This is a genomic window from Tabrizicola sp., assembly GCF_034366665.1.
Classification (GTDB): Bacteria; Pseudomonadota; Alphaproteobacteria; order Rhodobacterales; family Rhodobacteraceae; genus Tabrizicola.
Genome location: NZ_JAXMMF010000153.1, coordinates 1 through 54915, shown reverse-complemented (window position 1 = coordinate 54915; position 54915 = coordinate 1). Strand labels below are relative to the sequence as shown.

61 protein-coding genes (1 of these 61 only partly in view) are annotated in these 54915 nt (G+C 65.6%); 38 read left to right on the top strand and 23 right to left on the bottom strand.

Features of this window, described 5'->3' with window-relative positions; genetic code table 11:
* From hflC to U1E69_RS21590, 3 genes are all read left to right on the top strand, one after another.
* Positions 1–183, top strand: partial view of a protease modulator HflC gene (gene hflC, locus U1E69_RS21600; protein WP_416200314.1) — the 3' end only. It extends 792 nt beyond the left edge of the window; 183 of the gene's 975 nt are visible here — the last part of the coding sequence; its start codon lies off the left edge, out of view; it ends in the stop codon at positions 181–183.
* On the top strand, positions 180–365 hold the full coding sequence (locus tag U1E69_RS21595; protein WP_322246543.1) for a DUF2065 domain-containing protein: 186 nt from the start codon (positions 180–182) through the stop codon (positions 363–365). Before hflC ends, U1E69_RS21595 begins: the two co-directional genes overlap by 4 nt.
* A 142-nt stretch (positions 366–507) precedes the next feature.
* Positions 508–1965, top strand: coding sequence for a Do family serine endopeptidase (locus tag U1E69_RS21590; RefSeq protein WP_416200315.1), 1458 nt, complete (start codon positions 508–510; stop codon positions 1963–1965).
* Positions 1966–2098: 133 nt separating this feature from the next.
* Here the strand turns inward: U1E69_RS21590 and U1E69_RS21585 are convergent, their stop codons facing one another.
* On the bottom strand, positions 2099–2500 hold the full coding sequence (locus U1E69_RS21585; RefSeq protein ID WP_322246542.1) for an OB-fold nucleic acid binding domain-containing protein: 402 nt from the start codon (positions 2498–2500) through the stop codon (positions 2099–2101).
* Positions 2501–2608: 108 nt separating this feature from the next.
* Here U1E69_RS21585 and U1E69_RS21580 point away from each other — a divergent pair, with 108 nt between their 5' ends.
* Positions 2609–2932 carry a 2Fe-2S iron-sulfur cluster-binding protein gene (locus U1E69_RS21580; protein ID WP_322246540.1) on the top strand — a complete coding sequence of 108 codons (324 nt, stop codon included), beginning with the start codon at positions 2609–2611 and terminating at the stop codon, positions 2930–2932.
* Complete coding sequence (locus tag U1E69_RS21575) at positions 2932–3612, top strand: VCBS repeat-containing protein (protein WP_322246539.1); 681 nt, start codon at positions 2932–2934, stop codon at positions 3610–3612. Before U1E69_RS21580 ends, U1E69_RS21575 begins: the two co-directional genes overlap by 1 nt.
* Here the strand turns inward: U1E69_RS21575 and U1E69_RS21570 are convergent.
* Together U1E69_RS21570 and U1E69_RS21565 are read right to left on the bottom strand one after the other, a co-directional pair.
* On the bottom strand, positions 3609–4016 hold the full coding sequence (locus U1E69_RS21570; protein WP_322246537.1) for a hypothetical protein: 408 nt from the start codon (positions 4014–4016) through the stop codon (positions 3609–3611). The two genes, U1E69_RS21575 and U1E69_RS21570, sit on opposite strands and share 4 nt — an antisense overlap.
* A gap of 95 nt (positions 4017–4111) precedes the next feature.
* Positions 4112–5314, bottom strand: a complete 1203-nt coding sequence (locus U1E69_RS21565) for a pyridoxal phosphate-dependent aminotransferase (protein ID WP_322246536.1) — start codon at positions 5312–5314, stop codon at positions 4112–4114.
* Positions 5315–5429: 115 nt separating this feature from the next.
* Here U1E69_RS21565 and U1E69_RS21560 point away from each other — a divergent pair, with 115 nt between their 5' ends.
* Positions 5430–5705 (top strand): succinate dehydrogenase assembly factor 2, encoded by a 276-nt coding sequence (locus U1E69_RS21560; protein ID WP_322246534.1) that lies wholly within the window; start codon positions 5430–5432, stop codon positions 5703–5705.
* Positions 5706–5782: 77 nt separating this feature from the next.
* Positions 5783–6280, top strand: coding sequence for a MarR family transcriptional regulator (locus U1E69_RS21555; protein ID WP_322246532.1), 498 nt, complete (start codon positions 5783–5785; stop codon positions 6278–6280).
* A 114-nt stretch (positions 6281–6394) separates the two neighbouring features.
* Here the strand turns inward: U1E69_RS21555 and U1E69_RS21550 are convergent, their stop codons facing one another.
* Positions 6395–6823 carry a DUF1178 family protein gene (locus U1E69_RS21550; RefSeq protein ID WP_322246531.1) on the bottom strand — a complete coding sequence of 143 codons (429 nt, stop codon included), beginning with the start codon at positions 6821–6823 and terminating at the stop codon, positions 6395–6397.
* A gap of 52 nt (positions 6824–6875) precedes the next feature.
* On the bottom strand, positions 6876–7421 hold the full coding sequence (locus tag U1E69_RS21545) for an NUDIX hydrolase (protein ID WP_322246530.1): 546 nt from the start codon (positions 7419–7421) through the stop codon (positions 6876–6878).
* Between the two features lie 168 nt (positions 7422–7589).
* Here U1E69_RS21545 and U1E69_RS21540 point away from each other — a divergent pair, with 168 nt between their 5' ends.
* The 10 genes from U1E69_RS21540 (at position 7590) to U1E69_RS21495 (ending at position 17495) form a co-directional block, all read left to right on the top strand.
* Positions 7590–8102, top strand: a complete 513-nt coding sequence (locus tag U1E69_RS21540) for a glutathione peroxidase (protein WP_322246528.1) — start codon at positions 7590–7592, stop codon at positions 8100–8102.
* Positions 8099–9241 carry an acetoin utilization protein AcuC gene (locus U1E69_RS21535; protein WP_322246526.1) on the top strand — a complete coding sequence of 381 codons (1143 nt, stop codon included), beginning with the start codon at positions 8099–8101 and terminating at the stop codon, positions 9239–9241. The genes U1E69_RS21540 and U1E69_RS21535 overlap by 4 nt, the downstream gene beginning before the upstream one ends.
* Positions 9238–9780, top strand: a complete 543-nt coding sequence (gene thpR, locus U1E69_RS21530; protein WP_322246524.1) for an RNA 2',3'-cyclic phosphodiesterase — start codon at positions 9238–9240, stop codon at positions 9778–9780. Before U1E69_RS21535 ends, thpR begins: the two co-directional genes overlap by 4 nt.
* A gap of 48 nt (positions 9781–9828) precedes the next feature.
* Positions 9829–10857 (top strand): N-acetylneuraminate synthase family protein, encoded by a 1029-nt coding sequence (locus tag U1E69_RS21525; RefSeq protein ID WP_322246522.1) that lies wholly within the window; start codon positions 9829–9831, stop codon positions 10855–10857.
* Positions 10854–11978, top strand: coding sequence for a rhamnan synthesis F family protein (locus tag U1E69_RS21520; RefSeq protein ID WP_322246521.1), 1125 nt, complete (start codon positions 10854–10856; stop codon positions 11976–11978). Before U1E69_RS21525 ends, U1E69_RS21520 begins: the two co-directional genes overlap by 4 nt.
* Positions 11979–11981: 3 nt before the next feature.
* Positions 11982–13145 (top strand): rhamnan synthesis F family protein, encoded by a 1164-nt coding sequence (locus U1E69_RS21515; RefSeq protein ID WP_322246519.1) that lies wholly within the window; start codon positions 11982–11984, stop codon positions 13143–13145.
* Positions 13146–13248: 103 nt separating this feature from the next.
* Entirely contained in the window at positions 13249–13881 is a 633-nt protein-coding gene (locus U1E69_RS21510) for an FkbM family methyltransferase (protein WP_322246518.1), read from the top strand.
* Positions 13878–14993 (top strand): UDP-N-acetylglucosamine 2-epimerase, encoded by a 1116-nt coding sequence (gene neuC, locus U1E69_RS21505; protein ID WP_322246516.1) that lies wholly within the window; start codon positions 13878–13880, stop codon positions 14991–14993. The genes U1E69_RS21510 and neuC overlap by 4 nt, the downstream gene beginning before the upstream one ends.
* Positions 14986–16227: a 3-deoxy-D-manno-octulosonic acid transferase gene (locus U1E69_RS21500; RefSeq protein ID WP_322246515.1), complete on the top strand. Its 1242-nt coding sequence runs from the start codon at positions 14986–14988 to the stop codon at positions 16225–16227. Before neuC ends, U1E69_RS21500 begins: the two co-directional genes overlap by 8 nt.
* Positions 16224–17495 carry a 3-deoxy-D-manno-octulosonic acid transferase gene (locus U1E69_RS21495; RefSeq protein ID WP_322246513.1) on the top strand — a complete coding sequence of 424 codons (1272 nt, stop codon included), beginning with the start codon at positions 16224–16226 and terminating at the stop codon, positions 17493–17495. Before U1E69_RS21500 ends, U1E69_RS21495 begins: the two co-directional genes overlap by 4 nt.
* On the opposite strand, the gene U1E69_RS21490 is transcribed toward U1E69_RS21495, so the two are convergent.
* From U1E69_RS21490 to U1E69_RS21450, 9 genes are all read right to left on the bottom strand, one after another.
* Positions 17485–18195, bottom strand: coding sequence for an acylneuraminate cytidylyltransferase family protein (locus tag U1E69_RS21490; RefSeq protein WP_322246511.1), 711 nt, complete (start codon positions 18193–18195; stop codon positions 17485–17487). The genes U1E69_RS21495 and U1E69_RS21490 overlap by 11 nt on opposite strands.
* Positions 18196–18223: 28 nt before the next feature.
* Positions 18224–19657, bottom strand: a complete 1434-nt coding sequence (locus U1E69_RS21485; RefSeq protein ID WP_322246509.1) for an amidase — start codon at positions 19655–19657, stop codon at positions 18224–18226.
* Between the two features lie 10 nt (positions 19658–19667).
* Positions 19668–20750: an extracellular solute-binding protein gene (locus tag U1E69_RS21480; RefSeq protein WP_322246507.1), complete on the bottom strand. Its 1083-nt coding sequence runs from the start codon at positions 20748–20750 to the stop codon at positions 19668–19670.
* 19 nt (positions 20751–20769) lie between these two features.
* Complete coding sequence (locus U1E69_RS21475; protein ID WP_322246505.1) at positions 20770–21573, bottom strand: ABC transporter permease; 804 nt, start codon at positions 21571–21573, stop codon at positions 20770–20772.
* On the bottom strand, positions 21566–22480 hold the full coding sequence (locus tag U1E69_RS21470) for an ABC transporter permease (protein WP_322246503.1): 915 nt from the start codon (positions 22478–22480) through the stop codon (positions 21566–21568). Before U1E69_RS21470 ends, U1E69_RS21475 begins: the two co-directional genes overlap by 8 nt.
* Positions 22480–23544: an ABC transporter ATP-binding protein gene (locus U1E69_RS21465; protein ID WP_322246501.1), complete on the bottom strand. Its 1065-nt coding sequence runs from the start codon at positions 23542–23544 to the stop codon at positions 22480–22482. The genes U1E69_RS21470 and U1E69_RS21465 overlap by 1 nt, the downstream gene beginning before the upstream one ends.
* Before the next feature lie 73 nt (positions 23545–23617).
* Entirely contained in the window at positions 23618–25066 is a 1449-nt protein-coding gene (locus tag U1E69_RS21460) for an amidase (protein WP_322246499.1), read from the bottom strand.
* A 96-nt stretch (positions 25067–25162) separates the two neighbouring features.
* On the bottom strand, positions 25163–26839 hold the full coding sequence (locus U1E69_RS21455; RefSeq protein ID WP_322246497.1) for an ATP-binding protein: 1677 nt from the start codon (positions 26837–26839) through the stop codon (positions 25163–25165).
* 61 nt (positions 26840–26900) lie between these two features.
* Complete coding sequence (locus U1E69_RS21450) at positions 26901–27245, bottom strand: DUF6476 family protein (RefSeq protein WP_322246495.1); 345 nt, start codon at positions 27243–27245, stop codon at positions 26901–26903.
* Between U1E69_RS21450 and U1E69_RS21445 the strand changes: the two genes are divergently transcribed.
* Positions 27244–28329: an RluA family pseudouridine synthase gene (locus tag U1E69_RS21445; protein WP_322246494.1), complete on the top strand. Its 1086-nt coding sequence runs from the start codon at positions 27244–27246 to the stop codon at positions 28327–28329. The genes U1E69_RS21450 and U1E69_RS21445 overlap by 2 nt on opposite strands.
* Before the next feature lie 295 nt (positions 28330–28624).
* Complete coding sequence (locus tag U1E69_RS21440; RefSeq protein WP_322246492.1) at positions 28625–28882, top strand: YjhX family toxin; 258 nt, start codon at positions 28625–28627, stop codon at positions 28880–28882.
* 196 nt (positions 28883–29078) lie between these two features.
* Here U1E69_RS21440 and U1E69_RS21435 read toward each other — a convergent pair whose 3' ends face one another.
* Entirely contained in the window at positions 29079–29621 is a 543-nt protein-coding gene (locus U1E69_RS21435; RefSeq protein WP_322246490.1) for a DUF4189 domain-containing protein, read from the bottom strand.
* A 369-nt stretch (positions 29622–29990) separates the two neighbouring features.
* On the opposite strand from U1E69_RS21435, the gene U1E69_RS21430 reads away from it, so the two are divergent.
* From U1E69_RS21430 to U1E69_RS21395, 8 genes are all read left to right on the top strand, one after another.
* Positions 29991–31928: a potassium transporter Kup gene (locus U1E69_RS21430; RefSeq protein WP_322246488.1), complete on the top strand. Its 1938-nt coding sequence runs from the start codon at positions 29991–29993 to the stop codon at positions 31926–31928.
* 184 nt (positions 31929–32112) lie between these two features.
* On the top strand, positions 32113–33009 hold the full coding sequence (gene rpoH / locus U1E69_RS21425) for an RNA polymerase sigma factor RpoH (RefSeq protein WP_322246486.1): 897 nt from the start codon (positions 32113–32115) through the stop codon (positions 33007–33009).
* Positions 33010–33095: 86 nt separating this feature from the next.
* The gene (locus U1E69_RS21420; protein WP_322246484.1) at positions 33096–33788 is read left to right on the top strand and encodes a phosphatidylserine decarboxylase; all 693 of its coding nucleotides are present in this window, start codon (positions 33096–33098) and stop codon (positions 33786–33788) included.
* Positions 33789–33791: 3 nt separating this feature from the next.
* On the top strand, positions 33792–34544 hold the full coding sequence (pssA, locus tag U1E69_RS21415; RefSeq protein WP_322246482.1) for a CDP-diacylglycerol--serine O-phosphatidyltransferase: 753 nt from the start codon (positions 33792–33794) through the stop codon (positions 34542–34544).
* A gap of 87 nt (positions 34545–34631) precedes the next feature.
* Positions 34632–35267, top strand: coding sequence for a class I SAM-dependent methyltransferase (locus tag U1E69_RS21410; protein ID WP_322246480.1), 636 nt, complete (start codon positions 34632–34634; stop codon positions 35265–35267).
* A 33-nt stretch (positions 35268–35300) separates the two neighbouring features.
* The gene (locus U1E69_RS21405; protein ID WP_322246478.1) at positions 35301–36299 is read left to right on the top strand and encodes a Gfo/Idh/MocA family oxidoreductase; all 999 of its coding nucleotides are present in this window, start codon (positions 35301–35303) and stop codon (positions 36297–36299) included.
* A 143-nt stretch (positions 36300–36442) separates the two neighbouring features.
* Positions 36443–38269, top strand: coding sequence for a M3 family oligoendopeptidase (locus U1E69_RS21400; RefSeq protein WP_322246476.1), 1827 nt, complete (start codon positions 36443–36445; stop codon positions 38267–38269).
* A complete protein-coding gene (locus U1E69_RS21395) occupies positions 38266–38922 on the top strand; it encodes an HNH endonuclease (RefSeq protein WP_322246474.1) in 657 nt (218 codons plus the stop codon). The genes U1E69_RS21400 and U1E69_RS21395 overlap by 4 nt, the downstream gene beginning before the upstream one ends.
* Positions 38923–38947: 25 nt before the next feature.
* Here the strand turns inward: U1E69_RS21395 and U1E69_RS21390 are convergent, their stop codons facing one another.
* Entirely contained in the window at positions 38948–39370 is a 423-nt protein-coding gene (locus U1E69_RS21390) for a host attachment protein (protein ID WP_322246472.1), read from the bottom strand.
* A 193-nt stretch (positions 39371–39563) separates the two neighbouring features.
* Here U1E69_RS21390 and U1E69_RS21385 point away from each other — a divergent pair, with 193 nt between their 5' ends.
* Positions 39564–39875 carry a hypothetical protein gene (locus U1E69_RS21385; protein WP_322246470.1) on the top strand — a complete coding sequence of 104 codons (312 nt, stop codon included), beginning with the start codon at positions 39564–39566 and terminating at the stop codon, positions 39873–39875.
* Between the two features lie 307 nt (positions 39876–40182).
* On the top strand, positions 40183–40635 hold the full coding sequence (locus tag U1E69_RS21380) for an MmcB family DNA repair protein (RefSeq protein ID WP_322246468.1): 453 nt from the start codon (positions 40183–40185) through the stop codon (positions 40633–40635).
* 64 nt (positions 40636–40699) lie between these two features.
* Here the strand turns inward: U1E69_RS21380 and U1E69_RS21375 are convergent, their stop codons facing one another.
* The 3 genes from U1E69_RS21375 to U1E69_RS21365 all read right to left on the bottom strand — a co-directional run bounded on the left by U1E69_RS21375 (position 40700) and on the right by U1E69_RS21365 (position 44829).
* Positions 40700–42901, bottom strand: a complete 2202-nt coding sequence (locus tag U1E69_RS21375; protein ID WP_322246466.1) for an RNA degradosome polyphosphate kinase — start codon at positions 42899–42901, stop codon at positions 40700–40702.
* A gap of 87 nt (positions 42902–42988) precedes the next feature.
* Positions 42989–43663: a DnaA/Hda family protein gene (locus U1E69_RS21370; protein WP_322246463.1), complete on the bottom strand. Its 675-nt coding sequence runs from the start codon at positions 43661–43663 to the stop codon at positions 42989–42991.
* Positions 43660–44829 carry an AI-2E family transporter gene (locus tag U1E69_RS21365; RefSeq protein WP_322246461.1) on the bottom strand — a complete coding sequence of 390 codons (1170 nt, stop codon included), beginning with the start codon at positions 44827–44829 and terminating at the stop codon, positions 43660–43662. Before U1E69_RS21365 ends, U1E69_RS21370 begins: the two co-directional genes overlap by 4 nt.
* 220 nt (positions 44830–45049) lie before the next feature.
* Between U1E69_RS21365 and U1E69_RS21360 the strand changes: the two genes are divergently transcribed.
* From U1E69_RS21360 to U1E69_RS21350, 3 genes are read left to right on the top strand one after another with little or no spacing between them, the layout of a single operon-like run.
* Positions 45050–45313: a PepSY domain-containing protein gene (locus U1E69_RS21360; RefSeq protein WP_322246459.1), complete on the top strand. Its 264-nt coding sequence runs from the start codon at positions 45050–45052 to the stop codon at positions 45311–45313.
* A gap of 1 nt (position 45314) precedes the next feature.
* Entirely contained in the window at positions 45315–45947 is a 633-nt protein-coding gene (locus U1E69_RS21355) for a cytochrome b/b6 domain-containing protein (RefSeq protein ID WP_322246458.1), read from the top strand.
* Positions 45944–46462, top strand: coding sequence for a helix-turn-helix transcriptional regulator (locus U1E69_RS21350; RefSeq protein WP_322246457.1), 519 nt, complete (start codon positions 45944–45946; stop codon positions 46460–46462). Before U1E69_RS21355 ends, U1E69_RS21350 begins: the two co-directional genes overlap by 4 nt.
* A gap of 24 nt (positions 46463–46486) precedes the next feature.
* Here the strand turns inward: U1E69_RS21350 and U1E69_RS21345 are convergent, their stop codons facing one another.
* Both U1E69_RS21345 and U1E69_RS21340 read right to left on the bottom strand, forming a co-directional pair.
* On the bottom strand, positions 46487–47263 hold the full coding sequence (locus U1E69_RS21345; protein WP_322246455.1) for a carbohydrate ABC transporter permease: 777 nt from the start codon (positions 47261–47263) through the stop codon (positions 46487–46489).
* Positions 47260–48108, bottom strand: a complete 849-nt coding sequence (locus U1E69_RS21340; protein ID WP_322246453.1) for a sugar ABC transporter permease — start codon at positions 48106–48108, stop codon at positions 47260–47262. Before U1E69_RS21340 ends, U1E69_RS21345 begins: the two co-directional genes overlap by 4 nt.
* A gap of 220 nt (positions 48109–48328) precedes the next feature.
* Between U1E69_RS21340 and proS the strand changes: the two genes are divergently transcribed.
* From proS to trhA, 6 genes are all read left to right on the top strand, one after another.
* Complete coding sequence (gene proS, locus U1E69_RS21335) at positions 48329–49666, top strand: proline--tRNA ligase (protein ID WP_322246451.1); 1338 nt, start codon at positions 48329–48331, stop codon at positions 49664–49666.
* Positions 49666–50247, top strand: a complete 582-nt coding sequence (locus tag U1E69_RS21330; RefSeq protein WP_322246448.1) for a DUF998 domain-containing protein — start codon at positions 49666–49668, stop codon at positions 50245–50247. Before proS ends, U1E69_RS21330 begins: the two co-directional genes overlap by 1 nt.
* 39 nt (positions 50248–50286) lie before the next feature.
* A complete protein-coding gene (locus U1E69_RS21325) occupies positions 50287–50961 on the top strand; it encodes a dihydrofolate reductase family protein (RefSeq protein WP_322246447.1) in 675 nt (224 codons plus the stop codon).
* Positions 50962–51032: 71 nt separating this feature from the next.
* Complete coding sequence (locus U1E69_RS21320; RefSeq protein WP_322246446.1) at positions 51033–52022, top strand: aldo/keto reductase; 990 nt, start codon at positions 51033–51035, stop codon at positions 52020–52022.
* Positions 52023–52032: 10 nt separating this feature from the next.
* Positions 52033–52686, top strand: coding sequence for a ThuA domain-containing protein (locus U1E69_RS21315; protein ID WP_322246445.1), 654 nt, complete (start codon positions 52033–52035; stop codon positions 52684–52686).
* A gap of 114 nt (positions 52687–52800) precedes the next feature.
* Positions 52801–53460, top strand: a complete 660-nt coding sequence (gene trhA, locus U1E69_RS21310) for a PAQR family membrane homeostasis protein TrhA (RefSeq protein WP_322246443.1) — start codon at positions 52801–52803, stop codon at positions 53458–53460.
* Between the two features lie 37 nt (positions 53461–53497).
* Here the strand turns inward: trhA and U1E69_RS21305 are convergent, their stop codons facing one another.
* Together U1E69_RS21305 and U1E69_RS21300 are read right to left on the bottom strand one after the other, a co-directional pair.
* Entirely contained in the window at positions 53498–54445 is a 948-nt protein-coding gene (locus U1E69_RS21305; protein ID WP_322246442.1) for an NAD(P)-dependent alcohol dehydrogenase, read from the bottom strand.
* A 272-nt stretch (positions 54446–54717) separates the two neighbouring features.
* The coding region (locus U1E69_RS21300; RefSeq protein WP_322246441.1) for a hypothetical protein at positions 54718–54915 on the bottom strand (198 nt) is incomplete at its 5' end.

Genomic DNA, 54915 nt, shown 5'->3' with positions numbered 1-54915 from the left:
GGTGCCAACTCGTCCATCGTGATGCAGCCGGACAGCGAGTTCTTCGACTATCTGCGGTCCGATGCCGGGCGCGCCAGCGGGGCTTCGGTCGGACCGACCACGCCAGCGCCCGTGATCGAACCGGCTCCGGCGGACGCAGCTCCGGCTGAACCGGCAGCGCAAGAGGCTCCGGCCAATCCGTGAGCCATCTCGTCCTGGCACTGGGACTGGTTCTGGCAATCGAGGGGCTGGTGCTTGCACTGGCCCCTCGTCGCATCGAGGATGCGCTGCGGCTTCTGGCCAGCCTTGGGCTGGACCAGCGCCGGTTGATCGGGCTTGGCGCCCTTGCCTTTGGGGTCATGCTTGTGTGGCTGGCCCGGGTTTGATGACATATTCCTTCACATCACCTTGATGCGCCGCGACTGGGTTTGCATTGTCATCGGCGTCCTCTAACTGTTTGTTCAATCCCGACGCGGCAGGGTCGACCCGGAAGCCGTCGCCCCAAGATCTGATTGAACAGGAGTTCGCATCGTGCCCGACCTCACCCCAACCATCCGCAATGCCCTGCGGTCCAGCACGCTTCTGGCCCTGGTCCTCGGCTTTGGCCTCAGCGTCGCGCCGGTCCACGAGGCCCAGGCCTTCGGTGCGCCGGAAAGCTTTGCCGAACTGGCGGAAAAGATCAGCCCGGCCGTGGTGAACATCACCACGTCCGCAATGGTCGCCGCCCCTGCCGATGGCGCGCCGATGGTGCCCGAGGGCAGCCCGTTCGAGGATTTCTTCGATGACTTCGGTGGCCCCGGACCCGGCGGCCCGCAGCGGTCCGAGGCGCTGGGCTCGGGCTTCGTCATCTCCGAGGACGGCTTTATCGTCACCAACAACCACGTGATCGAGGGTGCCGACGAGATCGAGATCGAGTTCTTCTCGGGCGAGCGGCTGAAGGCCAAGCTGGTCGGGACCGACCCCAAGACCGACATCGCGCTCTTGAAGGTTGAAAGTGACAAGCCGCTGCCTTTCGTCAGCTTCGGCAATTCCGACCTGATGCGGGTGGGCGACTGGGTCATGGCGATGGGCAACCCCCTGGGCCAGGGCTTTTCGGTCAGCGCGGGCATCGTCTCGGCCCGTGGGCGTGAGCTTTCGGGGACCTATGACGACTTCATCCAGACCGACGCTGCCATCAACCGCGGCAACTCGGGCGGGCCGTTGTTCAACATGGACGGCCAGGTGATCGGGGTGAACACCGCGATCCTGTCGCCCAATGGCGGGTCGATCGGCATCGGCTTCTCGATGTCGGCCAACGTGGTGACCAAGGTCGTGGACCAGCTGAAGGAGTTCGGCGAGACCCGCCGCGGCTGGCTTGGCGTCCGCATTCAGGACATGACCCCCGAAATCGCGGAATCGATGGGTGTGACCGAGGCCAAGGGTGCCCTGGTGACCGACGTTCCTGATGGACCTGCGAAAGACGCCGGCATCGTGGCGGGCGACGTGATCACCCGCTTTGCCGGCGAAGAGGTAGGCGACGCCGGTGACCTGACCCGCCGCGTGGCCGATGCCCCCATCGGCGAGGCGGTTCCGGTCATCGTGCTGCGCGAGGGCAAGACCGAGACGCTGGCCGTCACGCTGGGCCGGCGGGAAGAGGCCGAGGCGGCGACGATGCCCGCCTCGGCCCCTGCGCCGGAAGCCCCGAAAGAGCTTGAGACGCTGGGTCTGACGCTGGCCCCCCTGGACGACGAGATGCGCGGCCGCCTGGGTCTTGAGGCCACGGCCGAGGGGCTTTTGATCACCGCAGTCGACCAGGCCTCGGAAGCCTTCACCAAGGGTCTGGCCGAGGGTGATCTGATCACCGAGGCCGGTCAGCAGAAGGTGGTGCGCCTGCAGGACCTGGAAGACCGGATCAAGGAGGCGAAGGACGCCGGACGCAAGTCGATCCTCCTTCTCGTCCGCCGCGGCGGCGACCCGCGCTTTGTGGCGCTGTCGATCGAGGACTGATCGGTCGGGTTGAACGTGTAGACCGGCGGCGGGACCTTCTCGCCGCCGTTTCCATTCCGGGAGGCCGGACTTTTCGAAAACTCCGTCATGGAGATTTCAAAGGCTCCGGTTCGATTTCCTAGAAGAAATCGGCCTAGGGCTGGTCCCCCGCCCGCACCCCGTCGAAGCGGAACCCCGGGTCCAGCAGGCGGTCCAGCATCGGTGACAGATCCTCGATCAGTTCGGCCACCACATGCACAACACCCGCCTCGCGCTGCAGCTTGCCCGTGACGCGCAACAGACGCCCCGCGATCACTGCGCGGCGGAAGCGTTCGTAGACATTCGCCCAGACCACCACATTCGCGGTCCCCGTCTCATCCTCCAGCGTGACGAAGATCACCCCCTTCGCCGTGCCGGGCCTTTGCCGCACCAGCACCAGCCCCGCCACCGTCACCCGCGCACCTGGCGGAGGCTCACCCAGACGGGCGGCCTGCAGAGCCCGCGGCGGGCGCGGCCAGGCGCCAGAGCGCGGGGCAGGGGAAAGCACCAGGGTCATGAGAACAATAATAGAACATCTGCGCTGCAGGGCAAGCCCGCACCCCCCTCTGGCAAATCGCGCCGGACTGGCCTATGTCACGTCTGTCGATCCCGGGAGAGCTTGAGAATGGCGAAGATCACTTACGTCGAACATAACGGCAAAGAGCATGTGGTTGAGGTCGCCAACGGCCTGACCGTCATGGAAGGCGCGCGCGACAACGGCATTCCGGGGATCGAGGCCGATTGCGGCGGCGCCTGCGCCTGTTCGACCTGCCACGTCTACGTGGACCCGGCCTGGGTCGACAAGCTGCCGAAGAAGGACAGCATGGAAGCCGACATGCTGGACTTCGCCTGGCATCCCGATCCGGCGCGGTCGCGTCTGACCTGCCAGCTGAAGGTCTCGGACGCGTTGGACGGGCTTCGCGTGCAGATGCCCGAAAAGCAGATCTGATGCGGCTGGCGCTGGCCTTGGTCATGATGGCCGGGGCCGTAGCAGCCGAAAGCGCGCTTGATCCCCCCATCCTGCAGGCCGACCTTGTCGATCCGACCGGGCGCTATGACCACGCCGTTCTGGGCGACGCGCTGGAATGGGGCGGGCTTCGCCTGGTCGTGGGTGACCGGACTGTCACCCTGACCCTGCCGGAGAACCGCGTTTTCGAGGACGTCGAAGCCCGGCTTGCCGATGTGACCGGCGACGGGGCACCAGAGGTCGTCGTCGTGGAAACCGACCTTGCCCAGGGGGCCTCGCTTGCCCTTTACGGGCCCCAAGGCAAGATCGCCGCAACCCCGTTCATCGGCCAGCGCCATCGCTGGCTGGCCCCCGCCGGGATTGCCGATTTCGACGGCGACGGGCGGATCGAGATCGCCTATGTCGACCGCCCGCACCTGCGCAAGGAGCTGGTCTTTGTCCGCCTTGACGGTGACCGGCTGGTGGAGACCCTGCGACTGCCGGGCCTGACCAACCACCGGATTGGCGAGGATGTGATTTCGGGCGGCTTGCGCGACTGTGGGCAGGGGCCGGAACTTGTGCTCGCCTCGTCCGACTGGACGCGTCTGATGCGGGTCCGGGCAGGCGTGGTGCAGGACATCGGCCCGCTGCCGCCCGGGGGTCTGACGATCCCGCCCTGCTAGGCTTCGGCCTTGCCCAGCCGGTCGGCCTTGCGCTTGACCAGCATGGTCCGCAGATCGTGCATCGCCAGCAACAGCGTATCGGTAACCGCCTCCAGCTGCGCATCCGTCGCGCGGGACTGCGCCCATTGCGTCGTCAGGTTCAGGTGATCCACCGTGCGCAGGATATCGTCCACCTCCCGCGCGGCCATCTGGGCCTGACGCGCCGCCAGCCAGTCCTCGATCGCGGTCCGGTCAGCCTTGGTCAGCTCCACATCGCCATGCGGCTTGATGTTGCCGTTCTTGACGTTGACTGCGGCGATTTCGACCATCTCGATCCGGCGCTGACGGTTCTCGGTTCCGATGCGGAACACGGCCGCACCGTTTTCGCGCACCCGGAAATAGTAGTCGGGAAGGTCTGCGCCCATCGCCCTGCCTGATCCAATCCTGCCGGACCAGAGCGGCCCGTCCAGCCATTCCTTCCCGAGTGCCGCGGCTTCGTCAACCCGGAAGCCGCCTTCGGTCAGACAAGCGATGCGCAGAAGCGCTGGATGCGCGTGCAGGCTTCGCGCAGGACCTCGTCCGAGGTGGCATAGCTGACCCGGAAGTTCGGCGACACCCCGAAGGCCGCCCCGAAAACCACCGCCACGCCGGTCTCTTCCAGGAGAGCGGTCGCAAAGACCTCGTCATTGGAAATCACCGTGCCTGCGGGCGTGGCCTTGCCGATGCAGCCCGAGATGTCGGGATAGACGTAGAACGCGCCTTCGGGCTTGGGGCAGCGGATGCCCCTGGCCTGGTTCAGCATCGACACGACCAGATCGCGGCGGCCCTGGAAGACGCGGCGCCAGTCAGCCAGAAACTCTTGCGGGCCGGACAAGGCCTCAAGTGCGGCATACTGGCTGACCGAACAGGGGTTCGAGGTGCTCTGGCTCTGGATCGTCCCCATCGCCTTGATCAGCGCCACTGGACCGCCCGCATAGCCAATCCGCCAGCCGGTCATCGCATAGGCCTTGCTGACGCCGTTGCAGGTCAGCGTGCGGTCATAAAGCCCCGGCTCGATCTCGGCCGGCGTGCAGAACTCGAAATCATCGAAGACCAGGTGTTCGTACATGTCGTCCGACATCACCCAGACCTGGGGATGCCGCATCAGCACATCGGTCAGCGCCTTCAGTTCTGCCCGCGTATATCCCGCGCCCGTGGGGTTCGACGGCGAGTTGAAGATGAACCACTTGGTCTTCGGCGTGATCGCCGCTTCCAGCTGTTCGGGTGTCAGCTTGAACGCGGTCTCGATGCCCGCCACCACGGGGACCGGCGTGCCCCCGGCCAGAAGCACCATGTCGGGGTAGCTGACCCAGTAGGGGGCCGGGATGATGACCTCGTCTCCCGGGTTCAGCGTCGCCATCAGCGCGTTGTAGAGGATCTGCTTGCCGCCGGTGCCGACGCTGATCTGCTGCGGAGTGTAGGTAAGCCCGTTTTCACGCAGGAACTTGGAACAGATTGCCGCCTTCAGTTCCGGGATGCCATCAACCGCCGTGTAGCGCGTCTTGCCGTTGTCGATGGCGCGCTTTGCTGCGTCGCGGATGTTTTCGGGCGTGTCGAAATCCGGCTCGCCCGCGCCTAGGCCGATGACATCCTTGCCCTCGGACTTCAGCGCTTGTGCCTTCGTGGTCACCGCAATGGTGGGCGACGGCTTCACCCGTGCCAGCGTGTCGGAAAGGAAGGCCATCTTGTCACCTTTCGGGAGGGTGGAGTTTCGGCGTATGAAGGTTCGGCATATGGAATTTCGGGCCTGCCTGTCTTAGGGTCCGCTCCGATGCGGTTCAAGCGGGAACGGTGGGGAAATGGGCGAGACGGCTGAAGCACGCCTGAAGCGGATGGCGATGCGGTCCTGGCGGCGCGGCACCAAGGAGATGGACCTGGTCCTCGGTCCCTTTGCCGATGCGCATCTGGCCGGGCTGTCCGAGGCGGACTTGCAGACCTATGACGTGCTTCTGGAAGAGAACGACCAGGACCTGATGGCCTGGATTCTTGGCCAGTCCCCCGCCCCGCCGGCGCTTGTGCCCTTGCTGGCGCGGATCACTGCCTTCGCCGAAACCCGCCTCACGCCGAGAAAATAGTCGAAGTTCTCGGCAAGTTTACGGAATGTTTGCGGTTTGTGCCGATTCTACCCCCGTCCGAACGGTGGAGAAACGGTATGACAATGTATGCCCCGCTGCTGGATGGGTCGCAAAAAGCGTTCCTGTCCTGCTACCTTGACAACCTTGCTCTGGTCGAGCGGCTTCATCGCCTGCTTCTGGATGTGATCAAGGATGAATTCGAACGGCTGAACATTCTGGAAATCAACTCGGTCCAGGCGCTTTTGCTGTTCAATATCGGCGAGAACGAGGTGACGGCGGGTGAACTGAAGTCGCGCGGCTACTACCAGGGCTCGAACGTCAGCTACAATCTGAAGAAGCTGGTCGAACTTGGCTACATGCACCACCAGCGGTCCGAGATTGACCGCCGGTCCGTGCGGGTCCGCCTGACCGAGAAGGGCCGCCATGTCCGCGGTCTGATTGCGGACCTTTTCGCTCGCCATTCCGACGGCATCGAAAAGCGCGGTCTGATCGACGCCTCGGGGATGGACGAGATCAACATGTCGCTGAAACGGATGGAGCGGTTCTGGACCGAACAGATCCGGTATATCTACTAGGCCGCGCCTTCCGGCCTTGTGACCGCCACGGGCGGCAAAGGGACGGGAAGGCGCAGGCGTCCGCAACCGCACCGTGAAACGGGACAGCGTGCGGCTGTCCGCCGCGATGCGACCTCAGTTCATCTTCCGGGATGGCAGGAAGGGCAGGGGGGCGACCGGCAAACCCTCTTCGATCATCGCGCGGGCCTCGTCCGGCTTCGCCTCGCCGTGGATCGCCCGCTCCGGCGCGTCACCGGCATGGATTTTCCGCGCCTCGGCCGCGAAGTTCATGCCGACGTATTCCGAGTTCTCTTCGATCTGCTTTTTCAGCGCGGCCAGCTTTTCTTCCAGGTCCGTGCCGGGTGCCGACAGGTCGGGCTTCACCGCCGCAGCCGTGCGGGCCGGACGGACGGCGGGGGCCATCAGGTCTTTCTCGACCTTGGTCACGCCACAGACCGGACAGGCCACCTGCCCAGCCGCCTGCAGCGCCTGAAACCCCTCGGCGTTCTTGAACCAGCTGTCGAAGCCATGCCCGGCTTCGCATTTCAGGCTGTAGCGGATCATCTTGTGCAGTCCCGTCCCGGACCAAGGATAGCTAACCACTCGTGCCGAAAGATCAATGGCCCTTGCGCTTGCCGTCCTTCGGGCTTTCCACCGACCCTGCGATGTCGTCGTCGTCATCGGCCGCGATCGGCCCTGGACGACCCTGAAGCGGTGGCAGGAACTGGGCGATGATCGTCGCAAGCTCGGGCTCGGCCACCAGGGTCGCCGCTTCGGCCCGAGAGAACCACTTGCGGCGGCGTTCCTTCACCTCGGGGAAGGTCTTGGCCATGTCTTCGACCCGCAGCCCGTAGACCGCCACGGCACAAGGCACACTGGCCCCGGCGGGCAGACATTTCTGATAGCCATAGCGTCCGACGCACAGCGGGTTCATCGTGCCCTGCACCCCCGCTTCCTCCCATGCCTCTTGCGCGGCTGCAGCCTCGGGGGACAGGCCGGGCATCGGCCAACCCTTCGGGATCACCCAGCGCCCGGTGTCGCGGCTGGTGATCAGCAGCACCTCGACGCCGTCAGCACCAGACCGCCAGCAAAGCGCCCCGTATTGCATCCGTGAACCGCCTGTATTCGCGCCTTGCGCCGCAATCTTGTCTTGCCAACCCATGCCAGTCATCCTGGCCGCCCGGTTCCCGGGTCTGGCCGCTGCCCTAATCCTCAAGATGTAGTATCGCATATATATGGCGCGAATTGGAAAAAAGTTCCCGAAAATTGACGAAAACCGCAGGCGGCTTATCTGACACTGCATCAATTTGTTGCAAGCGGGGGTGCGGTGATGCGGTATCTGATGGCGGGTGTGCTTGCGGTGGTGGCCAATCAGGCCCTGGCGGCCGAGGGTTTCCGCTTCACCTCGATCGACGGGGGCGAGATTGCCCTGGACGACTGGCGCGGCAAGCCGGTCCTGGTGGTCAACACCGCGTCGCTGTGCGGCTTCGCAGGCCAGTTCGACGCGCTGCAGGACCTGCATGACCGGCTTGAGGGCAAGGTGCTGATCCTTGCCGTCCCCTCGAACGACTTCGACCAGGAACTTGCCGACGAGGCGGCGGTCAAGGAATACTGCGCCATGACCTTCGACCTGACGCTGCCGATGACCGAGATCACCGCCGTGACGGGGGGCGAGGCGCACCCGTTCTACGCCTGGGTGCGGGACCAGACGGGCTTTGTTCCCGGCTGGAATTTCAACAAGGTGCTGATCGCGCCGGATGGCAGCATCGCAGGCACCTTCGGCGCGCCGGTCAAGCCCGAGGGGCCGCAGATCCTTGGGCGGATCGAGGCGATGCTGGAATGATCGCAGGGCCACCGCCCGTCTCTGCCGGGTCCGTGGCGCCGCCCCTTTTCATCGGGTCGGACATCTATCGTGGCTCGTCCTATGGCGCGCGCCATCCCTTGCGGGTGCCAAGGGTGTCAACCGTGATGGACCTGGCCCGCGCCTTGGGATGGCTGCCGCAGGACCGTTTCCGCACCAGCCCCCGCGCCAAGCCCGCAGCGCTAAGCCTATGGCACGAGCCCGCTTATATTGCTGCGTTGCAGGCCGCCGAGGCGATGGGCGAAGCGACCGAGGACATGCGCACGCGCTTCCACCTTGGCACGCTGTCGAACCCGATCTTCCCCGAGGTCTATCGCCGCCCCGCCACCGGGGCCGGAGGCGTGATGCTGGCGGCCGAGCTGGTGGCCGCGACGCCGGGGGTGATTCACGTCCCCGGGGGCGGCACGCATCATGGACTGCCGGGGCGGGCGAACGGGTTTTGCTATCTCAACGACGTGGTCCTGGGGATCAAGGTCATGCAGCGGGCCGGGCTGACGCGGATCGGCTATGTCGACCTTGATGCGCATCACTCGGACGGGGTGGAACTGGCCTTTGCGGGGGATCCAGGGGTACGGATGATCTCGGTTCATGAGGAAGGCCGCTGGCCCTTTACCGGGCTTCTGACCGATACCGCCGGGGCAAGCGCGTTCAACCTGCCGGTCCCCAGAGGATACAATGACAGCGAGGCGCGGGCTGTGCTGCATGACCTGATCCTGCCGCGCATCGCGGAATTCCGTCCGCAGGCGCTTGTCGTGCAATGCGGCGCGGACAGCCTGCTGGAGGACCCGTTGTCGCGCCTGGCCCTGTCGAACCGCGCCTATCTGGAGGCGCTCCGCGCGCTTCTGCCGCTGGCCCCCCGCGTGCTGGTTCTGGGCGGGGGCGGCTACAACCCCTGGTCGGTCGGGAGGCTTTGGACGGCGATCTGGGGGCTGGTTTCGGGGCGCGACCTTCCGGAGAGCTTGCCGGATCACGCCCAGACGGTGCTTGCAGTCCTTGGCTGGGGTGGGGGCGGGCGTCCCGACCCGGCGCCCCAGATGCTGACCACGCTCTTGGACGCCCCCCGCGAAGGCCTGGTGCGAGAGGAAATCCGCGACCGGCTGGCCGTGCTGGCGCACAGATGATCCGGGCCTTTCTGGGCATCGACCTGCCGCCTGCAGTCCGGGGCGCGCTTCAGGTCCAGCAGTTCCTCCTGCCGATGCCGCGCAAGGTCGAGCCAGAGAACCTGCACCTGACGCTGGTCTTCCTCGGCGACTGTTCCGAACTGGTGCTCGACGCCGCGCATGAGGGGTTCGGGGCCCTGCGCGAACCTCGCTTTTCCCTGGCGCTGCAGGGCCTGGGCCTGTTTGGCAAGGACAAACCCCGCGTGGCCTGGGCCGGTGTGGTGCCGTCACCCGAACTGATGCATCTGCAGGCCAAGGTCGAGACCATCGCCCGCCGCGCCGGTTGCCCCCTCGACGCGCGGAAGTTCGTCCCCCACGTCACGCTTGGCCGCTTCCAGCCCCCGCCCCCGCCCGACGCGATGCGGCTGGAGCGGGCGATAGCGATGGGGCAGGGGTTTCGCACCGACCCGTGGGAGATCACTGAACTGACGCTCTGGCGCAGTCACCTGACCGGCAAGGGATCGCACTACGAGGTGCTGACGCGCTACCCCCTGGCTTGACAGGCGATGCGACCTGACGCACCACGGGCCGCAACCAGGGAGACACCCATGAAGATCGCCCACCGCGAGATCGGCCCGAACCACCCGCCCCTCGTGATCGCCGAGATCGGCATCAATCACGGCGGCGACCTGTCCGTGGCCAAAGAGATGGTGCGCCTTGCCGCCGGGGCGGGTTGCGAGATGATCAAGCACCAGACCCACATCATCGAAGACGAAATGACCGAAGAGGCGAAGTCGATCTTCCCGCCGAATGCCGATGTGTCGATCTGGCACGTGATGGAACGCTGCGCCCTCAGCCTTGACGAAGAGGCCGAGCTGAAACGCTACACCGAAAGCCTGGGGCTGATCTGGATCTCGACGCCCTTCAGCCGCGCGGCCGCCGACTGGCTGGAAACGCAGGACGTGCCCGCCTACAAGATCGGCTCCGGCGAGGCCGACAACCTGCCGCTGATCCGCCACATCGCGCGGAAGGGCAAGCCGGTGATCCTGTCGACGGGGATGCAGACCATCGAAACCATCCGGGCCTCGGTCGACATTCTGGACAAGGCGGGCGTGGACTATGCGCTTCTGGAATGCACCAACCTTTACCCCAGCCCGGCCGAGATCGTCAGCCTTCGCGGTGTGACCGAGCTGAAGACCGCGTTCCCGAAAGCGGTCGTCGGCTTTTCCGACCACTCCATCGGCCCCGAGATGGCCCTGGCCAGCGTCGCCTTGGGGGCCTGCATCCTGGAGCGGCACTATACCGACACCCGCTACCGCAAGGGGCCGGACATCATCAACTCGATGGACCCGGCCGAGCTGCGCTTCCTGATCGACCGGTCGAAGGAAATCTGGGTCGCCGCCAACAACCCCAAACAGCGGTCAGCGCCCGAGGAAGACGTCTACCGCTTCGCCCGCGGTTCCGTGGTGGCCGACAAGGACCTGCCCGCCGGTCACCTGATCACCGAACCCGACATCTGGGCCCGCCGCCCCGGCAGTGGAGAGATCGCGGCCTATGATTTCGACAAGGTGGTGGGCAAACGCCTGACCCGCGCGGTCACCCGCAACACCCAGCTGAAGTGGAGCGACCTCGCGTGATCCCCGGCTGGAAGGTCAAGCGGGAGCTTCTGCGTCTCCGGCAGCAATTAAGCTGGTATGCAGAGCTGCTCCATGCCCGCAGCCGTACCCGCAATTACGACCGCGACCGACCGAAGCTGGTGCAGCGACATGATGGTCCCCGCTCTCTTGGTCCGCGCGTCGCAGCCCTGCTGATCTTTCAGCCCGTTGATATTCCCGGTTCCATCCTTGAAACCTGCGATCTGCTGACCGAGCTTGGATATTCGGTCCTCGTCGTGTCGAATGGCACTCTCATGGCCCCGGCACGGGCAAAGTTGGTACCGCATGTCTGGCGGCTGTTGGAGCGACCCAACCTGGGCTATGACTTCGGAGGCTACCGCGAGGCGGTGATGCACCTTTGGGATGAGGGGGTGGAGCCGGAGGAACTTCTCATCCTGAACGACAGCGCCTGGGTCATCGCAGAGGCCTTCCCAGCCTTCCTGGATAGACTGAGGCAGATGGAAGTCGATGTTGCCGGCACGGTTCTGCGCTCAAAGAAGGCCAAATACTGGCTTGAATCCTACTTCTTCCAGCTGCGGCGTCCGGCGCTTACCTCTTCTGCTTTCCGCGAATTCTGGACGCATTACCTTCTTGTTGACAGCAAGTTTGGAGTCATCCGCCAGGGAGAGCGCGACTTCACCGTCGCGTTAGCTGCCGGAGGCTTGCGTATCGGAGCACTCGGCGACAATCCGGATTTCCTGGCCCGGATGGCTGAGGTTTCGGACGAGGAACTGCGTCTTGCCATCGCCTACGCCGCCCCTGTTCCCGGCGCGCTGGCCGATGAGCGGACGCGTCTGTTGACCGCCAGTCCTGCGGCGGACTGGCGGCTCAGGGTGCTGGCACATATTGACGCTGTGCTGGACGGCAAGCGTAACTGGCACACTCATTTTCCAATCGCGAGCATCCGGACGATGGGCTATCCGTTCTTGAAGAAAAGCCGCGAGCAAATCACCGTAGACTGGCAACAACTTGTTCTGCGCGCAATTCAGGATGGGGTGGTACCCAAGCTTTCAGGTCAGGTGATGGCTGAACTCTTCGAGCGGCAGAAACATGCCATAAAGCAGACACCGCAATGGATTGCGCATCGATCGCCGGGAGTTTGAGAAATGCCATTTCCACCAGCGTGGAAAATCCGACGTGAGATTTTGCGCGTCTGTGTCAAGGTTGGGCTTGCAACTGCGCGCTGGATATATGAGCCGGTCAGGAAAATTGTATATGACCGAACGGCACTTAAGCGCCAGCGACTCACCAAAGGTGCATTTCCGCTGACTGATCGTGTTGCTGTGTTCGTTGTTTTTCAGCCCCGTGGGGTCCCGGCTTCTGTGCACTTTACAGTTGATCATCTGCGGCAGAACGGCTTTTCGGTCTTAGTCGTATCAAACGGACAGCTTAGGCTGGAGGACCGCGCGACTCTTGCTGAAAGGGCGTCTCTGGTTCTGGAACGGCCAAATGTCGGCTATGACTTCGGCGGCTATCGCGATGGCATCCGCTACCTCTGGTCCCTGAATCACAGCCTGTCGCGACTGGTTCTGATGAACGACAGTACCTGGTTCCCGCTGCGCAGCAGCGATGACAGTCTCGCTCGAATGGAAGCACTCGGGGCAGATCTTGCGGGACATATCTATAAGATTGAAGATGAAGCCGACCGATATCAGGATCATGTGGAGTCACATCTCCTAATGATATCTCGCGACTTCTTTAACTCAGAAGAGTTTAGACGATTCTGGACTGATTACCGAATGTCTGACTTTCGATCAACGACAATAGGATATGGCGAAAAGGGCTTTACCCAAATGGCGCTGCGTTCATGTCGAGATGTTGCGACCCTGATGAGCCGAGAGTGGCTCCTGTCCACTTTACGCGGGTTAGACGAAGTGCATGTTCGCACCGTACTGGACCACACCATCGACACCTTCAAGGGCAGCCAAAAGGACGCCTCTGATGTTAGAAGGGCGCTTGCTCAGCGTGAGCGCTGGCGCGAGACCTTTTTGGATTGGGTCGAACGCGCACTTTCGAACTCCCGGTCCTTCCTGATCTCCGCCACTTTCATCATGCCAGCGCTGGTCTACGGCGGGATGGGGTTTGCGAAGAAAGCGAGGGACTTGCGATTTCATCTTGCGCGTAAAAAGCTTCTGGACCTGGAAGAGAGAGGCATGATCTCACCTATCGACAGCGTGGTGCGGCACGAAATCATCGCGGCAGTCAGGTCTTGGCAGCCTCCTTCTGACTGGAAGACAAATCCACACGAAGCATCAAAGGCAGAGCAGTGAAATGGGTATGCGAAGATTCTTCAAGAATTTGATTTGGCGCTACCGAATTAAGGGCAGCTCCATATCTAGTTTTGACCTAATCGTTCCGACGCGCCGAACGGGGATGAATGACGAGATACTGTTCTTGATATCCGAGGGCCTGTATGAGCTTCCAGAGATTACTGGAATATCGCGGACTGTCCGCCCCGGCGACCGAGTGCTGGAACTGGGAGCCGGTCTTGGCATAATCAGCGCGTTTGCGGCTCGTGCGGCCGGGCCTACGGGCAAGGTCCGTTCGTATGAGGCGAACCCGGTGCTCATCCAGGATACTCGGGCATTTCTGGCGTCTAACATGATCGACTCAGTGGATCTGGTGAATGCCATTCTGGTCGCGGAAGAAGATCCCCATCCCCGCCATCTCCATCTTGCCGGCTCGTTTGCCGAAAGCTCGCTGCTCGGCGCAGAAGGCCGCAATCCGCAGGGAACTGTCGAAGTCCCCGCTGCATCTCTCTTTGCCGTTCTTGCCGACTTCCGCCCTGACGTCCTGATCTGCGACATCGAAGGGGCTGAAGTTGAACTGTTGCCAGCCCTTCCCCCTTCGTCTCTGCGCGCGGCGGTGGTGGAACTTCATCCCGACCGTCTGACGCCCACTCAGATCCAGTCCATCCATGACGGCATGTCCGCTCAGGGTCTCCACCGCCAAGAGCCCAGCCCTGGTGGAACAGTCGAGATTTATTCTCGCTCCAGCCGCCCATGACCCGCCACCTCCTCTTTCTTACCGGCACCCGGGCCGATTTCGGCAAGCTGGAACCCCTTGCGGCGGCCGCGCGCGATGCGGGGCATCGGGTGACCTTCTTCGTCACCGGCATGCACATGATGGACCGCTATGGCCTGACCCGGAACGAAGTGCGGCGGATGCCGGGGGTGGGGGTGGAAGAGTTCGTCAATCAGGCCGAGGGCGATCCGCAGGATCTGGTCCTGGCCAGGACGGTCACCGGGTTCTCTGCCTACGTGACTGCGGTGAAGCCCGACCTGATCGTCCTGCACGGCGACCGGATCGAGGCGCTGGCGGGGGCGCTGGTGGCGGCCACGAACTATGTCCGTTCGGCCCATGTCGAGGGCGGCGAGGTCTCGGGGACCATCGACGAGGTCTTCCGCCACTGCAACACCAAGCTGTGCACCCACCACTTCGTGTCGTCCGACGCCGCAGGTCGCCGGGTCCGCGCGCTGGGCGAGCCGGAGGAAACGATCCACCCCATCGGATCGCCCGAGCTGGACTTCCATGCCCGCCCCTCGGGCGTCACCCTGGACGAGGTGCGCACCCGATACGAGATTTCCTTTCCGGACTACGGCATCGTCACCTTCCACCCCGTCACCAGCGAGCAGGACAGCATCGGCCAGCAGGCGGCGGATCTGTTCGGGGCGCTGGACGCCTCGGGCCGCAGCTTCGTCGTGATCGCGCCGAACAATGATCCGGGCTCGAAGGCCATCTTCCAAGTCCTTGATCGGCTGCCGAAATCCCGGTTCCGCGTGCTGCCCTCGATGCGGTTTGCCCACTTCAGCGAGTTGATGAAGAACGCGGCCTGCATGGTCGGCAACTCCAGCGCCGGGGTGCGCGAGGCACCTTTCCTGGGCCTGCCCTCGCTGGACATCGGGACGCGGCAGTCGAACCGGTCCGATGCGCCGTCGGTCACGGCCTGCGAGGCGGCAGACCGGGCGGCGATCCTTGGGTTCCTGGCAACGCAGTGGGGCCGCCAGTCGACCCCGCACGAGGGCTTTGGCCAAGGCGGCGCGGCCGAGCGGTTCGTCGACGTGCTGGCCCGGCCAGAGTTCTGGAGCCTGAGCCTGCAGAAGGTCTTCCGTGACTAGGCCGGGTCCTTCGCTTGCGATCTATCTGGCGCTGTCGCGTCTGATCCCGCTGGCGGCGCCACGGCTTCTGGGCCGCAGGCTGGCGAAGGGCAAGGAGCTTCCCGACCGCTGGCGCGAAAAGCTGGGAGAGCCGTCACTTCCAAGGCCGGACGGTCCGCTGATCTGGCTGCATGCCGTGGGTCTGGGCGAGGTCCTGGCGCTGCGCGGGTTGATCGCGGCGATGGCGGGGCAGTCGGATGCGAGCTTCCTGGTGACCTCGACCACCCGCGGCTCGGCCGAGGTGCTGGGTCGGAACCTGCCGCCCCGCACGCGCCACCAGTTCCTGCCGCTGGACGCGCCCGGCTATGTGGCGCGGTTCCTTGACCACTGGCGGCCGGACCTGTCGGTCTGGGCCGAACAGGACCTTTGGCCCGGAGCCGTCCATGCGGCGGATGCGCGGGGGATTCCCCTGGCCCTGGTGAACGCCCGGATGAACGCCGAGGCCTATGCCCGCCGCCGCCGCTGGGCCGGACTTTATGCCGACCTTTTCGCTCGCTTCCGGCTGATCTCGGCGCAGGACGATGCGACTGTCCGCCACCTGCAAGCCCTTGGTGCGAAAGGTGCATTGGTCCAGGCTTCGCTGAAGGCCGCGGCCCCGCCCCTGACCGCCGACCCGCAAGCACTGGCCCAGGCGCGCGAGGCGCTTGTCGGGCAAAGGCCGGTCCTTCTGGCCTCGTCGCACCATGAGGACGAGTTTGTGACGCTTTCGGCCTTCCGCGCGCTTCGGCATCGGCCGCTTCTGATCATCGCACCCCGTGATCCATCCCGTGGCGCCGAGATCGCAGCGCGTGTGGTCGAACATGGGATGACGGCTACCAGGCGGTCTGCGGGGCAGGGGCCGGTGGCCGATGTCTGGATCACGGACACCCTGGGCGAGATGGGGCTTTGGTACCGGCTTTGTCCGGTCACGATCGTCGGTGGCACCTTCGGTCCGACCGAGGGCCACAACCCGAGGGAGCCCGCCGCCCGGGGTTCGGCCATCCTGCATGGGCCGCGCACCGCCAACTTCGCCGACGACTTCGCCGCCCTGCACCAGCGTGCTGCGGCCCGTCTGGTGATGCCGGACAGCTTGGCCGCCGCGCTGGCCGAGGATCATTCCGGCATGGCCACCCGTGCTGCTGCGCTGTCCGAGGACGCTCGGGGTTCCTTGGCCCCGCTGGCGGCCAAGCTGCTGGCGCTTGGGGGGCTTGCATGAGGCTATGGGTCTTCCTGCGCCTCTGGTCGGCGCTTTGGCACCTGGGTTTGCCCTTGGTGCTGGTCTATCTTTGGCGCCGGGGTCTCAAGGACCCGGACTATACCCGTCACCTGGGCGAACGCTTTGGCCGCTATCCGCAAGGCCTGCCCGGCGCGGTCTGGGTCCATGCCGTGTCGCTGGGCGAGGTGCGTTCGGCCGTGCCGATGATCCGGGCGCTTCTGGACCAGGGCGAAAAGGTCGTTACCACCCATTTCACCCCCGCCGGACGACGCGAGGCGTGCAAGGTCTTTGCTGCCGACATCGCTGCGGGGCGGCTTGCTGCCGTCTGGGTTCCTTTTGAAACTTTATGGGCTTACAGGTCGTTCTTCAAAGCCTTCCGCCCAAAGTTGGGGCTGGTGATGGAGATCGAGATCTGGCCGCGGATGATCTTTGCCTCGCGCGCTGCGGGGGTGCCGCTTTACATGTGCAATGCCCAGTATCCGACGGATTCGATGGCGCGCGACGCCCGCTTCGGCATCCGTCCCGCCCTGATGCGGGGCTTTGCCGGGGCCTTTGTCAAGTCGGACCTCCAGGCGCAGCGTTTTGCCTCGGTCGGGGTGCAGAACATCACGGTGACGGGCGAGCTGCGCTTTGACCAACCGATCCCCGCCGCGCATCTTGCCGCTGCCAAGGCCCTCCGTCCCAGCCTTGGCCCGCGCCAGGTGATTGCCTTCGCCTCGGTCACCGAACCCGAGGAGGCGCTGTTTCTGGCCGCGGCGCAGGAAATCCTGTCCGTCAGGACGCCGCCGATCATCCTTTTCATCCCTCGCGCGCCCGAGCGTTTCGGGGCAGTGGCCAAGGCCATGACCGACAAGGGCATGCTTTTTGCGCGCCGCAGCCAGCGGCTGGACGGGAGTTTCACCGCACTCTCGCAGGCGCCGATGGACGTGCTGCTGGGGGATTCGCTGGGCGAAATGTACTTCTACCTGGGCCTCGCCGACCGCGTCGTGGTGGGCGGAGGGTTCCAGCCCAAGGGGTCGCACAACATCATCGAGCCCTTGGCCCTGAAGCTGCCGGTGCTTGTCGGCCCGTATATCCAGACCATCGAATATCCGGCGGAAGAGGCGATAGCCGCCGGGGTCTGCCAGCAGACGTCCGCAGACCGGCTGGTCAGGGACGTGCTGGGCTGGCCGGGTCCGTCGCCCCAGGCGATCAGCGCCTTCATGGCGGCCCATTCCGGGTCCACGGCGCGGACTTTGGCCGCGATTGCGCCCTTGCTCAGGCCTTGATCAGGCCGTCCTTCAGCTGCTCGGACAGCAGGAACTCGACCAGCCGGAAGTCATAGGGCGTGTCGATGTCATGGCAGCGCTCGGCGGGCAGGACATAAGGGATGACCCGGCCCTCGTAGAGGGTCTTGGCGCGGCGCAGGTAGTCCGGCTGGACGACATAGACCATGCCCACATGCTCATACACCGTGGGCGCATCCTGCCTTACCCAGACCCCGCCGGGCAGGGGTTTCGACACATGAAGCGCGCCTGTGGCATCAGGCTCCACAAGGTTGAAATATGGATTCTTTCGCGCCTCGCAGACGCTCATGACCATGTCTGGATGTTCGATTTCGTAAAGTGTCAGGGCACCGTCGATGTCTTCGGGAAGGCGCAGGGGCGACGTGCAGTCAAGGTCCAGGAAGGCGGCGACCGGCCCGACCAAAGCCTCGCTGGCGGCCAGAGCATGTTGCCAGACCCCCCACTTCGGCGCGGTGTCGGTTGCCAGTTCGGCCGGACGCAGGCCGATGTCCAGTGCGCCACGCATCACCGCGTGGTCGTAGATCGCCGCGTCATCGGTCGAAACGACAACCGCCCCGACGCGCGGATTGGCGAACAGCTGGTCCAGTGACCAGTCGATCAGCGGCTTGCCGCACAGCGGGCGGAAGTTCTTGCCCGGCACGCCCTTCGACCCCTTGCGCGCCCCGATATGCCCCAGGATCATGCCCAGCCTCCCCTTTTGGTGCAAAGCCTTAGCGCGACGAGGCAACCGATGCCAGCGCCGGAGGGCGGTGCTGCGGCCATTCCGTCGCGCGGTGCCAGGCCTGGCCGATCGCCAGGATCTTGGCGTCGCCGCCGGACCGTCCGATGATCTGCATCCCCATCGGCAGCCCCTGCGGACCGAAGCCTACGGGAACCGACAAGGCGGGCAGGCCAATCAGACTGGCGGGGATGACCACCTCCATCCAGCGGTGATAGGTGTCCATCTTGCGACCCGCGATCTCTTCCGGCCAGCGCCAGTCGGCCGGGAAGGGCCAGACTTGGGCCGAGGGCAGGACTACGGCGTCATAGCGGTCGAACAACCGCGCCGCATGGGCGTGCCAGCGGCTGCGGATGACGCTTGCCTCATAGACGGCCTGCGCCGACAACCCCAGGCCCTGCTCGATCTCCCAGATCGTTTCCGGCTTCGTCAGGGCGCGCTTGGCCGGGTCTTCCGCCAGGGCGCGCTTGCCACCCGCATTCAGCATGGCCCGCAAGGTGACCCAGGAAGACCACAGCTTTTCCGCCGGGAAGGGCGGGGGCAGGGGGGCGACGACTGCGCCCATCGCCTCCATCTGCTGCAGGGCCGCCTGGCACAGGTCCAGAATACCCGGCTCCATCGCATAGGCGCCGCCCCAGTCCCCCAGCCAGCCGATCCGCATTCCCTTGAGACCGTGGTCGAGACCCGACAGCAGGTCCGGCACCGCGCGGGGGAAGGGGACTTCGGGGTTTTCGCCCGCCAACACCAGCAGCAGCCGTGCCACATCCTCGATCGTGCGGCCCATCGGGCCTTCCGTGGACAGGGTCGAGAGATAGCTGTCGCCCTCGGCATCCTGCGGGACCAGACCCCAAGTGGGTCTGAAGCCGTAGACGTTGCAAAAGGCGGCGGGGTTGCGCAACGACCCCATCATGTCCGAGCCGTCCGCCACCCAGGCCATCCGCGTCGCCAGCGCCGCCGCCGCCCCACCGGAAGAGCCTCCGGCACTGCGCGACAGGTCATAGGGGTTTCGCGTCACCCCGAACACCGGGTTGAAGGAATGTGACCCCTGGCCCCATTCCGGCACGTTGGTCTTGGCCGCGATCACTGCCCCGGCCGTCCGCAACCGCGCGGCCACCAGGTCATCCTTGACTGGCACATGGTCGGCAAAGAGCGGCGAGCCCCAGGCGGTCCGCAACCCTGCTGTCGCCACCAGGTCCTTGATGGCAAAGGGAATGCCATGCAGCCAGCCCTGCGGCGTCACGTCGTCCAGCGCCCGCGCCTCGGTCATCAGGGCTTCGGGATCGCGCAGGGAAACGATGGCATTCACTGCAGGATTGACCGCCTGAACCTGAGCGAGCCAGGCGGCCATGACCTCGGACGGCGCGACCTTTCGGGCGTGGATCGCAGCAGACAGCTCTGTTGCCGATGCCTCCAGCAGGTCTTTCATCTTTGCACAACTATCCTGCGGGGGTCCGGGGGTGCAACACCCCCGGACGGTTGGTGCTTGGACCTTTCTTCTGCAACTCGGTCCAGACCGCGGTCATGTACTCCAGCCCCTTGCCGCGGCAGGTCGGCAGGAACTTGCCCGCAGCCTTGTGCTCTTCCGGGACCACCACTTCGGACGCGGTCTTCATGTCTTCGGGCATGAACTCCTCGGACCCGGCGATCCCGTTGGCATAACGCGCAAAGGCCGAGATCATCGCGGCGTTCTCGGGGACCATGATGAAGTCCATGAACTTGTAGGCTTCTTCGACGTTCTGTGCGTCCTGCAGCAGCATCACCGAGTCCATGAAGATCGGGTAGCCTTCCTTCGGATAGCCATACTGCACGTCGCCGTTGGTGTTCAGACGCACCCGCATGGTCGAGCCGTTCCAGTTCACGCTGGCGGCCCAGTCGCCGTTGGACAGCCGCTCGGTGGCACCATAGTCCATGCTGATCCAGTTCGGCTTGGCGGCCAGAAGGACGTCGCGCGTCTTCTTCATCACCTCGGGGTCTTCGCTGCAGGGCTCGCCGCCGACATACATCGTGGCAAGCGAGACGATGTCGATCATCTCGGGCACGACGTTGATCTTGCCGACCAACTCGGGCGGGACCTCCAGGAAGACGGCCGAGGTGTTGATGTCGCCGCCATAGATCTTGGTGTTGACCGCAATGCCGGTCGTGCCCCACTGCCACGGGATCGAGAACTTGCGGCCCGGGTCCCAGGCCACATCGGTCCATTCCGGGGCGATGTTCTTGTGGTTCGACAGCTTGGACAGGTCCAGCTCCTGGACCAGGCCCTTTTCGACCCAGATCGGCACATAGCTGGCCGAGGGCACCACCAGGTCGAAGCCGGACCCGCCCGCCTCGACCTTGGCCAGCGCCACGTCGTTGCTGTCATAGTCGGTGACGGTGACCTTGATCCCGGTCTCTTTCTCGAACTTTTCCAGCAGTTCGGGGCTGGTGTAGTTGCCCCAGTTGTAAAGCTGCAGCACGCCCTCGGCACCGGCCAGTGAGGCCGAGGCCAGAAGCATCGCGGTTGCGGACAGAAGATGTCTCATTTTCTTGTCTCCCAGTTGGTTAGTCGTTCTTGCGCGTCAAAAGGAAGAACAGGGTCAGAAGGACCACTGTCAGCCCCAGAAGCATGGTCGAGATCGCGTTGACCTCGGGGGTGAAGGACCGGCGCAGCTGGCCCAGCATGTAGGTGGGCAGCGTGTCCTGTCCGCCGGACTTGACGAACTCGGTAATCACCACGTCATCCAGGCTGATGACGAAGGCCAGCATCGCACCGGCCATGATGCCGGGGGCAAGAAGGGGCAGCGTCACCCGCCGGAAGGTCTGCCAGGGTGTCGCGTAAAGGTCGGCGGCGGCGGTCTCCAGCGCCAGGTCCATGCTTTCCAGCCGTGCCCGGATCGGCAGGTAGGCGAAGGGGATGCAGAAGGCGGTATGCGCCACGATCAGGTAGCCCAGGCCCTGATAGCCAGTAGCGACCTTAACGATCCCGAAGAAGATCAGAAGGGCGACGGCTGTCACGACCTCGGGCACCATCAGGGGTTGGTTGATCACCACATAGATGAAGGTCTGACCTTTGAAGGCCCGGCGCCGCGTTGTCCCCAGGGCGGCCATCGTCGCCAACGTCGTGGACAGGACCGCGGCCGAGGCGCCGATGATCAGCGACCGCATGGTGGCAGCCTTCACATCGTCGTTGGCCCAGGCATCGGCATACCAGTGCAGCGAAAACCCGCCCCAGATCGCGACCGAGTTCGACGCGTTGAAGGAAAACGTCACCAGAGTGATGATCGGCAGATAAAGCAGCACGAAAGCCGCGATGGCGATGGTCGCAAAGCCGGGCAGGCGGCTGATCTGGAACCCCCGCTCAGCCATGTCCGGCCCCCCGGTCGCGGTTCGCGACCCGGACATAGACCAGAAGCGCCGCCATGACGATGAACAGAAGCGCTACCGAAAGTGCCGCACCCAAAGGCCAGTTCTTGCCTTGCAGGAACTGCAATTCGATGAAGTTGCCGATCATCATGTTCTTGCCACCGCCCAGGATGCGCGGCGTGACATAGGCCCCCAGCGAGGGGACGAAGACCAGGATCGACCCGGCGATGATCCCCGGCTTGACGATGGGCAGGATCACCCGGCGCAGGGTGCGCCAGCGGCTGGCATAAAGGTCGTAGGAGGCCTCCAGCAGCCGCATGTCGAAGCGTTCGATGGTGGCGTAAAGCGGCAGGACCATGAGCGGCAGGTAGACATAGGTCATGCCGATCAGGACGGCGGTCTCGGTGTAGTTGATCTGCAGGGGCGTCTCGATGGCCCCGGCCCAGATCAAGAGCGTGTTCAGAAGCCCCTCGTTGCGGATCACCTCGTTGATCGCAAATGTGCGGATCAGCAGGTTGGTCCAGAACGGAATGGTGATCAGGAAAAGCCACAGCGCGCGCTGTTGTTGCGGCCTTGTCGCGATGAACCAGGCCGTGGGGAAACCAATGGCAAAGGTCAGCGCCGTGGTGGTCAGGGACAGCCAGACCGACCGCCAGAAGATCGTCAGATGCGCATCGGCCAGCGCATAGCGTTCCTCGAAGATGTCGTAGGTGAAAAGGATGCCCTTCCACCCGTCCAGCGAGAATTCGTGGATCACGTTCCCGGTGTCGTTCGCCGTCAGGAAGGAATACCACACCACGATCAGCAGGGGACCCGAGGCGGCGAAGGCCAGCACCACCAGCGCCGGCAGCGACAGAAGCCAGCCGTTGCGGGCCGAGGTTCTTACGGCGTTGTCTTCGGCGGGGCTCATCAGTCCTCCACCCGCTGGACGGCGCCCTGGGCGAAGGTGACGCCGACCTCCTGGCCTTCGGCCATGCCCGCCTCGCCCGAAACCGGGTTTTGCAGGCGCGCGACCAGTTCTGTTCCGTCAGCCAGGGCCATGTGGCAATGCGTGTCGGTGCCGAAATAGACCAATGTCCTGACCCGCGCCTGCAAGCCGCCGTCCTCGGCCCGGCCAAGGCGCAGCTGTTCGGGGCGGATGCTGACGGTGGCCTGACCGCCTGCCCGCAGGCCCGGCACGTCGATCCTCTCGCCAGTGGGCAGGCGCAGGGTCGCGTCCTCGGCGGTGCCGGTCAGAAAGTTCGTCTCGCCGATGAAACTGGCGACAAAGCGGTTCTTGGGGTGGATGTAGATGTCCTTGGCGGTGCCGACCTGCTGGATCTGGCCCGCGCTCATCACCGCGATGCGGTCGGACATCGTCAGGGCCTCTTCCTGGTCGTGGGTCACGAAGATGAAGGTGATCCCGGTTTCCAGCTGCAGGCGCTTCAGCTCGATCTGCATCTCCTTGCGCAGCTTCAGGTCCAGCGCGCTAAGGGGTTCGTCCAGAAGCAGCACCTTCGGCTGCGGGGCCAGCGCCCGGGCCAGCGCCACCCTTTGCTGCTGGCCGCCCGACAGCTGGCCGGTCTTGCGGCCCGCCATCGCCTCCAGCTTGACCAGGGCCAGCATCGCGGCGGTCCGCGCCTTGACCTCGGACGCGGGTTTTCCAAGCATTTCAAGCCCGAACGCGATGTTCTGCGCCACCGTCAGGTGGGGAAAGAGCGCGTAGGACTGGAACACCGTGTTCACCGGCCGGCGGTTCGGCGGCAGAGTGGTGATGTCAGCGCCATCCAGAAGGATAGTGCCTTCGGTCGGCATCTCGAACCCGGCGATCAGGCGCAGAAGCGTGGTCTTGCCGCAGCCCGATGGGCCAAGCAGAGTGAAGAACTCCCCCCGCCGGATGTCCACCGACACATCGTCCAGTGCCCGGACTGCACCGCTGCCTTGCCCGAATGCCTTGACGACATTCCGGGCCGAGATCGTCACCGCATCGGTCAAGTCCGCCCCCTCGTCATCCCCGTTTGATCATATTGGGTGGAAACTTTCTTCACCCACAAGCGATTCTTTCCGGCTATCTGGCCATCGGCGGTCTTTCCGACGCCCAAGGCACGGCGCGCTCAACTTCTGCGCAAAGCGAGACGAGAAGCTCGTCCTCGCCAAAGGCTGCCGCCAGATGGACCCCGATGGGAAGCCCGTCCGATGACCAGCCCAGGGGCAGGCTTGCGGCCGGTTGCCCGCTGGCGTTGAAGACCGCGCAGAAGGGGGAATAGGCAAAGATCCCTTCTGGTCCCGTGCGATAACCGACGTAATCCTCGGTGTCGTGGGCGAAGCGGCCGACCCGTGCCGGAGGCTCGGCCAAGGTCGCGGACAACAGGATGTCCGGCCCGCCACCGCCTTCAGGCGCAAAGAACCTTGCCATCTGCCGCCCGAAGGCGTGGATCTCGCCCACTGCCTGCAGATAGCGCGTCGGATGCAGCGTTTCCGCATAGGCCCAGGCCCCGCGGCCCACACCCTCGACCTCATCGGGCGGCGGCGGGCGATCGCCCAGCTTTGACCGGATCGACAGCGCGGTCCCGATGCCGACGATGTCGGTCCAGGCCCGCATCATCATCGGCACATCGGCGCGGGGCCGCGCGGGCTCCACGATGTGACCCAGACTTTCCAGCAGTCGACCCGCCGCGCGTACAGCCTCGGCGACCTCGGGATGAATCGGCTCGCCGGTAAAGGTCGTGTCGCACAGGGCCACCCGCAGCCGCCGGGGCGGGCGCGAGATCGCGGCGGCGTGGCCGCGTCCCAGGGGGGGGGCCATATAGGGCGCGCCCAGGTCCGGCCCCTCGCAGGCGTCCAGCATCACCGCCGTGTCACGGACCGACCGGGTCAGGAACCCGTCGATCGCCATGCCCGCCCAGCCTTCACCGGCGTAAGGACCATCGGGCAGCCGCGCCCGCGTCGGCTTGAACCCGAAAAGCCCGCAGGACGAGGCGGGAATCCGCACCGACCCCCCGCCGTCCGAGCCATGTGCGAAGGCAACAATCCCCGCCGCCACCGCTGCGCCCGCCCCGCCCGAGGACCCGCCCGAGGTATGCTCCAGGTTCCACGGGTTCCGCGTCGGCCCGCCATAGACCGCCGCTTCGGTCGCGGCACCCACGCCGCCTTCCGGGGACGTGGTGCGCCCGAATGTGACCACGCCCGTGGCCTGCATCCGCGTGAAGATACTGGAATCGCGCGGATAAACCGTGTTCGCAAAGAGCTTCGAGCCATTGTGCGACGGGAAATCCTTCGCCTCGGCCCCCAGGTCCTTGATCAGGAATGGCACCCCCCGGAACGGCCCCGCAGGCAGGCCGTCGGCGATGGCCTTGCGGGCAACGCCCTCCTGCACCAGGACAACGGCGTTCAGGGCCGGGTTCCGCGCCTCGACGGCGGCGAGGGCGGCATCCAGCAGTTCAGCAGGCGTCACCTCACCCGCTGCCACCAGCGCGGCCAGGGCGGTTGCATCCGCCGCGCCCAGATCTCCGATCATCGTGAACCCCCGTGTTGACCCGCCCTGATGCGGGCCAGACTGGGACCCCGCGTCTGGCAGGTCATGTCCGGGACCGACACCCGTGGCCCGGATGCGTCAGGGGCGCAGGACCTGGGCCAGCACTTCGCGCAGGGTCTCGGGCAGGATCGGCTTTGGCAGGAACCCGTCCAGCCGTTCGCGCAAGGTGTCGTCGCGCCGGATCGACAGGACATCCGCGGTCATCGCCACGACGGGAACCTTGCGGCCATGCGCCTCGCGGATACGGAACAGCGTTTCCTGTCCATCCATGCCCGGCATCATCAGGTCCAGAAGCACGGCGTCGATGCCGCCCTGCTCCAGACGGGCCAGCGCCTCTGGCCCGCTGCCCGCCTCGACCGCCCGTGCCCCTGCGGCCGCCAGAAGCTGCACCGCCACCAGCCGGTTCGTGGCAATGTCATCGACGACTAGGATTACCCGGTCGCGGAAATCGGCGATCCCGGCCGTCTCTGGCGCGGCTTCCGCTTCGGGAGCGACCACAGTCAGCCGAAACGTCGTGCCCTGCGCCACGGGCAGCAGGACCAGGTCCCCGCCCATCTGCCGCGCCACGGCCCGGCTGATCGCCAGGCCAAGACCCACGCCCGGGGTCTCGCCCGCGCCGCGGAAGAAGGGCTCGAACACCCGGTCCTGCAGTGCTGCGGGAATGCCCTTGCCCTGGTCGGCCACGTCGATCTGCAACCGCCCGCGCTGATGACGCACTGTCACCGCGACCGGCCCGCGCGCGCTGTGCTTCAGCGCATTGCCGATCAGGTTGCCTAGACATTGCCGCACCCGCTGGCTGTCGATCAGCACCACCGGGGGCACGTCGCGACCGATGCCCACGGTCAGCTCGCGCCCCTGGTTGCGCGCCTGCAGCTCGAAGACCAGCAGGGTGGCCGACAGTTCGGGCCGCAGCGCCACGGGGCGGGGCGTCACGGCTACCCGCCCCTCGGTCAGCGCCGAATAGTCGACGGCATCGTCCAGCATCACCGCCAGGTCCCGGGCCGAGGTGGCAACCGTCCGCAACCGTTGCCGCGACGAACCCGCCGCATTGGCCGCCTCGATCTCGACCAGCCCGATCACGGCGTTGAGGGGGGTGCGCAGTTCGTGGCTGATCTGGGCCAGGAACCTGCCCTTGGCGACATTGGCCGCCTTGGCCGCCGCTGCCGCCTCGGCCCCCGCGCGGTGCAACCGGTGGTTAGAGATCATCGCCGTCGCCGCGTAGATGATGGCCGCAATGGCTGTCAGCGTCGAGACGGTCAGCCCGACAAGATTGCCCTCGCCCAGCCAGTGGACGGTGTTGAACGCAAGGACCACCACCGCCACGGTGATCATCCCGACGATCCCCAGCGCCAGATGGATCGACCGGACCGAACACAGGTGCAGAAGCGATCCCATGACGATCCCGACCGCGATGGATTTGGCATAAGGGTCATCCTGCAGCCAGACCAGCCCCGCCGCCGAGATCAGCGCGGCCTCCATCGGCATCAGGCTTATCAGGAACAGCCGATAGCGCAGCGGCGCCCGCAGCGGGTCCAGTCCGCGCAGCAAGCGTTGCGAGATCACCTCGCCGCCCACCTCGACCAGGAAAAGCGCGACCATGATCCAGGGTGCGACGAATTGGGCGCAGATCATGTAGGCCAGGCCCACCAGCAGCAGCCTGGGCACCACCTCGCCACGCAGGATGCGATGCTGGCGCGCAAGTTCATCGCGCACCCGCTCTCCGTCGGCGTTGGACATCGAGGAGAGCCGAAGCATCACGTTCGCACCAATGGGTTGTAACCTTGAGGTGACAGTAGCCTCAAGGCTGCATCATCGGTCAAGGGCCAGCGGGGGGCTGGATTGTAACCTCTTGCAGCAACAGACCGTTGCTGTCGAAGACCAGAATGCGGTCGTCGGTGGTGACGATGGCGGTCCAGTCGGTGCCGAAGGTCACGGCGGCGGGTTTTGCGCCCGGAGGCAGGGTCAGCTCTGCAGGGATCTTCGGGGCAGGTGCGGTGAAGCTGTCGGGCATCCGGGTGACAAGCAGCGCGACGACGGTTATGACGCCACCGATCATCGTCAGCATCAGCAGGATGACCAGCCATTTCAGAAGCCGCAGGCTGGGCGGCAGGGCCACATCGGGGGCGTCGGACATGTCGGCAGGCGGGGCAGGATCGGACATGGACGGGCCTTTCGAGGAGGACGACGGTTTTGATGGTGGTTTCGACGGCGGCGGGGCGGGTGGCGGGTCGGATGGCGGGTCGCTGGCCGTCACCATCGGCGAGGATGCTCCCGCCCGTCTTGATAAGGCCCTTGCGGCCGCCGTGCCAGAGGAAGCGGCGCTGTCGCGGTCCCGGCTGATGCGGATGATCGCCGAGGGCGCGGTGCTGCGCGACGGGATCGCGGTGACCGACCCCAAGACCAAGGTCGCCGAGGGTGAGGTCTATTCCCTGCGTCTGGACCCCGCGATCGAGGTCGAGACGCGGGCCGAGGATATCCCCCTTTCCGTCGTGTGGGAGGACGGCGACCTGATCGTCATCGACAAGCCCGCGGGCATGGTCGTCCACCCCGCGCCGGGAACGCCCTCGGGCACGCTGGTCAACGCGCTTCTGCATCACTGCGGCGATACGCTGTCGGGGATCGGCGGGGAACGGCGGCCGGGGATCGTGCACCGCATCGACAAGGATACCACCGGCCTTCTGGTCGTGGCCAAGTCGGACCGGGCGCATCATGGGCTGGCCCGGCAGTTCGAGGATCACTCGGTCAACCGGCATTATCTGGCGGTGGTCCACGGCGTGCCATCAGGCACCGACCCGCGGCTGCGGGGCTTGCGCGGGATCAGTTTCGAGGCGGGCGGCATCCTGCGGATCGCGACGCACCTGGCCCGGCACAAGACCGACCGGCAGCGGCAGGCGGTGGTCTGGGACCAGGGTCGCCACGCCGTGACCCGCGCGCATGTGGTCGAAGGCTTCGCCGGTCAGGCGGCACTGGTCGACTGCTGGCTGGAGACGGGCCGCACCCATCAGATCCGGGTCCACCTGGCCTATGCCGGGCATGGACTGCTGGGAGACCAGACCTATGGTGGCCGCAGAAAGCTTGGCGCGGCGCTGGGGCAGGGGGCGGCCATCGGGAACGCTTTCCCAAGGCAGGCGCTGCATGCGGCGACGCTGGGCTTCGACCACCCGGTGACGGGGGAAAGGCTGGAGTTCTCGTCTCCCCTGCCCGCCGACATGGCGGGCCTGATCGCCGCGCTGCGGGCGGGGTAGGCGCCAAGCTCCGCGCGTGGGCAGGGTCTGCCCCACAGTGAAACCAAATGGTTGCGCCGGGGCGTTCAGCTTTCGGCAAGACCTCCCCCGCGCCCGTTGCAGTGGACCCGGTCGCGCGGTATTGTTGCCTTGCACTGGCCGCCATCGGCCGATGGAGTGCGTCATGTCCGAGACTGTATTCGCCCGCTGACGTCATCGCGCCCCTTCCGGGGACCGCTGGATGACATGAACGACCCGACGAAGCGCGTTGGCCTTCGTCCGGTCCGGCATGGCGACAGTTTTCGGACGTACCTACATGAACATATCACGGACCGAGCAGCGGGTGCTGCATGTCCTTGCCCTTGGCGGGCGCATCGACCATTCGCGGCAGGGCAAGCGGATCGACGAGATCCTCTGCGTCACCCGTGACGGCTTTATCCTGGCTGACTGCACGCTGGACGTCTTCCGAGGCCTGCGCCGCAAACGGCTGATCGCGTCGGAAGGCGGCGGCCCCTACCGCATCTCGCGGCTGGGGCGGGTCTCGGTCCGGGCGCAGCTGGACAATCAGGGATAGGCGCAGGACCGTCGGCCCCGGCCGCCGGATCGTCCGGACCCATGCGGTCGGTGGAGCCCCCTCACCCTGACCCTCTCCCCCAGTGGGGAGAGGGGACGCAAGGGGCGAGGACAGCGCCCGGCTGCCAGGCGGGTCGGTTGGGCGGTCGGTTGGGCGGGCATCTCTCGTCCGCAAGGCCCCCCGCAACGACCACCAGTCAGTTGCTGACCCAGGCGGCCGGGCTTTCCAGGACCTCTTCGACCTTGCAGCCCTTGCCGCCCTGCTTCTTGCAGAACCGCAGCGCCTTTTTCTTCGCGTGACGTGCGTCCTCGCCCCAGTCGGTGTGCAGCGTCCCGCTGGAGTCGATGGCGACGGCGATGGCCCCGTTCGTCACACCCATCGCGATCCGGCAGTCGCGAAAGCCCGAGGCCTGGCACTGGGCAAGGGCTCCGGTATCAGCCTCGGCCTGGCTGGTGGCGTTGACATACCACGAATAGGTCGGCCCACCGTTCGGGTCGGTGCCCCAGGCTAGGGTGGCATACTGGTCGACCCAATAGCCGCCGGGGTCGGCATGGCCGCCACCGCCATCCTCGCCCACATATTCGCACAGGGGCGTCTGCACGCCGTTCGTGGTGTCGACCCCGATCAACACCTCGCCCGGTCCGGGGCCGTTGCAGGGGTAATAGGCAAAGGCGGTCGTCGGCAGCAGCCCGGCCAGCACAAACGGAAGAACGCGCAGCGGCAGTTGTGCTTTACGCATGGGAGCCTTCGTAAAAACCTGTTTCCAGGCTTGGGCATAGCCTGAAACTCCGTGACTGTAAGGTTGGGAAATCCGCATCCCCCGCCGACCTCTGCGCGGCGCAGGCCGGCCAGAGTCCGCGACTGTGCAGGTGCAGCATCTTGTCACGCCGCTGTTATCGGCGTATGCGTTGCGGTAACGCCGACTCATGGTCGGTCATGGCATCGGAGCCTCGTGCATCCCTCCTGCCAGGGGGGACCCGGACCAAAGACTGCGGATCAGCAGTTGACTGTGAACCGGACTGGCCGACCCTACCCCCCATTCATCCAAAACCACACCCAAGGGTGCACCATGATTCATGACCCGATTCCCCGGGACATCCAGCCTGCTTTGCCACTATTCGACGCAGAGGCGCTGGACATCGCCGACTACCTAAAGGCCGAGCCTGCGGTCGATGACATCCACACCGATCAGACCCACCGGCAGGGGGTTGCAGCCCTGACCCTGGGGGCGATCGGAGTGGTCTACGGCGACATCGGCACCTCGCCGATCTATGCCTTCCGCGAGGCGCTGAAGGCCACAGGTGCTGCAGTGCCGGGAGCGGCCGAGGTTCTGGGCATTCTGTCCTTACTGATCTGGACGCTGGTTCTGATCGTGACGGTCAAGTACGTCTTCGTCCTCTTGCGCGCAGACAACCGGGGCGAAGGGGGGATCCTGTCGCTGTACACCCTGGTGCGTCTTGCGACGGGCCGCAGGTCGGTGCCGGTCCTGGTGCTGGCCCTGGCGGGCGCGGCGCTGTTTGCCGGGGATGCGGCGATCACGCCCGCGATCTCGGTCCTGTCGGCGGTCGAGGGGCTGGGGCTGATCCTGCCGTCGCTGTCGGCCTATGTGATCCCGATCACGCTGGGCATTCTGGTGGCGCTGTTCTTCGTGCAGCGGCGCGGGACGGCCAGTGTGGCGCGGCTGTTCGGGCCGATCTGCGCGATCTGGTTTCTTGTGCTGGCGGGATTGGGCCTGTGGCACATCGCGGACGAGCCCTCGGTCCTGGAGGCGTTCAACCCGGTCTGGGGCGTCGGTTTCCTGCTGCAGCATCCCGGCGTCGCCTTTCTGGTCCTGGGCGCGGTCTTCCTGGCGGTGACGGGGGGCGAGGCGCTTTATGCCGATCTCGGGCATTTCGGGCGGCGGCCAATCATGCTGGCCTGGTTTGCCCTGGTGCTGCCTGCGCTGGTGCTGAACTATCTCGGCCAGGGAGCAATGGTGCTGGCCCATCCAGAGCTGGCCGAGGAAAGCTTCTTTGCGATGGCCCCCGAAGCGGTGCTTCCCCTGCTTGTGGTGCTGGCGACGGCCGCGACGGTCATCGCCAGCCAGGCGGTGATCACCGGGGCCTTCTCGATGGCGCGGGGGGCGATCCAACTGGGCTTTCTGCCGCGGCTGCGGATCGTGCACACGGCCGAGGGGCAAAGCGGGCAGATCTACATCGGTGCAGTGAACTGGCTGCTTTTGTGGGGTGTGCTGTGGCTGGTCCTGTCCTTTGGGTCATCCTCGGCGCTGGCTTCGGCCTACGGGATCGCCGTGACGGGGACGATGGTGCTGACCTCGGTGCTGGGGGTGCTGTATCTGGTGCGCTCGGGCCGGTTGCGGGCGCCGGTGGCGGTGCTGCTGGCCGCGCCGATCCTGGGGGTGGAACTGGTGTTTCTTGCCTCGAACGCGATGAAGATCGCCGATGGCGGCTATGTGCCGGTGGTCGTGGCGGCGGTGGTCGGAATGCTGATGTGGGCCTGGTGGCGCGGCACGCAGGCGGTGAAAGCGCGGGTAGCGAAGCTGGCGATCTCGGTCCCCAACTTCGTGCGGATGATGCGGAACTCCAGCGTCAACGTGATCCCCGGCACGGCTTTCTTCCTGACCGGCGATCCGGGGATCGTGCCCTCGGCACTGCTGCACAACATCAAGCACAACCGGGTTCTGCACGAGCAGACGGTCCTGCTGACGGTGGAAACCCTGCGCGTGCCCTATGCGACGGCCGACGAGCGGGTGACGGTCGAACCCCTGGGCGGCTGCTTTGTGCGGCTGATCCTGCGTTTCGGCTTCATGGAGACGCCGAACGTCAGCCGGGCGATGGCCCATGCGCGGGCGGCGGGGCTGAAGTTCGACGTGATGGCCTCGACCTTCTTTCTGGGCCGCAGGCGGGCTGTGGCGACCGGGCACGGGATGGAGCTGGTGATGGATCGGATCTATGTGGCGCTGTCGCGGATGGCCGCCGACCCGACGGACTTCTACCATCTGCCGCGCGACCGGGTGGTGGAACTGGGCGAGCGGGTGGCGATCTGACGAAAACGCTCGGGAATTCTGACATTGCCGTGAAATCCTTGACATGATTCTTCATGATCGACGGCAGCGCGCACACTTGACGTTAAACCTTCTGTGGCAGGGAACCCTTGCGAGGGCATATCGGTTACTTTAGGTTATCGCATTCCCGGGGGCGCTGACGCACCGGGCAGACTAGGGGGCAATGATGAGCACCTACACGAACTTACCCGCGCCAAGCCCGGAACAGGGCTTGAACCGGTATCTGCAGGAAATCCGGAAGTTCCCTCTGCTGGAGCCGGAACAGGAATACATGCTGGCCAAGCGCTGGGTCGACCACCAGGACGCCAACGCCGCGCACCAGATGGTGACCAGCCACCTGCGCCTCGCCGCCAAGATCGCGATGGGCTATCGCGGCTATGGGCTGCCGCAGGCCGAGGTGATCAGCGAGGCGAACGTCGGGCTGATGCAGGCCGTCAAGCGCTTTGACCCGGAAAAGGGCTTTCGGCTGGCGACCTATGCGATGTGGTGGATCCGCGCCTCGATCCAGGAATACATCCTGCGGTCGTGGAGCCTGGTGAAGCTGGGCACGACCTCGGCGCAGAAGAAGCTGTTCTTCAATCTGCGCAAGGCCAAGGCCAAGGTCGGCGCGTTGGAGGAAGGCGATCTGCGCCCGGAGAACGTGGCCCGGATCGCGACCGATCTGAACGTCACGGAAAGTGAAGTCATCGACATGAACCGGCGCCTGTCGGGCTCGGACGCGTCGCTGAACGCGACGGTGGGGTCGGACGGCGAAAGTGCGACGCAATGGCAGGACTGGCTGGAGGACGAAGACTCTGACCAGGCCGAGGCCTATGAGGAAAAGGACGAGCTTGACGCCCGCCGCGCGCTTCTGGTGCAGGCAATGTCCGTGCTGAACGACCGCGAGAAGGACGTCCTGATGCAGCGCCGGCTGTCGGAAGACCCGGTCACGCTGGAGGAACTGTCGGAAAGCTATGGCGTCAGCCGCGAGCGTATCCGCCAGATCGAGGTGCGCGCCTTTGAAAAGCTGCAGGCGAAGATGCGTGAACTTGCCAAGGGCAAGGGCATGGTGATCCCGGCGTAAGCCCGGGCTGACAGACTGAAGGCCGTGACTCTCCGTCACGGCCTTTTCGTTTGCCCAAGGGCCTGTGGAAGGGTACAGGGACGCCCATGCGCATGATCGATACCTTCCTCAAGCCGATGCACCCCGAGGGGTGGAAATTCGTCCCGGTCTTTGCGGCCGTCAGCCTGGTCCTGTTCTGGATCTGGGACCCGCTGGGCTGGCTGGGGGTCGGCCTCACCGTCTGGTGTTATTACTTCTTTCGTGACCCGAAGCGGTCGGTGCCGGAAAATGCGGGGCTTCTTGTCAGCCCCGCCGATGGTGTCGTCAGCCTAATCGAACGCGCCGTGCCGCCCGCCGAACTGGGCATGGGCCCCGAGGCCCTGGTCCGCGTCAGTGTCTTCATGTCCGTCTTCAACTGCCACGTGAACCGCGCCCCCATCGCAGGGCGGGTTACTGCCGTTGCCTACCGGCCGGGCAAGTTCTTCAACGCCTCGCTGGACAAGGCGTCGGAGGAGAATGAACGCAACGCTCTGGCGATCGAGATGCAGGACGGCCGCAAGATCGCCGTGGTGCAGATCGCGGGCCTCGTGGCGCGGCGGATCATGTGCTGGAAAAAGCCCGGCGACAGTGTGCGCACCGGCGAACGCTTTGGCCTGATCCGCTTTGGCAGCCGTCTGGACGTCTACCTGCCCGAAGGCGTGCAGCCTCAGGTGGCACTTGGCCAGACGATGATCGCCGGTGAAAGCATCATCGCGCTGATCGGCCAGGATGCCCCGGCCCGCGCCGCGCGGGTGGAGTAGCGCATGGCGCGCCAGCCGTCCGACCCCCCGCGCGACCTTTTGCTGCTGAAGCTTCTGCCGAACCTGGTGTCGATCCTGGCGCTGTGTTCGGGCCTGACGGCGATCCGCTACGGCATTGCGGGGAACTTCACGCTGGCGGTCCTCTTGATCGGGGTTGCAGCGGCGCTGGACGGGCTGGATGGGCGGCTTGCCCGGATGCTGAAATCGGAAAGCGCCATCGGCGCGGAACTCGATTCGCTGTGCGACTTTGTCAACTTCGGCGTCACCCCGGCGCTGATCCTCTACATGTGGGGCCTGCGCCCCGAGACGAGCCTGGGCTGGATCGCGGTACTGGTCTATGCCGTCTGCTGCATGTTGCGGCTTGCGCGCTTCAACGTCGGCAGTCGCAACACGGTCGGCGAACCCGCCGAGAAGACGGTGTTCATCGGCGTGCCTTCGCCCGCCGGGGCGATGCTGGTCCTGTCGCCGCTGTATCTGTCCTTTGCGACCGACGGGGTTCTTCACCTGCCGCCGGTGCTGGTCGCGGCCTGGATGGTCGGGATCGGAGCCCTGATGATCAGCCGGGTCCGCACGCCGTCGTTGAAGCGGATCACCATTGCGACCGACTACGCCCGCTATGTGCTGGTGGGCGCGGTGGTGGTGGTGGCGGCGCTGCTGACCTATCCCTGGACCACTCTGCTGACCCTGTGCCTGACATATCTGGCCGGGGTGCTGTGGCTGGGCCTTCGCAGTCTGGGCAAGCCCGGCGTCGGCTGATTTCCCGCGCAGGTTGCGGCTTTTCCTTGCATTCCCGGGTGGGGTCGGCACTCTCGCCCCTCCGGAAATCTCAAAGGAATCATATGCATGCAAGTAGAGGCCATCCAGAAGTCCTATCGCCGCTGGGCGCCGGTCTATGATCTGACCTTTGGCCGGATCACCCAGGGCGGTCGCCTTCTGGCGGCCGCGCATGTGAATGCCCAGGGCGGATCGGTGCTGGAGGTGGGGATCGGCACGGGCCTTGCGCTGGATTACTACGGCGCGCAGGTGCGGGTGACGGGGATCGACCTGTCCGCCGAGATGCTGCGCGAAGCCGAGGTGCGGGCGGCCAGGGCCGGGCTGAAGACCCTCGACGGCCTGCACCAGATGGACGCGCGGCAGATCGCCTTTCCGGATGCAAGTTTCGACCATGTTGCCGCGATGCACATCATGTCCGTGGTGCCCGAGCCTGAACGCGTGCTGGCCGAAATGGCCCGCGTCGTCCGTCCCGGCGGCTCGGTGATGATCGCCAACCATTTCGCGGGTCGGGCGGCCGAGGGTTGGGCCGTGGCCGAGCGGCTGGCGGCCCCTCTGGCGAACCTGCTGGGGTGGCACTCGGACTTCGCCATTGACCGGGTCCTGGGCCATCCGCTCTTGCGGCTGGAGGAACAGCGGCAGGTAAGGCCCTTTGGCCTGATGACCTTCCTGCGCTTCCGCCGGGTTGAAGGTCGGGCCAAAACCTGACCTATTGGCACCGGTACTTTTGGGGAGGATGACATGAAACCGGTCAGATGGGGTGTACTGGGCGCGGCGCGGTTCGCGCGGGAACACATGGCGCCAGCGATCCACGCCGCCGAGGGGGCGGAACTGGCCGCGCTGGCGACGTCGGATGCCTCCAAGGCCGCGGGGTTCCAGGCCTTCTGTCCGTCGCTGACGGTCCATTCCAGCTATGACGCCCTGCTGGCCGACCCGTCGATCGACGCGGTCTACATCCCGCTGCCGAACCACATGCACGTCGAATGGACGCTGAAGTGCCTGGCGGCGGGCAAGCATGTGCTGACCGAAAAGCCCATTGCCCTGAAGGCCCGCGAGATCGACCAGATCATCGCGGCGCGGGACCGGTCCGGCCTTCTGGCCGCCGAGGCCTACATGATCGTCCACCACCCGCAGTGGCAGCGCGCGAAGGAATGGTTCGAGGCGGGCGAGATCGGTGACCTTGTCCATGCCGACGTGGCCTTCAGCTTCAACCTGACCGACATGGGCAACATCCGCATGAAGCCGGAAACCGGCGGCGGCAGCTTGCGCGACATTGGGGTCTATACCTTCGGCTCGATGCGCTTTGTCACCGGGGCGGAGCCTGTCGACATCTCGGCCCGCATCCACCGCGACAACGGGGTGGACACATTCGCCCAGGTCGCGGCCACGATGGAGGGGCCCCCGAACCACCCCTACGCGCGGCGGTTCACCTATGGCTCGACGACCTCGATGCGGATGTACAACCGGCAGGTGGCGACGTTCCAGGGGACGAAGGGGATGATCCGGCTGGAGGGCGGGCCTTTCAACGCCAACGTCAACGACCTGGCCGAGGTGGAGTTGCACCAGAACGGCAACCGCGTGACCGTGGAACGTTTCCCCACCGCCAACCACTACAAGCTGCAGGTCGAGGCGTTCAGCCGCACCGTCCGCGAAGGCGTGGCCTATCCTTGCCCGCTGGAATTCGTGCGGGGCACCCAGGCGATGATGGACCGGGTCTACGACGTCGCGGTAGAGATCTGACGCACCGCTCGTCGATGACTGCGTCACTCCTCGCTCGGGGGACGCATCACGACGAGGAGACGAAGACGAACGAGGAGTGGTCCGGGGGTTTCCTTGGCCCGCTCCGACGCCTAGATGCCAGTGACAGTTTTCCGGAGATCGCCATGACCCTGCGCCTGCCCACCCCGCTTTATGACGCCAACGCCAGCGGCGGCAGCTTCGGCGATCTGCCGGACTGGGACCTGACCGACCTTTACCCCAGCGCCGATGGCCCGGAATTTGCCGCCGACATGGCCGAGTTGGAGCGCGCCTGTGCGGAGTTTGCCAAGACTTACGAGGGGCGGCTGGGTCGCCAGGACGCGGCCGGCCTCTTGGCTTGCGTGCAGGAATACGAACGGATCGAGGTGATCGCCGGGCGGCTGATGTCCTATGCCGGCCTGCGCTACTATCAGAACACCATCGACCCCGAACGCGCGCAGTTCATGGGCAACGCGCAGGACAAGGTGACCACCGCGACCACTCCGCTGGTGTTCTTCAGCCTGGAATTCAACCGGCTGGACGACGACCACCTTGCCCGCCTGCTGGCCGCGAACGCCGACCTGGCCCGCTACAAGCCCGTCTTCGACCGGATGCGCGCGATGCGGCCACATCAGCTTTCGGACGAACTTGAACGCTTCCTGCATGACGAAAGCGTGGTGGGCGCCAGCGCCTGGAACAAGCTTTTCGACGAGACGATGGCCGGCCTGATGTTCCAGGTCGAGGGCGAGGCGGAAGAGCTGAACCTGGAAGCCACGCTGAACCTGCTGACCGACCCCCAGCGCCCCCGGCGCGAAGCGGCGGCGCATGCGCTGGCGGGGGTGTTCGAAAAGAACGTCAAGCTTTTTGCCCGCATCCACAACACGCTGGCCAAGGAAAAGGAAATCCACGACCGCTGGCGGAAGATGCCCAGCCCGCAGCATGGTCGGCACCTGTCGAACCATGTCGAGCCCGAGGTCGTCGAGGCCCTGCGCAACGCCGTCGTCGCGGCCTATCCGAAGCTGTCGCACCGATACTACCGCTTGAAGGCCAAGTGGATGGGACTGGACAAGCTGCAGGTCTGGGATCGCAACGCCCCCTTGCCGTCGGAAACCCCGCGCATCGTCGACTGGGTTGAGGCGCGTCGCATGGTGACGGACGCCTATGCCGCCTTCGACCCGCGCATGGCCGACCTTGCCGCCCCGTTCTTCGACAAGGGCTGGATCGACGCGGGCGTCAAACCCGGCAAGGCCCCCGGCGCCTTCGCGCATCCGACAGTGACGACGGTCCATCCTTACGTGATGCTGAACTACCTCGGAAAACCGCGCGACGTCATGACTCTGGCACATGAACTTGGACACGGCGTCCACCAGGTGCTGGCGGCGGGGCAGGGGGAACTGTTGTCCTCCACCCCGTTGACACTGGCCGAGACCGCCAGCGTGTTCGGCGAAATGCTGACCTTCCGCAAGCTTCTGGACCAGGCCAAGACTCCGGCGGAAAAGAAGACACTCCTTGCCGGCAAGGTCGAGGACATGATCAACACGGTTGTCCGCCAGATCGCCTTCTACGACTTTGAATGCAAGCTGCACGCCGCCCGCGCTGAAGGGGAACTTACGCCCGAGGACATCAATGCCCTCTGGATGAGCGTCCAGGCCCAATCCCTGGGCGACGCGTTCGAGTTCATGGACGGGTATGAGACCTTCTGGGCCTACATCCCGCACTTCGTCCATTCGCCCTTCTACGTCTACGCCTATGCCTTCGGCGACGGGTTGGTGAACGCGCTTTTCGCGGCCTATGCGGGGGGCCTGCCGGACTTTCAGGAGAAGTACTTCGCCATGCTGAAAGCAGGCGGGTCGATGCACCACAAGGACCTGCTCGCGCCCTTCGGACTGGACGCAAGCGACCCGAAGTTCTGGGACAAGAGCCTGTCGATGATCGCGGGCTTCATCGACGAGTTGGAGGCGATGGAGGCGTGACGCGCGACGAACTGGTCGCGGCGCTGGATCTTGTCGGTGGTCCCGCGGCCATTCGGGCGGCGATGGACCGCGCTGCTGCCGGGGAGGTTCCCCAGGGTTTTGGCCACGCGCGCATCTGGTTCGTTCGCCAACCCGAAAGTGGCAGGTTGCTGCCCGCCAAGATCGTCCTGGGCTTGGCCACCGGACTTCGTGGGCTCAACTTCACCGCACATCAGGCACGCGACCAGTTGCGGCGGCTGGGCTTCGATGTCCCCGGCCCCGATCAGTCTGCTTCCGAGATTGCCGAATCTCCCGAAAGCCTGGCGGCGCTGCCCCCGGCTTTCGAAGGAGCCGAACGTCAGGTCACTCGCAACATTCGCGAGCGCGATCCCGCAGCCCGCCGCACTGCCGAAGCCTACTGGCGTCAGTTGCGCGGTGGGTTGATATGCGAAGGCTGCGGGATTGATTTCGGAAAGCGGTATGGCGCACGCGGCGAAGGGTTCATGCACTTCCATCACCGCCAACCGCTGGCAGACCTGGAAGGCGTGCGTGAGGTGGACGGACCGCGCGACCTGGTTCCGCTGTGTCCCAATTGTCATGCTATCGTGCATCGGGGCGAAGAGCTGCTGGACATCGTGAGCTTGCAGCGCCTTCTGAGCAGCCCGGACGCCTGAAAGGTTGACCCCGGGCCGTCCTGCGTCAGCCTTCCGCCTCCAGATGATCCAGCAGCTCATGCTCGGGGACATCGGACAAGTCCTTTGAAAACTCTGCCGCAATCTCCTGTGTCAGGTCCTTGGGCATAGCCTTGCGCAGGGCCCCCAGCATCTTCGGGCCTGCGGCAAGGACGATGCGGCCGGCACCGCCCTTTTTCCATTCGGCCGCCAAAGCCGCGACGACATGCTTGGCAAGGCGCGGCCGCTCGATCGCGTCGTCGTCGCTACCGCCATTGCCGAAGCTGATCCCGCCCGAGCGGTTGCGCCCCGGCTCGGTGATGGTGTGGGACCAGTCGGCGAAGTCATCCGCTCCGGCGGCGTGGATGGGTTCCAGCTTGCCGCCGTTGCCGCGCAGGAGGCGAAAGCCCCGTTCGTCGGCGATGCAGTAAAGCGTGTCTGCGGCTTTCATGGTTTGTCCCTTTCCTGGTTGCCTGGAAGCACCATTTCGCAAGGATCGGCGGCCAGGCCATGATCCGGATCAGGGCGTGCCGCTTTTTTCACCCGCACGGCCCCGCATGCGGCGGAAACGCGCAGCAGGCCAACGCAGGACTTGGCAAGCCGGTTCCGGGGGCCTAGCTTCGAAGGGCAATCAGGAGGTCCCCATGCCCAAGCTCGTCCGCCTCTATATCGAAAGTGTCGCCCTGGGCTTTGCGGTTGCGGCCGCGTTCACGGGCGGGCTGATGTGGCTGGATGTGGCCGGGATCGGGCATCTGGTGCTGGGGTCGGACATCGGCTGGGTCGCGGCGGCGATGCTGGTGGTGTTCAATGGCATCGTTTTTGCGGCTGTGCAGTTCGCTTTCCGGATCATGAGCATGGCCGACAGCGATGAAGGCCCCAAGGGTGGCCACGGCGCGCGCGAGCCGGTTCTGGTGCCTGTGACGGTTCACGTGCCTCAGCGGAACGGTCGGCGCTAAGCTCCGATTTCTTCGAAGAAATCGGTCCGGAGTTTTCGAAAACTCCGGGCGCCCGGATAAGGGGTGGCGGGCCCGCAGCAACCGTGGAGTGCCGGGATTTCCCGAGAGCCAGAGGTCTCAGGTGGGGACCAGGTAACAGGACCAGGATCCTGTCAGAGCCAGCCCCCGTGCGTTTGCTTATCGGCCACTGGAAAAAAGGCCTCGCACGTGAGGAGCAGAACCCGCCAAGGCTCAAGATAGGCGTGCGGGGGGCCGGGCGCAAGGCTGGACAGATGTTCACCTTTGGTTCATATTTGCCGGTATGGATATGCCGGTCGACATAGAGACCTTGCCTGTGCTGCCGGGGCAGCGCCTGCAGCGCGGCGTCTGCCGGGGGCTACGGGCGCTGGATTTCGTCTGTGTCGAGGAACTGATCCCGACCTCGGGCCTGCGCGTCGACGTCATGGCCCTGGGGCCGAGGGGCGAGGTCTGGGTCGTCGAGTGCAAGTCGGGCCGGGCTGACTTTCGGGCGGACCGCAAGTGGCAGGGCTACCTGGACTGGTGCGACCGCTTCTTCTGGGCGGTGGATGCCGATTTCCCGGTGGACCTGCTGCCGCCCGACACCGGGCTGATCCTGGCCGATCCCTATGATGCCGAAGTGGTGCGGATGGCACCGGAGACCCCCTTGTCGGGTGCGCGGAGGAAGGTTGTGCTGCGAACTTTCGCACGGGCGGCGGCAGGGCGGCTGCAGCTGATGCGGGATCCCGGCGCTGGGGTCTGAGTGCCCAAATTTCTTGAGTAAGAAATTTGTCAAAATCCTTGCTTAAGGATTTTGGTCCCGGCCCCTACTGTGCCGCGACAACACCCGACGTGTCGTCATCCTTCACCGGGATCAGGCGCGGTGCGTCCTTTGCCGCCGTGCCCCGGCCCGAAAGCGAGGGGTTCTCCATGAAGAACTGGTGGCAGTTGAACAGCGTCACGCCCTCGGGTCCCAGGTCGCGGGCATAGCTGCCGTCGGGCGACAGGACCCAGCTTTGCGCCTCGTCTCCCAGGTTGGCGGCCATGATCTGGCTGAGGATCTGGTTCTTGACGGTGGGGTTATGCACCTCGACCAGGGTTTCCACCCGCCGCGTCAGGTTGCGGCCCATCCAGTCGGCAGAGGAGAAGAACACCCGCGCCTTCTTGGCCGGCAGCCCGTGGCCATTGCCGAAGCAGACGATGCGGGAATGTTCCAGGAACCGCCCGACGATGGACTTGACCCGGATGTTTTCAGACAGGCCCTTCACCCCCGGACGCAGGCCGCAGATGCCGCGGATCACCAGGCTGATCTTCACCCCCGCCTGAGAGGCCGCGTAAAGCGCGTCGATCACGTCGGATTCGATGATCGAGTTCATCTTGGCCCAGATTTCCGCCGGACGTCCGGCGCGGGCGTGTTCGGCTTCGGCGGCGATCAGCTCCAGGAGGCGCGGCTTCAGCGTGATCGGGCTGATCGCCAGGTTCTCAAGCCCCTGTGGCTGCACGTAGCCGGACAGGTAGTTGAACACCTTGGTCGCATCGCGGCCCAGGGCCGGGTCGCAGGTGAAGAACGACAGGTCCGTATAGATCCGCGCGGTGATCGGGTGGTAGTTTCCGGTGCCGTAATGGGTGTAGGTGACAAGATGGTCGCCCTCGCGCCGGACGACGGTGCTGATCTTGGCGTGGGTCTTGTAGTTGACGAAGCCGTAGACGACATGCGCCCCGGCGCGTTCCAGACGGCGGCTTTGCCGGATGTTCGCGGCTTCGTCAAAGCGCGCCTTCAGTTCCACCAGGGCGGTTACCGACTTGCCGTTCTCGGCCGCCTCGCACAAGGCGCTGACAATCGGGCTGTCCCAGGAGGTGCGGTAAAGCGTCTGCTTGATCGCCAGCACGTTCGGGTCCGTGGCCGCCTGCTGCAGGAAGCGGATCACCATGTCGAACGTCTCGTAGGGGTGATGCAGCAGCATGTCCTTTTGCCGGATCGCGGCGAACATGTCGTCCTCGTGGTCCTTCACCCGTTCCGGCACCCGGGGAGTGAAGGGCGGCCACATCAGGTCCTTGCGGCTGGAGAGGATCAGCTCCTTCAGGTCGGCGACGCCGAGAAGGCCCTTGACCTCGACCACCTCGTCCTCGGTGACGGCGAGTTCTTCCATGATCAGCGCGCGCAAATCCTCGGGCGCACCGGCAGACATCTTCAGCCGGATCACCTCGCCCCGGCGGCGGCGCTTCAGGGCGGTCTCGAACTCGCGCACGAGGTCTTCGGCCTCGTCCTCGACTTCCAGGTCGCTGTCGCGCAGGACGCGGAAGGTGCAGTGGCCCTTGTCGGCATAGCCGGGGAACAGCATGTCGAGGTGCAGCAGAAGCAGCTCCTCCAGCGGCAGGAAGCGGTGCTCGCCTTCCTTGCCGGGCAGGGGGACGAAACGGGCGATCTGCTGCGGGATCGGCAGCAGCGCCTTCAGCGGGCGGTGGTCGGTGATCCGCTCCAGCTCCAGCGCCAGCGAAAACCCGGTGTTCGGGATGAAGGGAAACGGGTGGGCCGGGTCGATGGCCAGGGGCGACAGCACGGGAAAGACGTTGGACAGAAAGTGCGTTTCCAGATGCTTCAGGTCACGGGCGGTCAGCTTTGACCGCTGGACCAGAGTGATGCCCTCGACCTCCATCTCCTTGCGCAGGCGGTTGAAGGTGGTCTGTTGCGTCTGCATCAGGCGGCGGGCGTCGGCGTTGATCAGTTGCAGCTGTTCGGCGGGGCTGCGGCCATCCTCGGACAGGGTCGCATTGCCGTTGCGGACCAGCGCGCGCAGGCCCGCCACGCGGACGGTGTAGAATTCGTCCAGATTGGTCGCGCTGATCGACAGGAAGCGCAACCGCTCCAGAAGCGGGACCTGGGGGTTCGCGGCTTCTTCAAGCACACGCCAGTTGAAGGCCAGCCACGAAAGCTCGCGGTTGAAGAAGCGGCCGGGGCCGGCGGTCTCTGCGAAGGGCAGCTCGACGGGCGCGGGGAACGGGGAACGAAGAAAATCAGCCTGGGTCATGGGCGCGCTTATGCCGTCCACTCTGTGAAACTATTGCGACAGTAAGGCAGCTTGCCTGCAGACTGTCCAGTGAAGCTGCGGTGAGCGCTAGTCATAGCCCAGAAGCTCGCCCGCCAAGGCCCGCGTGATGGGCCGACCGGCGGCAAGCGCGCGGGCATCCAGCGCCGCGACAAGGCCCCGCGCGGCCCCGATCGACCGGGGCATCCGGCTGACAAGATAGGGGATCAGGTTCGGCGGCACCGCGACCTGCCGGTCGGCGAAAAGCTTGACCAGCACCGCCGACAGAAGCGCATCATCCGGTCCCTCCAGCGTCGCGATGGGCGTGGCCTGCATCCGGCTTTTCAGGTCGGCGAGCGTGAGACCCCAGTCGCGGGGCGGCGTGCGCGCGGTCAACAGAAGCGCGCCCGACGCGGTGACCAGGTTGTGCAGGTGGAACAGCTGGGCCTCGGCCCCCCCGATCTGGTCGGTGCTGGCGATCCGGTCGGCATCTTCGACCACCACGGCACGCCCCGAAAGGCTGGCGATGTCGGTCGCGGCAAGACCATGGGCAGGCAGGATCACCGCCCCGGCCAGTGCCGCCCAGACATGGGCAAGGTGCGTCTTGCCCGAGCCTTCGGGGCCGACGATCAGCTGCTTGCGGCCGGGCCAGTCCTGCCAGCTTTCGACCGCCTGCAGCGCCAGGGCATTCGAAGGTGCCACGAAGAAATGTTCGCGCGTCATCGCCTCTACGCTGGGCAGGTCGAACGCAAGCTGGCGGATCACGCGCCCTCTCCGGCCCCGCCGGTGGTCTTGCGGCTGCGTCCTGGTTTCGGCGCGGATGCGGCGGGCGTGGGGCCTGCGGACAGGGGGGCACTATCCGGCGGCATCGCGGCGCGCGCCGTGGTGCCCTTGTAAAGCAAACTGGAGCGGTATTGCTCGATCCCGAAGCGGGTCAGGACCCCGATCGACGCGGCGACGGGCACCGCGATCAGCATGCCGACGAAGCCGAAGACGGTGCCGAAGGCCGACAGGGCGAACAACAGCCAGACCGGGTGCAGCCCGACCGACTTGCCCACCAGCCGCGGGGTCAGGATGTTGCCCTCGACGAACTGGCCCGCCGCGAAGATGGCTGCGATGATGCCGATCTGCAGCCAGTCGCCCCAGAACTGGAACAGCGCCAGACCCACGGCAAGAATGCCTCCGACCAGCGAGCCGACGTAAGGAATGAAGGTGATCGCGCCCGCGATGGCACCGACGACCAGACCGAACTGCAGGCCCGCCGCCATCAGGGCGACCGCGTAGAAGGTGCCAAGCGCCACGCAGACCGAGACCTGGCCCCGCACGAAGCCTGCCAGCACCGCGTCAATCTCGCGCGCAAGGCGGCGGATCGTCGGGGCATGGTCAAGCGGTAGCATGGAATCGATCCGGCCGACCATCTCGTCCCAGTCCAGGAGCAGGTAGAAGGCCACGACCGGCACGACGACGATGAAGACGACGACCGAGATCACCCCCAGCGCCGAGCTGACGACGCCTTGCACCAGCTCTCCGCCCCGGGCCTGGATGGCGGCACCGATCTCGGCCAGGGTCTGGCGGATGGTCGAGGTGCTGTCGGCCAGCTCGGGGAAACGCTCCAGCAGAAAGCCCTGCAGGCGTTTGGCGATGTCCGGTGCGGCGTTCACCAGGGCGGTCAGCTGGTTGACCAGCGTCGGGATCACCGCCAGCACCAAAAGGACCACCATCAGCAGCGCCACCAGCGAGATCACCGTCGTGGCGGCGACGCGGGACATGCCCAGACGCTCCAGCCGGTCGGCCAGCGGGTCCAGGAAATAGGCGATGGCGCCGCCGACGATGAAAGGCAGAAGCACATTGCCCAGCAACCAAAGAAGCAGCAGGAACACCGCCGCGGCGATGCCCCAGTAGCGCAACTGGTGTGAGGTCGGCAGGGCCATGCGGGTTCCTTCGCTTTGCCCCACATATCGCCCGCGCAGTCACCCCGCGCAAGGGGCGAGACGGGCGGAAACTTGCTGTCAGCATGTGCTTAAGCCGGGCAGGGTAAGCGCCACCGGGATAGAGGCCGGGCTTTGGATCGGTGCAGAAGGCGCCATCCGGGACACGGTGTTCCGGACACGGCCCTTGCTTCCTCGCAAGGGTGAACCGAAAGGCAAGACCATGAAACTGAAGCTTCTTACGTTCCTTGCGCTGACCACGATGCCGATGGCCGCGCTGGCAATGCCCGCTGTGGGCGACATGATCGGGACCGATCCGACCACCGCCACGGCCGCGCTGGAAAAGGCGGGCTGCACCGTGAACGAGTTCGAGGCCGAGGACGGCAAGATCGAGGCCAAGTGCACCGACACCGCCACCCAGAAGGCGATGGAAGTCTACATCGACCCGGCTTCGGGCAAGGTCGTCGAAATCAAGTCGGAAGACTGACATGGCACCCCCCCGGACCCTTGCCGTCCCGCCCGCCCTTTGGGACCCAGTCGTGCGGATCACGCATTGGGGGATCGCCGTTTCTGTCCTGGTCAACGCGGCGCTTGATGAAGGCGGAAGCCTGCTTCACGTCTCGCTGGGCTGGCTGGTGCTGGCGCTTCTGGTGCTGCGGCTGGTCTGGGGGGTGCTTGGCCCCGACGAGGCCCGCTTCTCGGCCTTCCCGCCCAATCCCGTCGCCGCGCTGCGCCACTTGCGCCAGCTGGCCCGGGGACGGGTGCGGGACTACCCCTCGCACAACCCGGCGGGCGCGATGATGGCCTATGCCTTCTGGGCATGCCTTGCGATGGTCACCGTCACCGGGTTGATCATGACCGGCGGTGCGACACCGATGCAGGTGGCCGATGACAAGGCAGCGGTTGCATCCGGCGACTGGTCTGCTTTGATCCGGGAGAGCGAAGGCGAATCCTCGGACGAGGACAGCGGCCTGCGTCACACGGCTGAAGAGGTGCATGAAGTGGTTGCCAACCTGCTGTTGATCCTTGCCGCGCTGCATGTGGCGGGTGTCTTTGTCGAGGCCCGTGCGATGCGCCGCAACCTTGTCGCGCCGATGGTTCTTGGCCAACGGCGCAAATGACCGCCAGCCCCGACATCCTTGGTGCAGGGCGCCGCCAGATGGCGGCGCTCTCGATCTTTCTGGTCGTGCAGACGCTGGGCACGGTGTTCTTCGTGGGCGACGTCATCGGCGACCTGCGCGAGGACCCGTATTCGGTCCATTTCATCTTCGAGGCCGTGGTGACTGCCGCGCTGGTCCTTGGCGTCCTCTTCGGCTCCTTCGCGCTGCGCCGCACGATCGAGCTGCTGCGTGCCCAGGATCAGGCGCTGCAGGTCGCACGCGGCGCGCTGTCCGATGTGATCGACCGCCAGTTCCAGGACTGGGCGCTGACCCCGGCGGAACGGGACGTGGGCTTTCTGGCGCTGAAGGGCCTTGACGTGGCCGAGATCGCCGAGCTGCGCGGGGCCGCGCAGGGCACGGTGCGGGCGCAGCTGACCCGGATCTACTCCAAGGCCGGCGTCTCGGGCCGGGCGCAGTTCGCGGCCTTCTTCGTCGAAGACCTGCTTGGCGCGGCAGTTCCTGACGCGGCGGCGTAGGGTGGGCGATATCGCCCACCCTACTCATGCCCGCAGAGTGAAGCCGCGCGCCAGATGGTTCCTGACGAACCAGATCATCGCCACCCCTGGCACCAGCGACAGGCAGGTCATCGCCATCACCATGCCGATGTCGGTCTGAAAGCTGAACATCGCCTGGATCGCCATCGTGATCGGCTTGCCCCCGGTCACGGTCAGGATGCGGGCGAAGACCACTTCGACCCAACTGAAGATGAAGCAGAAGAACGCCGCCACCCCGATCCCCGGCGCGATCTGCGGGATCAGGTGGCGAAAGAAGAACGATGCACCAGTGTGCCCGTCAAGGTAGGCCGTCTCGTCGAACTCGGGCGGGACGGCGCGGATGAAGCTTTCCAGAATCCAGATCGCCACCGGCAGGTTGAACAGGCAATGGACCAGCGCGATCCCGATGGGCGAGTTCACCAGGCCGAAATGGCTGAAGAGAATGAAGATCGGCAGCGACAGCACCACGGGCGGGGTGACGCGGAACACGAGGATCAGCAGCAGGAAGTGCCGGTCGCCGGTAAAGCGATAGCGCGCCAGTGCGTAGGCGGCAGGCAGGCCGATGCTGATGCACAGTGCCACGTTCAAGGTCACGTAGACCAGCGAATTGACCATCGCCGCGCGTAGCTCCGGCTCGGCCAGGACATTGCGATAGTTCATCAGGCCGATGCTGCCCTCGACCACCGCGTCCGTCGGCAGGGTGGCAGTGAAGCTGAGGATCACCGCCTGGACCAGCGGCAGCAGGATGAAGGCGGCAAGGGCAAGGATCGCGAGAGGTCTCATCCCTCCCTCCCCCTTGTGGCGGCGACGAAAGACCAGACGACGGCAAGGACGATCAGGAAGTACAGCGTTGCCCGCGCGGCGGCCTGGCCGTAGGAGAAACCCTTGATCTCTTCGCCCAGCTCCAGCGTCAGGAACCGGGTGGCGTCGTTCGGCCCGCCCGCGTTGATCGCGAAGGCCTCGGTGTAGATCATGAAGCTGTCGACGAAGCGCAGAAGGAACACGATGGCCAGCGCGCCGGTTATGCGCGGCAGCTGGATGAACCGGAATACCGCCCAGCGCGAGGCTCCGTCGATGGCCGCCGCCTGCATGTAGGCTGGCGGGATCGCTGACAGCCCGGCATAGGCCAGCACGACGACCAGCCCCAGCCAGTGCCAGGTGTCCACCACCAGGATCAGCGCCCAGGTGTGCCAGCCGGTGAACTTCCAGTCGAAGCCGATGGCGGCCAGGCTTGGCCCCAGAAGGCCGGTCTGCGGCTCGATCAACCCCAGCCAGAACATCGGGATCATGTTCCACGGCACCACCAAGGGCAGCGCCACCAGCATCAACCCCCAGACCGCGCGCTTGCCGTAGGTCAGCAGCAAGAGCGCGACGCCGATCCCCAAGGGCACCTGAAGGCCAAGCGCGAGAGCGGAGAAGAGGATGCTGCGGCCCAGCGAGGCCAGGAAGCGGTCCGACTGCAGGATATCGGTGAACCATTGCGGCCCGACCCAGAAGACGTCCGACAGGGTGAAGATGTCGTGAAAGCCGTAGTTGATGACGGCAAGCAGCGGCAGCGCGCCCACAAGCGCCAGCAGGGTCAGGGCCGGAAGGATCAGGAACCAGGCGCGATTGTCGTGCGGGCGCATGCGCCCAACCCACAGGCAAAGGACAAGGGTGTCAAGCGCCAGAGTAGGGTGGGCAATATTGCCCACCCTACGCTTGCCCGTCACCCGCAACGGGCGCGATCACGCCTGACCCGCCCTGAACACCCGCGGCCGACCTGTGTTGTGTGCGCCAGCCTCGCGCTTGCCTGCCCGCGTCCGACCCGCTAGGAAACCGGGGACCCTTTCCCATGGCAGGCCCCAGATGCGTCTTTCCCGCTACTTCCTTCCCGTCCTCAAGGAAAACCCCGCCGAGGCGCAGATCGTCAGCCACCGCTACATGCTGCGGGCGGGCATGATCAAGCAGCAGGCGGCGGGGATCTATTCCTGGCTGCCGCTTGGCCTGCGCGTCCTGCGCCGGATCGAAGAGATCGTGAACCAGGAGCAAGAGCGCGCGGGTCACATCCCCTTGCTTATGCCCACGCTGCAACCCGCTGACCTTTGGCGCGAATCCGGCCGCTATGACGACTACGGGCAGGAAATGCTGCGGATCAAGGACCGGCAGGACCGCGAGATGCTGTATGGCCCGACGAATGAGGAGATGATCACCGACATCTTCCGGTCCCACGTCAACAGCTACAAGGACCTGCCGCTGACCCTGTATCACATCCAGTGGAAGTTCCGCGACGAGATGCGGCCGCGCTTTGGCGTCATGCGGGGGCGCGAGTTCCTGATGAAGGACGGCTACAACTTCGACGTCGACCGCGACGCGGCGCTGCATGCCTACAACCGCCACATGGTCAGCTACCTGCGCACCTACGAACGCATGGGCCTGACTGCGATCCCGATGCGCGCGGCCTCGGGTCCCATCGGCGGCGACAACACGCATGAATTCCTGGTGCTGGCGCAGACGGGCGAGTCTGAGGTTTTCTACGACGACCGCGTGACCGCCCTGAAGCTGGGCCAGCGCGACATCGACTATGACGACCGCGCGCAGGTGGCGGACGTCTGCAAGGAGTTCACCACCCTTTACGCCCGCACCGACGAGACCCACGACCAGGCGGTCTTCGATCAGGTCCCCGAGGCCCACCGCAAGGTCGGTCGCGGCATCGAGGTCGGCCAGATCTTCTACTTCGGCACCAAGTATTCCGAAGCGATGGGGGCCGAGGTGGTGACCAAGGATGGCACCAAGGTCCCGGTCGAGATGGGGTCGCACGGGATCGGCGTCTCCCGCCTGCTGGGTGCGATCATCGAGGCGAGCCACGACGACAAGGGGATCATCTGGCCCGAGGGGGTCACTCCGTTCCCCGTCGGCATCGTCAACCTGAAGCAGGGCGACAGCGCGACCGACGCGGCCTGCGAGGGGCTTTACAAGGCTCTGGCCGCCAAGGGGCTTGAGGCACTTTACGATGACCGCGACGAACGCGCCGGGGCGAAGTTCGCCACGATGGACCTGATCGGCCTGCCCTGGCGGATCACCGTCGGGCCTCGGGGTCTGGCGAACGGCATCGTCGAACTGACCAGCCGCCGCACGGGCGAATCCGAGGAGGTCTCGCCCGAGGCAGCCGTCGACCGCATCGCCCAGATCTACGCCGGGCGCTGATGGAGAAGGTCGCGGCCGCGCTTTACGGCCTCGACCTTCTGTTCCTGCTGGCCTTTCAGGTGATGAACCGGGACCAGCCGGTCCTTGCCAAGCCCGTCAGCGAGTACGGGCTGGGGCGGACGGCTGGCCTGTTCAAGATTTACCTGATCGCGGGCTGCATCGCCCCGCCGATCCTGGCCTGGCAGGTCCATGTCTCGGGCGATCCGGATTTTCCGGTCTCGGTCACGGTCTATTTGGTCCTGGTCGCCTTGGGGCGGCTGGGAATCGCGGTCTGGCAGAACGACCCGCACGGTTTGGCCCACACTCGACAAGGGAACCTGCACCGCGCGGCGACGCTGCTGGCCTTCACGGCGGCGTATATGGCGGTGGTCGAGGCGACGCCGCATCTTGTCGCGCTGCACGAAGGCTGGCGGTCCACGGGGGACGAGGTCCTGAAGCTGGTGATCAGCGTTGCCTTCCTGGCCGTGGTTCTGACCACCTCGCCCGGCCTGCGCCCTTGGTTCGGGTTGGCGGAGCGCCTGTTCCTTTACGCCACCGCTTTGTGGTTCCTGCTGGCCACCCTGACCCTTCCGCCCCTATGATCGGTGCCTGAGCGAGAAGGCTGCATCGAGGAGGCTGCCATGTCACGCTGTGTCGTCCGTTGTTTCTCGATCTCCATCGACGGCTTTGGCGCCGGGCCGGAGCAGTCGTTGCAGGACCCCTTGGGCAAGGGCGGGATGGCGCTGCACGGTTGGGTGTTCAAGACCAGGACCTTCCAGGCGATGCATGGCGGGGGCGGGGGTGGGGACGGGGGCGAGGTCGGGGGCGAGGTCGGGGGCGAGAGCATCGACGAAAGCTTTGCGGCGAAGGGGTTCGATAACCTTGGTGCCTGGATCCTGGGGCGGAACATGTTCGGGCCGGTGCGCGGTCCCTGGCCGGATTACGACTGGCAGGGCTGGTGGGGCGAGGTGCCGCCCTATCATTGCCCGGTTTTCGTCCTGACCAACCACGCGCGTCCCGACCTGCGGTTGGCGGACACGACCTTCCACTTTGTCACCGAGGGTCTGGAAGACGCCCTCGCGCGCGCCAAGTCCGCCGCCGGGGGCAAGGACGTGCGGCTGGGCGGCGGGGTCGCCACCCTGCGTGACGGCTTCCGGGGCAGCCACATCGACGAGGCACATTTCGCCATCTCGCCGGTTCTCCTTGGGCGGGGCGAGGCGGTGTTCGCCGATCTTGACCTGCCCGCACTCGGCTATGCCGTGACCCGCCGGGTCGCGGGCGAAGGGGCCGAGCACATCGTCATCGGACGGTCCTGATCGGGCCTTTGCCCTTGACCTTTGCGGCCGTGCGGTCACCTTCCCGCCTGAAGCATGAAATGGAGACCATCATGGACTATCGTCGCCTGGGCAAATCCGGCCTTAAAGTCAGCGAGTTCTCTTTCGGCTCCTGGGTCACCTTCGCCAAGCAGGTCGACCTGCGCCCCGCCAAGGAACTGCTGACCGCCGCCTACGACGCGGGGATCAATTTCTTCGACAATGCCGAGGGGTATGAAGCAGGAGCCTCCGAACTGGTCATGGGCCAGGCGATCCAGGAGCTTGGGTGGAGCCGGGACAGCTATATCGTCTCGTCCAAAGTGTTCTGGGGCGGGGAAAAGCCCACGCAACGCGGGTTGTCGGCCAAGCATGTGACCGAGGCGGCCCATGCGGCGCTGAAGCGGCTGCGGGTCGATCATCTGGACCTCTACTTCTGCCACCGCCCCGACATCGACACGCCGATCGAGGAAACCGTGCGCGCGATGCACAATCTGATCGTGCAGGGCAAGGTCCTGTACTGGGGCACCTCGGAATGGTCCGGCCAGCAGATCACCGAAGCGCATCTGGTGGCCCGGCGCGACGGGTTGACCCCGCCCACGATGGAGCAGCCGCAGTACAACCTCTTCGAGCGGGAAAAGGTCGAGCGCGACTATGCGCCGGTCTATGACACCTTCGGCCTCGGGACGACGATCTGGTCGCCCTTGGCCTCGGGGCTTCTGACCGGCAAGTACAACGACGGCATCCCGCAGGACAGCCGGGCAGCACTGCCGGGCTACGAATGGCTGCGCGACATCATCGCCGGGCCGAAGGGTCGCCGTCGGGTCGAGCAGGTGAAAGCGCTGGCCAAGATCGCCGACGGGGCGGGGATACCGATCCATCACCTGGCGCTTCTGTGGTGCCTGGCCAACCCGCGGGTGTCGACGGTGATCCTGGGCGCCTCGCGGCTGGAGCAGCTGACCGACAACCTGAAGGCTCTGGACCACAAGGCCGCGCTCACGCCGGATGTGCTGGCAGCCATCGAGGAAGTGGTGCAGAACAAGCCCGAAGCACCGCAGCGGTTCTGAGGGGGAGCGAATGGCGAAGGCACTGGTCACCTGGGGCGGATGGGAGGGCCACGAGCCCGAAAAGGTCGGCCCGATGTTCGCCGACTGGCTGCGCGAGGCGGGGATGGAGGTCACCTTGACCGACAGCCTCGCCTGCTTCGACGATGCCGAGGCGCTGAAGACCTATGACCTGATCGTCCCGGTCTGGACCATGTCGAAGATCGACAAGCAGCAGGCCCTGAACGCCTGCGCGGCCGTGGCGGCGGGCACCGGGATTGCCGGCTGCCACGGCGGCATGTGCGACGCCTTCCGCGAGAACGTGGACTGGCAGTTCATGACCGGCGCGCAGTGGGTGGCCCATCCCGGGAATGACGGGGTGGAGTATGGGGTGCGGATCACCTCGGACGATCCGCTGGTCGCGGGCGTGGGCGATTTCACCGTGAAGACCGAGCAGTACTATCTGCACGTCGATCCGGCGGTGAAGGTCCACGCGGTCTGCGATTTTCCGGTGGTCGAGGGGCCGCATTCGGTGAACGGGCCGGTCGCGATGCCGGTGGTCTTCACCAAGGGCTACGGCGCGGGCCGCGTCTACTACAACGCGCTTGGCCACCAGAAGAGCGTGATCGACCACGGCCCGGCGGCCGAGCTGATGCGGCGCGGACTGCTATGGGCCGCGCGGCGCTGAGCAGGGGTTGCTGACCCGAATTTTCTGACGTGGGGTCACATCCCCGCTGCCTCTCTTGACCGGGGGCGGGGGGTGGTCATCTTCTGGATACGCTCTCTTGCCAGATTGAGGACCATGACCCTTCCTGCCGACCATTACCGGGTGCTGAAACGCGAGCTGTCGCTGGGCGAGATTCTGGCCGACGGCATCGTGCATGCGCTGGCCCTGCTGGCCGGACTGATCGCCTTTCCGCTGCTGTTGTTTCACGCCTTGCAAAGCTCTGGCATCGGGATGCTGGTGGCGCTGGCGGTCTATGCGGTCGGGTTCTTCCTGATGTGGGGCTTTTCGCTGGCCTACAACATGACGCCGCCCTCGGCGCTGAAGTGGCTTTTGCGGCGGTTCGACCATTCGATGATCTATGTGATGATCGCCGGGACCTATACCGCGCTGATCCCGCATCTGTCAGGTGCCTGGCCCTGGGTGCTGGGCGCGGTGGTCTGGACCGGGGCGGTGCTGGGGATCCTGGTCAAGGTGGCGTTGCCGGGGCGCTATGACCGGCTGTCGATCCTGGCCTATGTGCTGTTGGGTTGGGTCGGCGTCATCGCCATCGGGCCGGTGACTGCGGCGCTGCCCGCGCTGTCGCTGTGGCTGCTGGTGGCGGGCGGTGCCACCTATGTGGCAGGGGTCGCGTTCTACGTCTGGCAGGGCTTGCGGTTCCAGAACGCGATCTGGCACGGGTTCGTGGCGGTGGCGGCCGGGCTGCACTTTGCGGCGGTGGCGGTCGCTGTGGCATAGGAAGGGTGGGCGGATCGCCCACCCTACGCCCCCGCGTTTATCCCATCGTGACGATCAGGTTGCCGGGCTTGTGGAAGCTTTCGGCGATGCGGTGCGCTTCGACCAGTTGCGCGAAGGGCAGGGTCGGGCCGACAACGGGCGTGTAGCCCCCGGCCCGATGCAGATCAACCAGACGCCGCATCGCGGCCAGGTCGTCCTTGTTGGTGCCGGTAATAAGCCTGCGCCTGAACGCCGAGGCGAGCATCTCGGACAGATCGGCGGTGATCAGGACCAGTCGGCCCTTGGGGGAGAAGAGAGGCTTTGCCCCCTTCCAGCCAAGGCTGCCCATCACGTCGAGGATCACGTCGAACGGACCCTTCGGCGGTCCGCTGCGGTAGTCGGTGACCTCGGACGCGCCAAGCTGGCGGGCGAGGGGGTGGTTGGCGGGCGAGGCGGTGGCGGCGACTTCGGCTCCGATATGGCGGGCGATCTGGACAGCGGCACTGCCGACAGATCCGGTGGCCCCTGCAACAAGCAGGCGTTCACCGGAAGCAAGCTTGGCGCGGTCGATCAGGAACTCGGCGGCAGTGAGGCCGCCGAAGAAGAAGGCGGCGCCCTGTTCGTAGCTGAGGCTTTCAGGGAGGGGCAGCACGGCCCCGGTGGCAGGGATCGTCAGGTATTCGGCATGCGCGCCGCCCTTGAACCCCTTCAGGCCGAAGACGCGCTGGCCTTCCTGGAACGTGGTGACGTTGAAGCCGAGGGCCGCAACTTCGCCCGCGAAGGCCCATCCGGGGGCGACCTTGGGGCGGGACCAGCCGATGGCCAGGCGGATCATCAGGCCGAGGCCACGGGGGACCTTTCCCGACCGCATGCGGGCGTCGCCTGCGGTGACGGGGGCGGCGCGGGTGCGGATCAGCAGCTCTCCCGGACCCGGGGTGGGGATGGGGGAGTCGTCGAGGACGACGGTCTCGGGGCCGCCGTAGGCGGTGTAGCGGGCGATTTTCATGGGGTGAGGGTGGGGGTCGCAAGGGTGCAGGTCAAGGGAGGGGAAACCGGACCTTGGATGTGTCCACGGTGGACATTTCTGGATTACGGTTTGAAGTCAAAGGGTTGGTCTTGGGCGTTAACCGGGTGGTAAGGTTTGGGCGGCGGTGCTTTGCGGCCCGTGAAAACAGTCCAGTGGACATTTGTCAGCCCCGAACACCCGCGGCCGCTGCCAAGGGCCGGGGGAGTCGGGCTGAAGCCCGACCTACGGGTTGGGCGCTGCGACCACCCGGGCTATTTGACCTTCTTGCCCGCGATGACCATGCCGTCCTTGCTGAGGCCCGAGTTCGCGGTGGCCAGCACCTTGGGGGCTTCCTTCTTGGGCTTCTTGGCCTCTTTGTTGCCTTTGCTTCTGTCCTTGGACATCTGGGGGTTCCTTGTCTGCCCGGAGGAGGCTGCCGCCAGAGGCTGACGGGCGTCAGCGCGCGGCAT

Bases quoted from the DNA above. Each gene is read 5' to 3' on its own strand.
- U1E69_RS21525 (WP_322246522.1), top strand. From the start codon at position 9,829: ATGAAGATCGCCCACCGCGAGATCGGCCCGAACCACCCGCCCCTCGTG.
- U1E69_RS21375 (WP_322246466.1), bottom strand. From the start codon at position 42,901: ATGACCCAGGCTGATTTTCTTCGTTCCCCGTTCCCCGCGCCCGTCGAG.
- U1E69_RS21545 (WP_322246530.1), bottom strand. From the start codon at position 7,421: ATGGGTTGGCAAGACAAGATTGCGGCGCAAGGCGCGAATACAGGCGGT.
- neuC (WP_322246516.1), top strand. From the start codon at position 13,878: ATGACCCGCCACCTCCTCTTTCTTACCGGCACCCGGGCCGATTTCGGC.
- U1E69_RS21360 (WP_322246459.1), top strand. From the start codon at position 45,050: ATGAAACTGAAGCTTCTTACGTTCCTTGCGCTGACCACGATGCCGATG.
- U1E69_RS21560 (WP_322246534.1), top strand. From the start codon at position 5,430: ATGGGCGAGACGGCTGAAGCACGCCTGAAGCGGATGGCGATGCGGTCC.
- U1E69_RS21385 (WP_322246470.1), top strand. From the start codon at position 39,564: ATGCCCAAGCTCGTCCGCCTCTATATCGAAAGTGTCGCCCTGGGCTTT.
- U1E69_RS21475 (WP_322246505.1), bottom strand. From the start codon at position 21,573: ATGGCTGAGCGGGGGTTCCAGATCAGCCGCCTGCCCGGCTTTGCGACC.
- U1E69_RS21470 (WP_322246503.1), bottom strand. From the start codon at position 22,480: ATGAGCCCCGCCGAAGACAACGCCGTAAGAACCTCGGCCCGCAACGGC.
- U1E69_RS21330 (WP_322246448.1), top strand. From the start codon at position 49,666: ATGGAGAAGGTCGCGGCCGCGCTTTACGGCCTCGACCTTCTGTTCCTG.
- U1E69_RS21350 (WP_322246457.1), top strand. From the start codon at position 45,944: ATGACCGCCAGCCCCGACATCCTTGGTGCAGGGCGCCGCCAGATGGCG.
- U1E69_RS21440 (WP_322246492.1), top strand. From the start codon at position 28,625: ATGAACATATCACGGACCGAGCAGCGGGTGCTGCATGTCCTTGCCCTT.
- U1E69_RS21420 (WP_322246484.1), top strand. From the start codon at position 33,096: ATGCGCATGATCGATACCTTCCTCAAGCCGATGCACCCCGAGGGGTGG.
- U1E69_RS21460 (WP_322246499.1), bottom strand. From the start codon at position 25,066: ATGATCGGAGATCTGGGCGCGGCGGATGCAACCGCCCTGGCCGCGCTG.
- U1E69_RS21555 (WP_322246532.1), top strand. From the start codon at position 5,783: ATGACAATGTATGCCCCGCTGCTGGATGGGTCGCAAAAAGCGTTCCTG.
- U1E69_RS21410 (WP_322246480.1), top strand. From the start codon at position 34,632: ATGCAAGTAGAGGCCATCCAGAAGTCCTATCGCCGCTGGGCGCCGGTC.
- thpR (WP_322246524.1), top strand. From the start codon at position 9,238: ATGATCCGGGCCTTTCTGGGCATCGACCTGCCGCCTGCAGTCCGGGGC.
- U1E69_RS21515 (WP_322246519.1), top strand. From the start codon at position 11,982: ATGCCATTTCCACCAGCGTGGAAAATCCGACGTGAGATTTTGCGCGTC.
- U1E69_RS21495 (WP_322246513.1), top strand. From the start codon at position 16,224: ATGAGGCTATGGGTCTTCCTGCGCCTCTGGTCGGCGCTTTGGCACCTG.
- U1E69_RS21380 (WP_322246468.1), top strand. From the start codon at position 40,183: ATGCCGGTCGACATAGAGACCTTGCCTGTGCTGCCGGGGCAGCGCCTG.
- U1E69_RS21365 (WP_322246461.1), bottom strand. From the start codon at position 44,829: ATGGCCCTGCCGACCTCACACCAGTTGCGCTACTGGGGCATCGCCGCG.
- U1E69_RS21550 (WP_322246531.1), bottom strand. From the start codon at position 6,823: ATGATCCGCTACAGCCTGAAATGCGAAGCCGGGCATGGCTTCGACAGC.
- U1E69_RS21510 (WP_322246518.1), top strand. From the start codon at position 13,249: ATGAATGACGAGATACTGTTCTTGATATCCGAGGGCCTGTATGAGCTT.
- U1E69_RS21535 (WP_322246526.1), top strand. From the start codon at position 8,099: ATGATCGCAGGGCCACCGCCCGTCTCTGCCGGGTCCGTGGCGCCGCCC.
- U1E69_RS21340 (WP_322246453.1), bottom strand. From the start codon at position 48,108: ATGCGCCCGCACGACAATCGCGCCTGGTTCCTGATCCTTCCGGCCCTG.
- U1E69_RS21580 (WP_322246540.1), top strand. From the start codon at position 2,609: ATGGCGAAGATCACTTACGTCGAACATAACGGCAAAGAGCATGTGGTT.
- pssA (WP_322246482.1), top strand. From the start codon at position 33,792: ATGGCGCGCCAGCCGTCCGACCCCCCGCGCGACCTTTTGCTGCTGAAG.
- U1E69_RS21345 (WP_322246455.1), bottom strand. From the start codon at position 47,263: ATGAGACCTCTCGCGATCCTTGCCCTTGCCGCCTTCATCCTGCTGCCG.
- U1E69_RS21450 (WP_322246495.1), bottom strand. From the start codon at position 27,245: ATGTCCGATCCTGCCCCGCCTGCCGACATGTCCGACGCCCCCGATGTG.
- trhA (WP_322246443.1), top strand. From the start codon at position 52,801: ATGACCCTTCCTGCCGACCATTACCGGGTGCTGAAACGCGAGCTGTCG.
- U1E69_RS21320 (WP_322246446.1), top strand. From the start codon at position 51,033: ATGGACTATCGTCGCCTGGGCAAATCCGGCCTTAAAGTCAGCGAGTTC.
- proS (WP_322246451.1), top strand. From the start codon at position 48,329: ATGCGTCTTTCCCGCTACTTCCTTCCCGTCCTCAAGGAAAACCCCGCC.
- U1E69_RS21565 (WP_322246536.1), bottom strand. From the start codon at position 5,314: ATGGCCTTCCTTTCCGACACGCTGGCACGGGTGAAGCCGTCGCCCACC.
- U1E69_RS21585 (WP_322246542.1), bottom strand. From the start codon at position 2,500: ATGACCCTGGTGCTTTCCCCTGCCCCGCGCTCTGGCGCCTGGCCGCGC.
- U1E69_RS21305 (WP_322246442.1), bottom strand. From the start codon at position 54,445: ATGAAAATCGCCCGCTACACCGCCTACGGCGGCCCCGAGACCGTCGTC.
- U1E69_RS21485 (WP_322246509.1), bottom strand. From the start codon at position 19,657: ATGAAAGACCTGCTGGAGGCATCGGCAACAGAGCTGTCTGCTGCGATC.
- U1E69_RS21480 (WP_322246507.1), bottom strand. From the start codon at position 20,750: ATGAGACATCTTCTGTCCGCAACCGCGATGCTTCTGGCCTCGGCCTCA.
- U1E69_RS21325 (WP_322246447.1), top strand. From the start codon at position 50,287: ATGTCACGCTGTGTCGTCCGTTGTTTCTCGATCTCCATCGACGGCTTT.
- rpoH (WP_322246486.1), top strand. From the start codon at position 32,113: ATGAGCACCTACACGAACTTACCCGCGCCAAGCCCGGAACAGGGCTTG.
- U1E69_RS21400 (WP_322246476.1), top strand. From the start codon at position 36,443: ATGACCCTGCGCCTGCCCACCCCGCTTTATGACGCCAACGCCAGCGGC.
- U1E69_RS21315 (WP_322246445.1), top strand. From the start codon at position 52,033: ATGGCGAAGGCACTGGTCACCTGGGGCGGATGGGAGGGCCACGAGCCC.
- U1E69_RS21575 (WP_322246539.1), top strand. From the start codon at position 2,932: ATGCGGCTGGCGCTGGCCTTGGTCATGATGGCCGGGGCCGTAGCAGCC.
- U1E69_RS21435 (WP_322246490.1), bottom strand. From the start codon at position 29,621: ATGCGTAAAGCACAACTGCCGCTGCGCGTTCTTCCGTTTGTGCTGGCC.
- U1E69_RS21455 (WP_322246497.1), bottom strand. From the start codon at position 26,839: ATGCTTCGGCTCTCCTCGATGTCCAACGCCGACGGAGAGCGGGTGCGC.
- U1E69_RS21390 (WP_322246472.1), bottom strand. From the start codon at position 39,370: ATGAAAGCCGCAGACACGCTTTACTGCATCGCCGACGAACGGGGCTTT.
- U1E69_RS21405 (WP_322246478.1), top strand. From the start codon at position 35,301: ATGAAACCGGTCAGATGGGGTGTACTGGGCGCGGCGCGGTTCGCGCGG.
- U1E69_RS21570 (WP_322246537.1), bottom strand. From the start codon at position 4,016: ATGGGCGCAGACCTTCCCGACTACTATTTCCGGGTGCGCGAAAACGGT.
- U1E69_RS21355 (WP_322246458.1), top strand. From the start codon at position 45,315: ATGGCACCCCCCCGGACCCTTGCCGTCCCGCCCGCCCTTTGGGACCCA.
- U1E69_RS21445 (WP_322246494.1), top strand. From the start codon at position 27,244: ATGGACGGGCCTTTCGAGGAGGACGACGGTTTTGATGGTGGTTTCGAC.
- U1E69_RS21540 (WP_322246528.1), top strand. From the start codon at position 7,590: ATGCGGTATCTGATGGCGGGTGTGCTTGCGGTGGTGGCCAATCAGGCC.
- U1E69_RS21490 (WP_322246511.1), bottom strand. From the start codon at position 18,195: ATGATCCTGGGGCATATCGGGGCGCGCAAGGGGTCGAAGGGCGTGCCG.